The organism is Streptomyces macrolidinus, assembly GCF_023887685.1.
Taxonomy (GTDB): Bacteria; Actinomycetota; Actinomycetes; order Streptomycetales; family Streptomycetaceae; genus Streptomyces; species Streptomyces macrolidinus.
The window spans coordinates 1-57,456 of record NZ_JAMWMR010000016.1 but is presented as its reverse complement, the minus strand read 5'-3'; the positions used below and the strand labels follow the sequence as shown (position 1 = coordinate 57,456).

52 protein-coding genes (1 of these 52 only partly in view) are annotated in these 57,456 nt (G+C 70.8%); 34 read left to right on the top strand and 18 right to left on the bottom strand.

What is annotated here, in order from left to right; genetic code table 11:
* Positions 1-574 carry the final stretch of an NAD(P)/FAD-dependent oxidoreductase gene (locus NGF19_RS18490; protein ID WP_252426073.1) on the top strand. The gene continues 845 nt to the left of window position 1, outside the view, so 574 of the gene's 1,419 nt are visible here — the last part of the coding sequence; the start codon falls outside the window, past its left edge; the stop codon is at positions 572-574.
* A 63-nt stretch (positions 575-637) separates the two neighbouring features.
* Here the strand turns inward: NGF19_RS18490 and NGF19_RS18485 are convergent, their stop codons facing one another.
* Complete coding sequence (locus tag NGF19_RS18485; protein ID WP_252426072.1) at positions 638-1,297, bottom strand: phosphatase PAP2 family protein; 660 nt, start codon at positions 1,295-1,297, stop codon at positions 638-640.
* Positions 1,298-1,660: 363 nt separating this feature from the next.
* Entirely contained in the window at positions 1,661-2,995 is a 1,335-nt protein-coding gene (gene gabT / locus NGF19_RS18480) for a 4-aminobutyrate--2-oxoglutarate transaminase (RefSeq protein ID WP_252426071.1), read from the bottom strand.
* Positions 2,996-3,331: 336 nt separating this feature from the next.
* Here gabT and NGF19_RS18475 point away from each other — a divergent pair, with 336 nt between their 5' ends.
* From NGF19_RS18475 to NGF19_RS18450, 6 genes are all read left to right on the top strand, one after another.
* Entirely contained in the window at positions 3,332-5,734 is a 2,403-nt protein-coding gene (locus tag NGF19_RS18475) for a type IV secretory system conjugative DNA transfer family protein (RefSeq protein ID WP_252426070.1), read from the top strand.
* Between the two features lie 216 nt (positions 5,735-5,950).
* Positions 5,951-7,624, top strand: a complete 1,674-nt coding sequence (locus NGF19_RS18470; RefSeq protein WP_252426069.1) for a PucR family transcriptional regulator — start codon at positions 5,951-5,953, stop codon at positions 7,622-7,624.
* A gap of 175 nt (positions 7,625-7,799) precedes the next feature.
* On the top strand, positions 7,800-9,245 hold the full coding sequence (locus NGF19_RS18465; protein ID WP_252426068.1) for an aldehyde dehydrogenase family protein: 1,446 nt from the start codon (positions 7,800-7,802) through the stop codon (positions 9,243-9,245).
* Positions 9,246-9,449: 204 nt separating this feature from the next.
* Complete coding sequence (locus NGF19_RS18460; protein ID WP_252426067.1) at positions 9,450-10,055, top strand: GNAT family N-acetyltransferase; 606 nt, start codon at positions 9,450-9,452, stop codon at positions 10,053-10,055.
* 93 nt (positions 10,056-10,148) lie between these two features.
* Positions 10,149-10,673, top strand: coding sequence for a GNAT family N-acetyltransferase (locus tag NGF19_RS18455; protein WP_252426066.1), 525 nt, complete (start codon positions 10,149-10,151; stop codon positions 10,671-10,673).
* A 320-nt stretch (positions 10,674-10,993) separates the two neighbouring features.
* Positions 10,994-12,934 carry an acyl-CoA dehydrogenase family protein gene (locus tag NGF19_RS18450; protein WP_252426065.1) on the top strand — a complete coding sequence of 647 codons (1,941 nt, stop codon included), beginning with the start codon at positions 10,994-10,996 and terminating at the stop codon, positions 12,932-12,934.
* 59 nt (positions 12,935-12,993) lie between these two features.
* Here the strand turns inward: NGF19_RS18450 and NGF19_RS18445 are convergent, their stop codons facing one another.
* Positions 12,994-13,446 (bottom strand): lamin tail domain-containing protein, encoded by a 453-nt coding sequence (locus NGF19_RS18445; RefSeq protein WP_252426064.1) that lies wholly within the window; start codon positions 13,444-13,446, stop codon positions 12,994-12,996.
* 201 nt (positions 13,447-13,647) lie between these two features.
* Here NGF19_RS18445 and dxr point away from each other — a divergent pair, with 201 nt between their 5' ends.
* The 3 genes from dxr to ispG all read left to right on the top strand — a co-directional run bounded on the left by dxr (position 13,648) and on the right by ispG (position 17,553).
* Positions 13,648-14,904, top strand: a complete 1,257-nt coding sequence (gene dxr, locus NGF19_RS18440; protein ID WP_252426063.1) for a 1-deoxy-D-xylulose-5-phosphate reductoisomerase — start codon at positions 13,648-13,650, stop codon at positions 14,902-14,904.
* Entirely contained in the window at positions 14,901-16,205 is a 1,305-nt protein-coding gene (locus NGF19_RS18435; protein WP_252426062.1) for a M50 family metallopeptidase, read from the top strand. Before dxr ends, NGF19_RS18435 begins: the two co-directional genes overlap by 4 nt.
* Positions 16,206-16,395: 190 nt before the next feature.
* Positions 16,396-17,553 carry a flavodoxin-dependent (E)-4-hydroxy-3-methylbut-2-enyl-diphosphate synthase gene (gene ispG, locus NGF19_RS18430; RefSeq protein ID WP_252426061.1) on the top strand — a complete coding sequence of 386 codons (1,158 nt, stop codon included), beginning with the start codon at positions 16,396-16,398 and terminating at the stop codon, positions 17,551-17,553.
* A gap of 190 nt (positions 17,554-17,743) precedes the next feature.
* On the opposite strand, the gene NGF19_RS18425 is transcribed toward ispG, so the two are convergent.
* The 4 genes from NGF19_RS18425 to NGF19_RS18410 form a co-directional block, all read right to left on the bottom strand.
* Entirely contained in the window at positions 17,744-18,079 is a 336-nt protein-coding gene (locus tag NGF19_RS18425; RefSeq protein WP_252426060.1) for a hypothetical protein, read from the bottom strand.
* Between the two features lie 712 nt (positions 18,080-18,791).
* A complete protein-coding gene (locus NGF19_RS18420; protein WP_252426059.1) occupies positions 18,792-19,541 on the bottom strand; it encodes a sulfite exporter TauE/SafE family protein in 750 nt (249 codons plus the stop codon).
* 134 nt (positions 19,542-19,675) lie between these two features.
* A complete protein-coding gene (locus NGF19_RS18415; protein ID WP_252426058.1) occupies positions 19,676-21,037 on the bottom strand; it encodes an MBL fold metallo-hydrolase in 1,362 nt (453 codons plus the stop codon).
* Positions 21,038-21,299: 262 nt separating this feature from the next.
* Positions 21,300-21,938, bottom strand: a complete 639-nt coding sequence (locus NGF19_RS18410) for a rhodanese-like domain-containing protein (protein WP_252426057.1) — start codon at positions 21,936-21,938, stop codon at positions 21,300-21,302.
* Positions 21,939-22,247: 309 nt separating this feature from the next.
* Here NGF19_RS18410 and NGF19_RS18405 point away from each other — a divergent pair, with 309 nt between their 5' ends.
* A complete protein-coding gene (locus tag NGF19_RS18405) occupies positions 22,248-23,300 on the top strand; it encodes an NAD(P)/FAD-dependent oxidoreductase (RefSeq protein ID WP_252426056.1) in 1,053 nt (350 codons plus the stop codon).
* A 23-nt stretch (positions 23,301-23,323) separates the two neighbouring features.
* Here the strand turns inward: NGF19_RS18405 and NGF19_RS18400 are convergent, their stop codons facing one another.
* The 3 genes from NGF19_RS18400 to NGF19_RS18390 all read right to left on the bottom strand — a co-directional run bounded on the left by NGF19_RS18400 (position 23,324) and on the right by NGF19_RS18390 (position 25,820).
* Positions 23,324-23,896 carry a helix-turn-helix domain-containing protein gene (locus NGF19_RS18400; protein ID WP_252426055.1) on the bottom strand — a complete coding sequence of 191 codons (573 nt, stop codon included), beginning with the start codon at positions 23,894-23,896 and terminating at the stop codon, positions 23,324-23,326.
* A 299-nt stretch (positions 23,897-24,195) separates the two neighbouring features.
* Entirely contained in the window at positions 24,196-24,396 is a 201-nt protein-coding gene (locus NGF19_RS18395; RefSeq protein WP_372505685.1) for a helix-turn-helix domain-containing protein, read from the bottom strand.
* A 224-nt stretch (positions 24,397-24,620) separates the two neighbouring features.
* Positions 24,621-25,820: an MFS transporter gene (locus NGF19_RS18390; protein WP_252426054.1), complete on the bottom strand. Its 1,200-nt coding sequence runs from the start codon at positions 25,818-25,820 to the stop codon at positions 24,621-24,623.
* A gap of 137 nt (positions 25,821-25,957) precedes the next feature.
* On the opposite strand from NGF19_RS18390, the gene NGF19_RS18385 reads away from it, so the two are divergent.
* Positions 25,958-26,287 (top strand): ArsR/SmtB family transcription factor, encoded by a 330-nt coding sequence (locus tag NGF19_RS18385; protein ID WP_252426053.1) that lies wholly within the window; start codon positions 25,958-25,960, stop codon positions 26,285-26,287.
* Here the strand turns inward: NGF19_RS18385 and NGF19_RS18380 are convergent.
* Positions 26,267-26,719: an ATP-binding protein gene (locus NGF19_RS18380; RefSeq protein ID WP_252426052.1), complete on the bottom strand. Its 453-nt coding sequence runs from the start codon at positions 26,717-26,719 to the stop codon at positions 26,267-26,269. The genes NGF19_RS18385 and NGF19_RS18380 overlap by 21 nt on opposite strands.
* Positions 26,720-26,855: 136 nt before the next feature.
* On the opposite strand from NGF19_RS18380, the gene NGF19_RS18375 reads away from it, so the two are divergent.
* The 6 genes from NGF19_RS18375 (at position 26,856) to NGF19_RS18350 (ending at position 31,547) form a co-directional block, all read left to right on the top strand.
* Positions 26,856-27,695, top strand: a complete 840-nt coding sequence (locus NGF19_RS18375; protein WP_252426171.1) for a helix-turn-helix domain-containing protein — start codon at positions 26,856-26,858, stop codon at positions 27,693-27,695.
* Positions 27,692-27,949, top strand: coding sequence for a DUF397 domain-containing protein (locus NGF19_RS18370; protein ID WP_252426051.1), 258 nt, complete (start codon positions 27,692-27,694; stop codon positions 27,947-27,949). The genes NGF19_RS18375 and NGF19_RS18370 overlap by 4 nt, the downstream gene beginning before the upstream one ends.
* Positions 27,950-27,972: 23 nt before the next feature.
* Entirely contained in the window at positions 27,973-28,206 is a 234-nt protein-coding gene (locus NGF19_RS18365; RefSeq protein WP_252426050.1) for a DUF397 domain-containing protein, read from the top strand.
* 91 nt (positions 28,207-28,297) lie between these two features.
* Positions 28,298-29,146 carry a GNAT family N-acetyltransferase gene (locus NGF19_RS18360; RefSeq protein ID WP_252426049.1) on the top strand — a complete coding sequence of 283 codons (849 nt, stop codon included), beginning with the start codon at positions 28,298-28,300 and terminating at the stop codon, positions 29,144-29,146.
* 51 nt (positions 29,147-29,197) lie between these two features.
* Positions 29,198-29,767 (top strand): GNAT family N-acetyltransferase, encoded by a 570-nt coding sequence (locus tag NGF19_RS18355; protein ID WP_252426048.1) that lies wholly within the window; start codon positions 29,198-29,200, stop codon positions 29,765-29,767.
* Positions 29,768-29,846: 79 nt separating this feature from the next.
* On the top strand, positions 29,847-31,547 hold the full coding sequence (locus tag NGF19_RS18350; RefSeq protein WP_252426047.1) for a proline--tRNA ligase: 1,701 nt from the start codon (positions 29,847-29,849) through the stop codon (positions 31,545-31,547).
* A gap of 77 nt (positions 31,548-31,624) precedes the next feature.
* Here the strand turns inward: NGF19_RS18350 and NGF19_RS18345 are convergent, their stop codons facing one another.
* From NGF19_RS18345 to NGF19_RS18335, 3 genes are read right to left on the bottom strand one after another with little or no spacing between them, the layout of a single operon-like run.
* Complete coding sequence (locus NGF19_RS18345; RefSeq protein WP_252426046.1) at positions 31,625-32,521, bottom strand: aminoglycoside phosphotransferase family protein; 897 nt, start codon at positions 32,519-32,521, stop codon at positions 31,625-31,627.
* Between the two features lie 44 nt (positions 32,522-32,565).
* Positions 32,566-33,069 (bottom strand): ferritin-like domain-containing protein, encoded by a 504-nt coding sequence (locus tag NGF19_RS18340; RefSeq protein ID WP_252426045.1) that lies wholly within the window; start codon positions 33,067-33,069, stop codon positions 32,566-32,568.
* Entirely contained in the window at positions 33,066-33,596 is a 531-nt protein-coding gene (locus NGF19_RS18335; protein ID WP_252426044.1) for a hypothetical protein, read from the bottom strand. The genes NGF19_RS18340 and NGF19_RS18335 overlap by 4 nt, the downstream gene beginning before the upstream one ends.
* A 238-nt stretch (positions 33,597-33,834) precedes the next feature.
* Here NGF19_RS18335 and rimP point away from each other — a divergent pair, with 238 nt between their 5' ends.
* The 8 genes from rimP to NGF19_RS18295 all read left to right on the top strand — a co-directional run bounded on the left by rimP (position 33,835) and on the right by NGF19_RS18295 (position 42,359).
* Positions 33,835-34,344 (top strand): ribosome maturation factor RimP, encoded by a 510-nt coding sequence (rimP, locus tag NGF19_RS18330; protein WP_252426043.1) that lies wholly within the window; start codon positions 33,835-33,837, stop codon positions 34,342-34,344.
* Between the two features lie 2 nt (positions 34,345-34,346).
* Positions 34,347-35,342 (top strand): transcription termination factor NusA, encoded by a 996-nt coding sequence (gene nusA / locus NGF19_RS18325; protein ID WP_252426042.1) that lies wholly within the window; start codon positions 34,347-34,349, stop codon positions 35,340-35,342.
* A 147-nt stretch (positions 35,343-35,489) separates the two neighbouring features.
* Complete coding sequence (locus tag NGF19_RS18320; protein ID WP_252426041.1) at positions 35,490-35,771, top strand: YlxR family protein; 282 nt, start codon at positions 35,490-35,492, stop codon at positions 35,769-35,771.
* Between the two features lie 176 nt (positions 35,772-35,947).
* Positions 35,948-38,962 (top strand): translation initiation factor IF-2, encoded by a 3,015-nt coding sequence (gene infB / locus NGF19_RS18315; protein ID WP_252426040.1) that lies wholly within the window; start codon positions 35,948-35,950, stop codon positions 38,960-38,962.
* 316 nt (positions 38,963-39,278) lie between these two features.
* A complete protein-coding gene (locus tag NGF19_RS18310) occupies positions 39,279-39,572 on the top strand; it encodes a DUF503 domain-containing protein (RefSeq protein WP_252426039.1) in 294 nt (97 codons plus the stop codon).
* Between the two features lie 37 nt (positions 39,573-39,609).
* A complete protein-coding gene (rbfA, locus tag NGF19_RS18305; protein WP_252426038.1) occupies positions 39,610-40,062 on the top strand; it encodes a 30S ribosome-binding factor RbfA in 453 nt (150 codons plus the stop codon).
* On the top strand, positions 40,059-40,964 hold the full coding sequence (gene truB, locus NGF19_RS18300; RefSeq protein WP_252426037.1) for a tRNA pseudouridine(55) synthase TruB: 906 nt from the start codon (positions 40,059-40,061) through the stop codon (positions 40,962-40,964). The genes rbfA and truB overlap by 4 nt, the downstream gene beginning before the upstream one ends.
* Before the next feature lie 438 nt (positions 40,965-41,402).
* Positions 41,403-42,359 carry a bifunctional riboflavin kinase/FAD synthetase gene (locus tag NGF19_RS18295; protein WP_252426036.1) on the top strand — a complete coding sequence of 319 codons (957 nt, stop codon included), beginning with the start codon at positions 41,403-41,405 and terminating at the stop codon, positions 42,357-42,359.
* 62 nt (positions 42,360-42,421) lie between these two features.
* On the opposite strand, the gene NGF19_RS18290 is transcribed toward NGF19_RS18295, so the two are convergent.
* Together NGF19_RS18290 and NGF19_RS18285 are read right to left on the bottom strand one after the other, a co-directional pair.
* Entirely contained in the window at positions 42,422-45,268 is a 2,847-nt protein-coding gene (locus tag NGF19_RS18290) for an SCO5717 family growth-regulating ATPase (protein WP_252426035.1), read from the bottom strand.
* A gap of 442 nt (positions 45,269-45,710) precedes the next feature.
* Positions 45,711-46,007 carry a DUF397 domain-containing protein gene (locus tag NGF19_RS18285; protein WP_252426034.1) on the bottom strand — a complete coding sequence of 99 codons (297 nt, stop codon included), beginning with the start codon at positions 46,005-46,007 and terminating at the stop codon, positions 45,711-45,713.
* 579 nt (positions 46,008-46,586) lie between these two features.
* Between NGF19_RS18285 and rpsO the strand changes: the two genes are divergently transcribed.
* The 5 genes from rpsO to NGF19_RS18260 all read left to right on the top strand — a co-directional run bounded on the left by rpsO (position 46,587) and on the right by NGF19_RS18260 (position 52,085).
* Positions 46,587-46,877, top strand: coding sequence for a 30S ribosomal protein S15 (rpsO, locus tag NGF19_RS18280; RefSeq protein ID WP_252426033.1), 291 nt, complete (start codon positions 46,587-46,589; stop codon positions 46,875-46,877).
* 322 nt (positions 46,878-47,199) lie between these two features.
* Positions 47,200-49,413, top strand: coding sequence for a polyribonucleotide nucleotidyltransferase (locus NGF19_RS18275; RefSeq protein ID WP_252426032.1), 2,214 nt, complete (start codon positions 47,200-47,202; stop codon positions 49,411-49,413).
* Positions 49,410-50,789: a M16 family metallopeptidase gene (locus tag NGF19_RS18270; protein ID WP_252426031.1), complete on the top strand. Its 1,380-nt coding sequence runs from the start codon at positions 49,410-49,412 to the stop codon at positions 50,787-50,789. The genes NGF19_RS18275 and NGF19_RS18270 overlap by 4 nt, the downstream gene beginning before the upstream one ends.
* 73 nt (positions 50,790-50,862) lie before the next feature.
* Positions 50,863-51,615, top strand: coding sequence for a 4-hydroxy-tetrahydrodipicolinate reductase (gene dapB, locus NGF19_RS18265; RefSeq protein WP_252426030.1), 753 nt, complete (start codon positions 50,863-50,865; stop codon positions 51,613-51,615).
* Between the two features lie 5 nt (positions 51,616-51,620).
* Positions 51,621-52,085, top strand: a complete 465-nt coding sequence (locus NGF19_RS18260; RefSeq protein WP_252426029.1) for a tetratricopeptide repeat protein — start codon at positions 51,621-51,623, stop codon at positions 52,083-52,085.
* Positions 52,086-52,178: 93 nt separating this feature from the next.
* Here the strand turns inward: NGF19_RS18260 and NGF19_RS18255 are convergent, their stop codons facing one another.
* Both NGF19_RS18255 and NGF19_RS18250 read right to left on the bottom strand, forming a co-directional pair.
* Entirely contained in the window at positions 52,179-52,736 is a 558-nt protein-coding gene (locus NGF19_RS18255; protein WP_252426028.1) for an SCO5741 family PH domain-containing membrane protein, read from the bottom strand.
* Between the two features lie 88 nt (positions 52,737-52,824).
* Positions 52,825-53,061 carry a hypothetical protein gene (locus tag NGF19_RS18250; RefSeq protein WP_252426027.1) on the bottom strand — a complete coding sequence of 79 codons (237 nt, stop codon included), beginning with the start codon at positions 53,059-53,061 and terminating at the stop codon, positions 52,825-52,827.
* A gap of 334 nt (positions 53,062-53,395) precedes the next feature.
* Here NGF19_RS18250 and thyX point away from each other — a divergent pair, with 334 nt between their 5' ends.
* The 3 genes from thyX to NGF19_RS18235 all read left to right on the top strand — a co-directional run bounded on the left by thyX (position 53,396) and on the right by NGF19_RS18235 (position 57,057).
* Positions 53,396-54,136, top strand: a complete 741-nt coding sequence (gene thyX, locus NGF19_RS18245; RefSeq protein ID WP_252426026.1) for an FAD-dependent thymidylate synthase — start codon at positions 53,396-53,398, stop codon at positions 54,134-54,136.
* A 208-nt stretch (positions 54,137-54,344) separates the two neighbouring features.
* Positions 54,345-55,244 (top strand): 4-hydroxy-tetrahydrodipicolinate synthase, encoded by a 900-nt coding sequence (gene dapA / locus NGF19_RS18240; RefSeq protein WP_252426025.1) that lies wholly within the window; start codon positions 54,345-54,347, stop codon positions 55,242-55,244.
* Between the two features lie 127 nt (positions 55,245-55,371).
* On the top strand, positions 55,372-57,057 hold the full coding sequence (locus tag NGF19_RS18235) for a ribonuclease J (protein ID WP_252426024.1): 1,686 nt from the start codon (positions 55,372-55,374) through the stop codon (positions 57,055-57,057).
* Positions 57,058-57,456: the final 399 nt, after the last annotated feature.

Sequence of the window (57,456 nt, the reverse complement as noted above, 5' to 3'; positions counted from 1 at the left end):
CCAACTGGCCTCGATCGGCTGGCGGAACCGCCAGGGCCTCGGGGACTCGGCCAACCAGTTCCACTACTTCCGGCTCTCGGCCGACAACCGGATCCTGTGGGGCGGCTACGACGCGATCTACCCGTACGGCGGCCGGGTGCGCGCCGAGTACGACGACCGCCCGGAGACCTACGCCAAGCTCGCCGGGCACTTCTTCACCTGCTTCCCGCAGTTGGAGGGGGTCCGCTTCACCCACGCGTGGGGCGGCGCGATCGACACCTGCTCACGCTTCTCGGCGTTCTTCGGCACCGCCCACCAGGGGAAGGTCGGGTACGCGGCGGGCTATACGGGTCTCGGCGTCGGCGCGACCCGCTTCGGCGCGGAGGTGATGCTCGACCTGCTCGCGGGGGAGCGGACCGAGCGCACCGAACTGGAGATGGTCCGCAAGAAGCCGCTGCCGTTCCCGCCCGAGCCCTTCGCCTGGACGGGGATCGCGCTCACCAAGTGGTCGCTGGCGCACGCCGACGCGCACGGCGGGCGGCGCAACCTGTGGCTGCGGACGATGGACAAGCTGGGCCTGGGCTTCGACAGTTGATTCGACAGCGAGGAGCTGACGCCACGGCCGGGACACGCCCTGACGGGTGTCTCGGCCGTGGCGTCAGTGCGTGAGACGGTCGCCGCGGCCGAGCAGAAGCCCCAGCGCGCCGAGCGCCGGTACGCCCAGACACCAACTCCCCAGCACGTCCAGGGGCCAGTGGTAGCCGTGCCGGATCAGCCCGTAGGCGACCGCGAGATTCAGCAGCAGGCAGAGCGCGACGACCGCGCGGCGGACGAACGGCGTACGGGACAGGGGCCACAGGAGCAGGGCCGCCGCGCCGTAGGCGATCACCGCGGTGGCGGTGTGCCCCGAGGGGAAGAAGCCCGTCTCGTGGCCCATGACCGGCGGACCGGGCCGGGCGATCAGCGTCTTGAGCGGGACGATCACCGCCGGTACGGCCGCCATGAGGGCCGCCGCGGCGACCGGGGGCAGCCACCACCGGTCCCGGCGGGCGCGCCGGGCCTGCCGGGCGGCGAGGAGCAGGACGACGGCGAGGACGGGCACGGCGACCGCGACGTTCCCGAGGTCCGCCAGGAGCCCGGAGACCCGGTCCGGGTCGACCACGGCCCCGCTCACCCGCTCGTCCGCCCGCGCGAGCGGACCACGGACGGCGACCTGCCAGGCGATCAGCAGGAAGGTGATCAAGGGGAGGGCGATCGGGAGGAGACGGGCCGACGGTATGAGGCGGCGCCGGGCCGACGGTCTTGCGGGACGGGACACGGCGCACAGCTTGCCAGAGCCCGGAGAACGCCGAAGGGCCGGCGCAAGGGGGGGAGTGCGCCGGCCCTCCGGCAACCGCTTTGGGCGGCCGTCCGATCGATGTGCCGCCCGCCCCGGGGGGTTTGGGGCGTGCGGCCGTCCGACCGGTGAGGAGATCCGAAGCCGGAAGGCTCCGGTTGTGTGCGCGAGGGCACGACCGGGTCGAAGCTGGGGAGGCCCCGTCCCGATACCGCCCACAGTCACCTGCGGGCGGGTCCATCTCTCATCTGGGTAGAACCTACGGCAGCGGATCAGGCTCCGACAGCCACTGGCGCTACCCGCCATCCACCCCGCACAGCTTCTTCACAGCCTCTGACCGGGAGTTCAGAGAGCGGCGAGGTTCTGCTCGATGATGTCGAGGCCCTCGCCCAGGAGGTCCTGGCCGATGACCAGCGGGGGCAGGAAGCGCAGCACGTTGCCGTAGGTGCCGCAGGTCAGGACCAGCAGGCCCTCCTGGTGGCAGGCCTTGGCGAGCGCGCCGGCCGCCTCGGAGTTCGGCTCCTTGGTGGCGCGGTCCTTGACCAGCTCGATCGCGATCATGGCGCCGCGGCCACGGATGTCGCCGATGATGTCGAACTTCTCGGCCATCGCCGTCAGGCGGGCCTTCATCGTCGCCTCGATCTCCTTCGCGCGAGCGTTGAGGTCGAGCTCCTTCATCGTCTCGATCGCGCCGAGCGCGGCGGCGCAGGCGACCGGGTTGCCGCCGTAGGTGCCGCCCAGGCCACCCGCCTGCGCGGCGTCCATGATCTCGGCGCGGCCGGTGACGGCGGACAGCGGCAGACCGCCCGCGATGCCCTTGGCGGTGGTGATCAGGTCCGGGACGATGCCCTCGTCCTCGCACGCGAACCACTGACCGGTGCGGCAGAAGCCGGACTGGATCTCGTCGGCGACGAAGACGATGCCGTTGTCCGCGGCGAACTGGCGGATCGCGGGCAGGAAGCCCTTCGACGGCTCGATGAAGCCGCCCTCGCCGAGCACCGGCTCGATGATCATCGCGGCCACGTTGTGCGCGCCGACCTGCTTGGTGATCTGCTCGATGGCCTGCGCGGCGGCCTCGGCACCGGCGTTCTCCGCACCGGTCGGCCAGCGGTAGCCGTACGCCACCGGCACCCGGTAGACCTCGGGCGCGAACGGGCCGAAGCCGTCCTTGTACGGCATGTTCTTCGCCGTCAGGGCCATGGTGAGGTTCGTCCGGCCGTGGTAGCCGTGGTCGAAGACGATGACGGCCTGGCGCTTGGTGTACGCACGGGCGATCTTGACGGCGTTCTCGACGGCCTCGGCGCCCGAGTTGAACAGCGCGGACTTCTTCGCGTGGTCACCCGGCGTCAGCTCGGCGAGCGCCTCGGCGACGGCCACGTAGCTCTCGTACGGCGTGACCATGAAGCAGGTGTGGGTGAAGTCCTGGAGCTGCGCCGACGCACGGCGCACGACGGCCTCGGCGGAGGCGCCCACGGAGGTCACCGCGATGCCCGAGCCGAAGTCGATCAGACGGTTGCCGTCGACGTCCTCGATGATGCCGCCGCCCGCGCGCTGCGTGAAGACCGGCAGCGTGGAGCCCACGCCCTGCGCCACCACGGCGGTACGGCGGGCCTGGAGCTCCTGCGACTTCGGGCCGGGAATGGCGGTGACGACGCGGCGCTCCTGCGGAACTGCAGTCATGGGGGCTCCCTGTGATCGTGCGAACCGAAGCGGAGATTCCGGTGCACCTGGTTCCGGTGGTCCCGGCTCCGGGCGGGGGATGTTCGGACGCATGCCTTTCTTTTCTCGCAGGCTAGAACCGCAAGCGGGGCCGGGGCATGCTCCATGTGGGCACTTTGGGCGTATCCGCTTGTCCGTCGTGGACATAGCGGCGGACGCGACGGTGGGCGCGGTGCGGGCAGGGGGCGGTCGAGGGCGCGGACGCGGATGCCGCCGTGTAAGCGGTGAACTCCCCTTGCGGGGCGTTAGATTGGCTCGCTGATGGTGCAGGGAGCGGCTGGTCAGGGGGCAAGGGCGATGGACAGCGACGGGACGCAGGACGCGCGCGGCACACGGGCGGATTCCGTGCCACGTCCGGCCGTGCCTCCGGGGGTTCCGCCACGGCCGACCCGCGCGCCGCACACCGAGGCCCCGCCACGACCGCCCCGGTCGTCGGTCGCCGAGTGGCTGAACGCGCCTCGGGCGAAGGCGGAGCCGGGGATCTGGCGGCAGCACTACCAGCCGCCGAAGACCACACGCAAGCAGCGGCTCTCCCCGGCCACCGTCGCGGGCATGGTGATCCCGCTGGTCGCCGGATTGATCATCTGGGCCCTCTGGGACGCGGGTGCCGTTCCTTATCAGTTCGCTCCGCTGCGGCTGGTCACCCCGAGCGACTGGTGGTGGGAGCCTTCCCTGACCCCCAAGAACGCTGCGCACCCGTACCAGCCGGGCGACGGATGGGGAGCCCAGGCCCTCGCCGCCTACAACGGAGTCGCCTTCGCCGTGGTCGCCTGTGCCATGGGCCGCCTCGGGAGCTGGGGCAGAGGATGCCGCTTCTTCTTCGAACGCTGGCCGCAGCCGAAGCGGGCCGCCTTCGCCGCCGTGGGCGCTCTCGTCGTCTGGGGGTGGGTGTTCCCCAGCGCCGTCCCCGGGGCCTTCTGGGACCCGGACCCGGTCCTCAGCACCATCTTCAACTTCGCGGTCGCGGTCTCGGACGGCTACGAGATCCTCGCGTCGGTGCCGTTCGTCTACAGCGTCTACACCGTCGTCACGCTGCTCATCCTCTGGCCCTTCGCCCGCGTCGGAGGCTGGGTGCCCCTGGCCCGTACCTGGCTGGCCGCGCGACGCCGTACGGCCGAGGACGACGCCGTACGGCCCGACACGCCCCGCGCCCACTGGCCCGAGCTGCGTGAGGCCGGGGCGCGCGAGGCGGCGGACGCGCTCAGCGCCGAGGTGCTCGCGGGCCGTATGAACGACGTGGACTGCGCCCGTATCGAGCACGCGTGGACCGCGGCCCGGCGCGAAGGACGCCTCGCCGCCTTCACCGAGACCGTGCTGCGCCAGGGCGGCGCCGCCTGGACCCACCCCTCCGGGGCCCGGGACCTGCCCGGCCGCACCGCCCTGCACGACCTGCTCGTGGACCAGGTCCGCATCGGACAGTGGGTCGCCGGGGAGCGCACCCCCCTCGCCTACGCGGGCGCGGGCGTCGCCCTCGGCCCCGACGCGCTCTCCACCTCGCTCCTGGCCGTGGGCCCGCCCGGCTCCGGCAAGACCCGCCGTCTGGTCGCCCCCGTGGTCGAGAACCTCGCGTTGCAGGCCCTGACCGGCGGGTGCGCCGTCGTCGCGGTGTGCGCCGCCGGTACGCCGCTCGCCCCGGACGCGGCGTTCGACGTCGTGGTACGGATCGGGGACCCGGCGTCCGTCCACGACCTGGACCCGTACGCGGACTGCGACGACCCCGACGAAGCGGCGGGCTTCCTCGCGGAGGGACTGGTCGGCGACCTCGACACGGTCGACGGTCAGCGGGCCGTGACCGCGCTCGCCCAACTGCTCGGCCCCTACCGGGCGGTGCACGGCGCCTTCCCGTCGCTGCCCGTGCTGCGGGAACTCCTCGAAGGCGGGCCCTCGGCGCTGTCGTCCCTGCGCGAGGCCCTCGCGGAGGAGCGGCACGCCGCGATGCGCCGGGAACTCGACGCCCGGCTGCGGCAGTCCGGGACCACCACCGATGTGGGTCCGGCGCTCGCCGACCGGCTCGCCCTGCTGGACCGCCCGGCCTTCGCCGAGTTCTTCGGGGGCGGCACGGTCCGGCCGTTCTCGCTGCGCGCGGTGGCCCACCATCCCCTCCGCGTCCGTATCGACCTGCCCGAGCGCGGACACGAGGAGGCGTCCCGGCTGATCACCCGGCTGATCCTCGCCCAGTTCGACGCCGTCGTCGGGGTCGGCGGGCGCCCTCACTTCGCCTGCCTGGTCCTCGACGACGCGACCGGCACAGTGACCGCCGAGTCGGTGCGCCGCATCCAGCGGCTGCGCGCGCGCAACGCGGGCGTTCTCCTCTCCCTGCGCACGATCGGCGACGTCCCCGAGGCCCTGCACGGGCCGCTGTTCGGGGCGGTCGGCTGCCGGATGGCCTTCTCCGGCGTCACCACCTGGGACGGCGGCCGGTTCGCGCAGGCCTGGGGCACGCAGTGGGTGGAGACGCGGGAGGTCGCCCAGCACACCGTCTTCGCGCAGCAGCCCATGACGCGGGCCATCCACGCCCTGCGCAAGCTGGTGACCGGGAAGGCCGTGACCACGGACGCCGTGACCGTCCGCCAGGTCGAGCGCGAGCGCTGGTCCGCGTCCGAGCTGGCGCACGCGGTGCCGCCGGGGCACGCGGTGCTGTCCCTGACGAACCGGAAGGGCGAGTACGCGCCGCCGCTGCTCGTGGATCTGCGGGGCTAGGGCCTCGGAGGGGGGCGGGTAAGGCGTTCGGGCGGTCGCAGGGGTCGGCGTCGATCGTACGGTGAGGCAGAATCGACAGAGGTCGTTCATACGCGACGGCCAATTGATCACAGAGATCACCGATCACGCTGATCACCGATCACAGCGATCACCAGTCCCAGCCTCCGTCCCAGCCCAGCCCAGCCCCGTCCCCGTCCGTGCCGACCTGAAGGCCTCATGCCCCTCACCCTCGCCGCGCTCGTCCACCACTCCGCGCTCAAGCTGACCGTGCGCGCGGGCGGGGACCACCTGGACGTCCCGGTCCGCTGGGCGCACGTCAGTGAACTCGCCGACCCCGTGCCCTACATGGAGGGCGGCGAGCTGCTGCTGATCACCGCGCTCAAGCTGGACGCCGAGGACCCGGAGGCCATGCGGCGCTATGTGAGACGGCTGGCGGGCGCGGGGGTGGTCGGGCTCGGCTTCGCCATCGGCGTCAACTACGACGCCATCCCCGAGGCCCTGGTCGACGCCGCGCGCGAGGAGGGGCTCCCGCTGCTGGAGGTGCCCCGGCGCACCCCCTTCCTCGCCATCAGCAAGGCCGTCTCGGCGGCCAACGCCGCCGACCAGTACCGGGCCGTGACCGCCGGGTTCGCCGCGCAGCGCGAGCTGACCCGTCAGGCGCTGAGCGAGGGCCCCGAGGGGCTGCTCGCCGCGCTCGCCGCGCAGGTCGCGGGCTGGGCCGCGCTGTACGACGCCTCCGGTGCCGTCGTGGCCGCCGCACCCGAGTGGGCGGGCCGCCGCGCCGCGCGGCTCACCGCCGACGTGGAGCGGCTGCGGGAGCGGCCCGCCCCGGCGTCCTCCGTGGTCGGCGGCCCGAGCGGCGAGGACCGGGTCGAACTGCACTCCCTGGGCACCGGCCGCCGCCCGCGCGCCGCGCTCGCCGTGGGCACCGCGGCCCCGCTGGGCACCGCCGAGCGCTACGCGGTGCACTCCGCCATCGCCCTGCTGACCCTCATCACCGAACGGTCCCGGTCCCTGCACGCCGCCGAGCAGCGGATCGGGGCGGCCGTACTGCGCCTGCTTCTCGCCGGGCAGCCGGACCACGCGCGGGCGGTGGCCGGGGACCTCTACGGCGCCCTGCTGGACGCCCCGTTCCGGCTGATCCTCGCCGAATCGGCGTCCGCGTCGGCCGCGCGGGCGCACGCCGACGGCCACGCGCGCGTGGCGCCCGCGCCCCAGCCCGCCGCGGCACTCGCGGGGGCCGACACGGACGGCGATCCGCTGGACGGGCTCGCCGAGACGGTGGAGTCCGCCGCCGCGCGCTCCGGCGAGGCCGTGCTCGTCGTGCCCGACGGCGAGCGGCTCGCCGTCCTCGCCGTGGACGGCGGCGCCGCCGTCACCGCGTGCCAGGAGTACGCGCTCGCGGTGCAGGCCGCGCGGACCGCGGCCCGTGAGCAGCACACCGCCACGTCCGACGAGAACGAACTGGTCGTCGGCATGTCGGCGCCCGCCGGGCCGATCGCCACGGCCGCCGCGTACAAGCAGGCGGAACAGGCCCTGTCGGTGGCCCGGCGGCGAGGCCGCGCCCTCGTCGAGCACGAGGAGCTGGCGGCCGGGTCCGTGCTGCCGCTGCTCGCGGACGACGCGGTACGCGCCTTCGCGGACGGCCTGCTGCGCGCCCTGCGCGAGCACGACGCCACGGGCCGGGGCGATCTGGTGGCCTCCCTGCGGGCCTGGCTCTCCCGCCACGGCCAGTGGGACGCGGCGGCGGCCGACCTCGGCGTCCACCGTCACACCCTGCGCTACCGCATGCGCCGCGTCGAGGAGATCCTCGGCCGCTCGCTCGACGACCCGGACGTACGGATGGAGTTGTGGCTCGCGCTCAAGGCGACGAGCGCGGCGGGGGACTGACGACGCCCCAGCCGTGACGCAGGGGCGACACATCCCGTAGGACCGGGCTGTACATCCCGTACTACGCCCCCACCACAGTGCTACTCACCGGACAAACGACCGTTCGCCACCCCGGCCCTACCGTGGACGACGCAACCCAAGGAACATCCAACCTCGGAAGGGTCGGGACCCGATCATGACCTCCACCCACGCCTTCTGGCTGGCCGGCCGCCAGGCCACCGGTGAGACCACCTTCGACGTCACCAACTCGTGGGACGGCCGGCTCGTCGGCAAGGTCAGCGTCCCGACCGAGGCTCAGGTCGAGGAGGCCGTCGCCGCCGCGTACGCCGTACGGGACGAGTTCGCCGCCCTCCCGGCCCACGCGCGTGCCGCCGCCCTGGACCACGTCTGCAAGCGGCTCGTCGAGCGCACCGAGGAGATCGCGCGGCTCATCTCCGCCGAGAACGGCAAGCCCATGAAGTGGGCCCGCGGCGAGGTCGGCCGTGCCGTCTCCGTGTTCCGCTTCGCGGCCGAGGAGGCCCGCCGCTTCAACGGCGGCGAGGCCCAGCGCCTGGACACCGACGGCGGCGGCACGGGCCGGCTGGCGCTGATCCGCCGCTTCCCGAAGGGCGTCGTCCTCGGTATCGCGCCGTTCAACTTCCCGCTGAACCTGTGCGCCCACAAGATCGCCCCGGCCATCGCCGCGGGCGTGCCGATCATCCTCAAGCCGGCCCCGGCCACCCCGCTGTCCGGCCTGATCATCGGCGAGCTGCTCGCCGAGACCGACCTGCCCGCCGGTTCCTGGTCGGTGCTGCCGGTCACCAACGACAAGATGCCCGCCCTCGTCCAGGACGAGCGCCTGCCGGTCATCTCCTTCACGGGTTCCGAGAAGGTCGGCTACTCGATCATGGAGTCGGTGCCGCACAAGCACTGCACGCTGGAGCTGGGCGGCAACGGCGCGGCCGTCGTCCTCGCCGACTACGCGAGCGACGAGGACCTGGACTGGGCCGCGAAGCGCATCGCCCTGTTCTCCAACTACCAGGGCGGCCAGTCCTGCATCTCCGTGCAGCGGGTGATCGCCGACGCCGCCGTGTACGACCGGCTGGTGCCGCGCATCGTGGCCGCTGTCGAGGCCATGGTCACCGGTGACCCCTCCGACGACGCCACGGACGTCGGCCCGCTCGTCAGCGAGGACGCCGCGAAGCGCGTGGAGTCCTGGGTCGACGAGGCCGTGGCCGCGGGCGCCACGCTCCTGACCGGCGGCAAGCGCGACGGTGCCACCTACGCGCCGACCGTGCTCACCGAGGTCCCGGGCGACGTCACCCTCGCCACCGAGGAGGTCTTCGGTCCCGTCCTCACCGTGCAGAAGGTGAACGGCGAGGCCGAGGCGTTCGCCGCGGTCAACGACTCCAAGTACGGCCTCCAGGCGGGCGTGTTCACGCACGACCTCCAGGTCGCCTTCCGCGCGCACCGCGCCCTCGAGGTCGGCGGCGTGGTCATCGGCGACGCGCCGTCCTTCCGCGCCGACCAGATGCCGTACGGCGGCACCAAGCGCTCCGGCGTCGGCCGCGAGGGCGTGCGCTCCGCGATGGACGACTACACCTACGAGCGCGTCCTGGTCCTGACGGACCTGGCTCTCTGAGCCGACCACGACCGACGGCCCGAGCCCACTGTGCGGGGGTTCGGGCCGTTGTCGTACGCGGGGACGGCGGGGACGGCGGGGGCGGCGTGCGTCGATCGGTCTGCGAACCCCGTTCTCAAAAGCCATCGCAGAGCCGGATATTGACCCTTCGTCAGATCGACCCCGCCTCGCTGCCGTCGAACACCGTTGTGCAGAATGACCGGTATGCCGATACCCGTTACCCCCAAGACGGCGACGCTCGACGACGCTCCGGTGATCAGCCGGGCCTTGGCCCGCGCGTTCGACGACGACCCGATGATGCGCTGGTTCTTCACCGAGGACGCCTCGCGCGAGGCGTCCATGGCCCGCTACTTCAGCACGCTCTTCTCCCGGATGTACCTCCAGCACGGCGTGTGCGAGCGCACCGACGCGGCGGCGGCCTTCTGGGTGCCGCCGGAGGCGCAGGCCAAGGCCGTTCCCGACGCGGAGACCGTCCAGGAGCTCCAGGACATCCTCGGTGACCGGGCCGAGCTGTTCCGGGACGCGCTCGAAGCTGCGGGCAAGCACACGCCCCAGGAGCCGCACTGGTACCTGGCCGTGATCGGTGCCGACCCGGCCGCCCGAGGCCAGGGCCAGGGCGCCGCGCTGCTGCGCTCGGGGCTGGCCCAGGCGGACGCGGCCGGTCTGCCCGCCTACCTGGAGTCCTCCAAGGAGTCCAACCTGCCCTTCTACGAGCACTTCGGCTTCACGGTGCGCGAGGAGCTGACGCTGCCGGGCGGTGGCCCGGTGCTGTGGGCGATGTGGCGCGAGCCGCGTCCGACCGCCGCGTAGCAGCCGCTCGACGCAGGGGGAGTGATCGCCGGGAACCGCAGGCAGGCCCCAGGGCGATCACTCCCTCGGGAAGCCACACGGCACCATGGACCCATGCGTACTCATGAGGCCCTGCGTATCCGAGCCGTCCGGACCGAGGAGCTGCCCCTGCTCCAGGACATCGAGCGAGCCGCCGGGCGTTGCTTCCACGACGTCGGCATGCCCGAGATAGCCGACGACGAGCCGCTCCCGCTCGACGAACTCGCCCGCTACCAGCAGGACGGGCTCGCCTGGGTTGCGGTCGACACCGCCGACGTCCCGGTGGCCTATCTCATCGCCGAGCACGTCGACGGGGGCCTGCATATCGAGCAGGTCTCCGTGCACCCGGACAGCGCGCGCCGCGGTGTCGGACGCTCGCTCCTGGACCACGCCGCCACCGTCGCGGCCACGGAGGGCCTTCCCGCCCTGACCCTCACCACGTTCGTCGACGTCCCGTGGAACGCGCCCTACTACGCGCGCTGCGGCTTCCAGCCGGTGGACGACGCCGCGCTCGGCCCCGGCCTCAAGGACATCCGCGCGCGCGAGGCGGAGCACGGCCTGGACCGCTGGCCACGGCTGGTCATGCGCCGTGCCGTCTGACGCGGACAGGGGGAGTACGGGCCCTCGGCCCGTTCCCCCAGGTGGCCCTCCGGCCCGGCACCGCCGACCACACCCGTCCCGTACGGCCCCGTACGGCCAAGACGCACGCGGCGGGCGGCATTTCGCGGCCGGAGGGCTGCGCGAGGACTGGTGACCTCGCCCCGATTGGGGTACGAACGATCGGGTAGCACCGATCGGTAACGAACATCCGCAAGGTCGCCGTACGTCATCTTGATCGCCGTACGGTGGCCCTGGTCGGCGTACGTCAGCTTGATCGGAGAACGCCCCACAGGATCCCTATTCGCGGCGAGGTGAGCCTCATGCCCGCACCACCCTCCCCCACCCCCCAGCCCACCGTCACCGAACGTGAGGCCCGCCAGGTCGCCGAGGCCGCGCGTCAGCAGGACTGGCGCAAGCCCAGCTTCGCCAAGGAGCTCTTCCTCGGCCGCTTCCGGCTCGACCTGATCCATCCGCACCCGCTGCCCGCCGACGAGGACGTGCAGCGCGGCGAGGAGTTCCTCACCAAGCTGCGCGACTTCTGCGAGACCCAGGTCGACGGCGCCCGCATCGAGCGCGAGGCCCGTATCCCCGACGAGACGATCAACGGTCTCAAGGACCTCGGCGCCCTCGGTATGAAGATCGACACCAAGTACGGCGGCCTAGGCCTCACCCAGGTGTACTACAACAAGGCGCTCGCCCTGGCCGGCTCGGCGAACCCGGCGATCGGCGCGCTGCTGTCCGCGCACCAGTCGATCGGCGTACCGCAGCCGCTGAAGCTCTTCGGCACGCAGGAGCAGAAGGACACGTTCCTGCCGCGCTGCGCCCGCACCGATATCTCCGCGTTCCTGCTCACCGAGCCGGACGTGGGCTCCGACCCGGCGCGGCTGGCCACGACCGCCGTACCGGACGGGGACGAGTACGTCCTCGACGGCGTCAAGCTGTGGACCACCAACGGTGTGGTGGCCGATCTGCTGGTCGTCATGGCACGCGTGCCGAAGTCCGAGGGCCACAAGGGCGGCATCACGGCGTTCGTCGTGGAGGCGGCGTCGGAGGGTGTCACCGTCGAGAACCGCAATGCCTTCATGGGCCTGCGCGGCATCGAGAACGGCGTGACGCGCTTCCACCGTGTCCGCGTCCCGGCCGCCAACCGCATCGGCCCGGAGGGCGCGGGCCTGAAGATCGCGCTCACCACGCTGAACACCGGCCGGCTGTCGCTGCCCGCGATGTGCGTGGGGTCCGGCAAGTGGTGTCTGAAGATCGCCCGGGAGTGGTCGGGGGCCCGCGAGCAGTGGGGCAAGCCGGTCGCGCTGCACGAGGCGGTCGGCTCGAAGATCTCCTTCATCGCGGCGACGACGTTCGCGCTGGAGGCGATGGTCGACCTGTCGTCCCAGATGGCCGACGAGGACCGCAACGACATCCGCATCGAGGCCGCCCTCGCCAAGCTGTACGGCTCGGAGATGGGCTGGCTGATGGCCGACGAGCTGGTCCAGATCCGTGGCGGCCGTGGCTTCGAGACGGCGGAGTCGCTGAAGGCGCGCGGGGAGCGCGCGGTACCGGCCGAGCAACTGCTGCGCGATCTGCGCATCAACCGCATCTTCGAGGGCTCGACGGAGATCATGCATCTGCTGATCGCCCGCGAGGCCGTGGACGCGCACCTGTCGGTGGCCGGTGACCTGATCGACCCGGACAAGTCGCTGGCCGACAAGGCGAAGGCGGGCGCGGGCGCCGGTGCGTTCTACGCCCGTTGGCTGCCGAAGCTGGTCGCCGGGCAGGGGCAGATCCCGGGCGCGTACCGGGAGTTCCACCAGCAGGTCGACCTCTCGCCGCACCTGCGCTACGTCGAGCGCAGCTCCCGCAAGCTGGCCCGCTCCACGTTCTACGGAATGTCCCGCTGGCAGGGCCGCATGGAGACCAAACAGGGCTTCCTGGGCCGGATCGTGGACATCGGCGCCGAACTCTTCGCGATGAGCGCGGCCTGCGTACGCGCCGAACACCTGCGCAGGACCGGCGAGTACGGCCGCGAGGCGTACCAACTCGCGGACGCCTTCTGCCGCCAGTCCCGCATCCGCGTGGAGGAACTCTTCGGCCGCCTGTGGACCAACACGGACGAACTGGACCGCAAGGTGGTCAAGGGCATCCTGTCCGGCACGTACACCTGGCTGGAACAGGGAGTGGTGGACCCGTCGGGCGAGGGCCCCTGGATCGCGGACGCGACCCCGGGCCCGAGCCGACGCGAGAACGTCCACCGGCCGATCCGCTGACGGCGGTTCCGCGTTCCCCGCGCCCCTGGCAAGGGGCGCGGGGAAGAGCCTCTACGGACTCAGCAGTACTTGTGGCCCGAGCCCGGCTTGGTCCACGAGCACGTGTCGACCTTGGACCCGTTCGCCTTCGTGAGCGTCGCCTTGTCGCTGGTGTTGTTCCACACGTACGCCTTGCGCCCCTGGTACTTGTCCGACGTCGTGTCCTTGCCCTGGCCGGTGTGCACCTTCATCGTCTTGTGCGCACCGATCTTGACGTTCGGGAACGTGTACTTGTGGTTCGAGGCGTCCTTCAGGATCCAGCCCTTCAGCGAGACGGCCGAGGATCCGTTGTTCTTGATCTGCACCCATTCGGCGTTGAGGCTCTTGTTCGAGCGGTCGTCCTTGCCGGGGCTGTCGTACTGGACGTAGTAGATGGTCACCCCGGCGGCGGCCTGAGCCGGAGTGGCCAGAAGCGCGGTGCCCGTCAGGGCAGCAACGCCCGCGAGGGCGGGCAGGGCGGCGCGCATGCGCATGAGATCCCCCCAGATGTCGTTCGCAGGTTGTTCCTCGTCGTCCGGTCATCCGCCGACCGACGGCTCCAAAGTGTTATCACAATCTCTTCACTCGAACTTCATGAAGGATCATTCCGCTCCATTCGGTAGCGACAGCGGATATGCCGCCCGCCCGAGGAACTCCCTGTCCGCCCGCTCCCCACCTACGGCCACAATGGAGGGATGAGCGACAGTCCAGCCCCTCTTGCCGACCCCCATCTCCGCTTCGACCACGTCGACGGGATGCGGGACGTCGTGATCCTCGGCTCCACCGGGTCGATCGGTACGCAGGCCATCGATCTCGTACTGCGCAACCCCGACCGGTTCAACGTCACCGCACTCTCCGCGAACGGCGGCCGGGTCGCGCTGCTCGCCGAGCAGGCCCACCGGCTGCGCGTGGACACCGTCGCGGTCGCGCGTGAGGACGTCGTACCGGCGCTGCGCGAGGCCCTCTCGGCGCAGTACGGCCCCGGGGAGCCCCTCCCCGAGATCCTCACCGGCCCCGACGCGGCCACCCAGCTCGCCGCCTCCGCCTGCCACACCGTCCTCAACGGCATCACGGGTTCCATCGGTCTCGCCCCCACCCTCGCCGCCCTGGAGGCGGGCCGCACGCTCGCGCTCGCCAACAAGGAGTCGCTCATCGTCGGCGGCCCGCTGGTGAAGGCGCTGGCCAAGCCCGGCCAGATCATCCCCGTCGACTCCGAGCACGCCGCCCTCTTCCAGGCCCTCGCCTGCGGCACCCGCGCCGACGTACGCAAGCTCGTCGTCACCGCCTCCGGAGGCCCCTTCCGCGGCCGGACGCGGGCCGAGCTGGCGGCCGTCACCCCCGAGGACGCCCTCGCCCACCCCACCTGGGCCATGGGCCCCGTCATCACGATCAACTCCGCGACCCTCGTCAACAAGGGCCTGGAAGTGATCGAGGCGCACCTGCTCTACGACATCCCCTTCGACCGCATCGAGGTCGTCGTCCACCCCCAGTCCTACGTCCACTCGATGGTCGAGTACACCGACGGCTCGACCCTCGCGCAGGCCACGCCCCCCGACATGCGTGGGCCGATCGCCATCGGTCTCGGCTGGCCCGAACGCGTCCCCGACGCCGCCCCCGCCATCGACTGGACCAAGGCCTCCACCTGGGAGTTCTTCCCGCTCGACAACGACGCCTTCCCGTCCGTCGGACTCGCCCGGCACGTCGGACAGCTCGCGGGCACGGCTCCGGCGGTGTTCAATGCCGCCAATGAGGAGTGTGTCGACGCGTTCCTGAACGGCGCCCTGCCGTTCAACGGGATCATGGATACCGTCATCCGGGTGGTCGAGGAGCACGGAACGCCCCGTTCGGGAACTTCCCTGACCGTCGCGGACGTCCTCGAAGCGGAGACCTGGGCGCGCGCCCGGGCCCGAGAACTGACGGCGCAGACGGCAACCGCGGAGGCCCATGCATGACGACCCTGATGATGATCCTCGGCATAGTCGTCTTCGTAGTGGGCCTGCTCATCTCGATCGCCTGGCATGAACTGGGCCATCTGTCGACGGCAAAGCTCTTCGGTATCCGGGTGCCGCAGTACATGGTCGGCTTCGGCCCGACGATCTGGTCACGCAAGAAGGGCGAGACCGAGTACGGCATCAAGGCGGTCCCCCTCGGCGGCTACATCCGCATGATCGGGATGTTCCCGCCCGGCGCGGACGGCCGGATCGAGGCCCGCTCCACCTCGCCGTGGCGCGGCATGATCGAGGACGCCAGGGAGCAGTCCTTCGAGGAACTGCAACCCGGTGACGACGAGCGCCTCTTCTACACACGCAAGCCGTGGAAGAGGGTCATCGTCATGTTCGCGGGCCCCTTCATGAACCTCGTCCTCGCCGTCGCGATCTTCCTCGGCGTGATGATGACCTTCGGCGTCCAGACCCAGACGACCACCGTCTCCAAGGTCTCCGACTGCGTCACCCAGGCCAGCGAGAACCGCACGAAGTGCGCGAAGGGTGACCCGGCCGCGCCCGCCCAGGCCGCCGGGCTCAAGCCGGGCGACAAGATCGTCGCGTTCGACGGCGCCCAGGTGAAGGACTGGTCGGGCCTCCAGTCCGAGATCCGCGCCAACCCCGGCAAGGACGTCACGATCACCGTCGAGCGGGACGGCAAGCCGGTCGCCCTGCACGCCCACCTGATCAAGAACCAGGTGAGCAAGACGGACGGCAACGGCGGCTATGTCGAAGGCAAGTACGTCTACGCGGGCTTCCTCGGCTTCACGCCCGCCACCGGCATCGTCCAGCAGTCCTTCGACCAGTCCGTGCAGCGCATGGGCGACATGATGGCCAACGGCGTCGAGTCGCTCGTCGCCCTGCCCGGCAAGATCCCCGCCCTGTGGAACGCGACCTTCGGCGACGCCCCGCGCGAGGCGGACTCCCCGATGGGCGTGGTCGGCGCGGCCCGGGTCGGCGGCGAGGTCTTCACCCTCGACATCCCGCCCTCCCAGCAGATCGCGATGATGCTGCTGCTCGTCGCGGGCTTCAACCTCTCCCTGTTCCTGTTCAACATGCTCCCGCTGCTCCCGCTGGACGGCGGGCACATCGCGGGCGCCCTGTGGGAGTCGCTGCGCCGCACCGTCGCCAAGGTGCTTCGCCGCCCCGACCCGGGCCCCTTCGACGTGGCGAAGCTGATGCCGGTCGCGTACGTCGTGGCCAGCGTGTTCATCTGCTTCACGCTCCTGGTCCTGATCGCGGACGTGGTGAACCCGGTCAAGATCTCCTAGCCCCGCACGGAAGCGTCGGGGACGGAACGGCCGGTGGCCGGGGAGAGAACCATCTTCCCGGCCACCGCCCAATGGGTGGGTTTACGGACGGTGATGCGCTGGGGAGGGCGTGTGTGGCGTAATCTCGGACGCTGGGAGCCGCCGCTTCCCGGACCGGAATCTCCATCCACGACTTGGGGTTGCACTGCAGATGACCGCGATTTCACTCGGCATGCCGTCCGTTCCGACCAAGCTCGCCGAGCGCCGCAAGAGCCGGCAGATCCAGGTCGGATCCGTGCCGGTGGGCGGGGACGCCCCGGTGTCGGTGCAGTCGATGACGACGACGCGTACGTCTGACGTCGGTGCGACGCTCCAGCAGATCGCGGAGCTGACGGCCTCCGGCTGCCAGATCGTCCGGGTCGCGTGCCCGACGCAGGACGACGCGGACGCGCTCGCGAGCATCGCCAGGAAGTCGCAGATCCCGGTGATCGCGGACATCCACTTCCAGCCCAAGTACGTCTTCGCGGCGATCGAGGCGGGCTGTGCCGCCGTCCGTGTCAACCCGGGCAACATCAAGAAGTTCGACGACCAGGTCAAGGAGATCGCCAAGGCCGCCAAGGAGCACGGCACCCCGATCCGGATCGGCGTCAACGCGGGCTCGCTGGACCGGCGGCTGCTCCAGAAGTACGGCAAGGCGACCCCGGAGGCGCTCGTCGAGTCCGCCCTCTGGGAGGCGTCCCTCTTCGAGGAGCACGACTTCCGGGACATCAAGATCTCCGTCAAGCACAACGACCCGGTCGTGATGATCGAGGCCTACCGCCAGCTCGCCGAGCAGTGCGACTACCCGCTGCACCTCGGCGTCACGGAGGCGGGACCCGCCTTCCAGGGCACCATCAAGTCGGCCGTCGCCTTCGGTGCGCTGCTCTCCCAGGGCATCGGCGACACCATCCGCGTCTCCCTGTCCGCGCCTCCGGTCGAGGAGGTCAAGGTCGGCTCCCAGATCCTGGAGTCCCTCGGCCTGCGCGAGCGCGGCCTGGAGATCGTCTCCTGCCCGTCCTGCGGGCGCGCCCAGGTCGACGTCTACAAGCTGGCCGAGGAGGTCACCGCGGGCCTGGAGGGCATGGAGGTGCCCCTGCGCGTCGCGGTCATGGGCTGCGTCGTCAACGGCCCCGGCGAGGCCCGCGAGGCCGACCTCGGCGTCGCCTCGGGCAACGGCAAGGGCCAGATCTTCGTCAAGGGCGAGGTCATCAAGACCGTCCCCGAGTCCAAGATCGTGGAGACCCTCATCGAGGAAGCGATGAAGATCGCCGAGCAGATGGAGAAGGACGGCGTGGCCTCCGGCGAGCCGTCGGTGGCGGTCGCGGGCTGATCGAGGTCGCATACGCCCTTCGGCCACGAGGCGTACGCGTACGCGGTCTGAACGGCTTTGAGGAAGCGCCCCCCTTCACGCGTCCCTTCGGACGCCCGGACGGGCGCTTCCTCCGTTTCCAGCCAACTGGCCCGCTGCTCAGGTCTGTTGGGTGGTCGCCGCCAGGGCCGGGCCTGGCGGCCCTGCCCTCTCAGGTCAGGGCCCCGCACCGGGCCGCGAGCGCCCGCAGTTCGAGTGACGACCGGCCGGACACCAAGAGTCCGCCCACCAGCGCGCGCACCCGCGGCCGGGACCGGGTCTCCTCCGGGGCCCAGCGCTCGGCCTCCAGCAAGGCGGCCAAACATGCATCCCGGTGGCCCCATTGCCCGTGTGCCGTGGCCAGGTCGGTGTAGTACAAGGCGCGGCGCTCGATCGTCGGCAGCGCGGCGGGGTGCAGGGCGTGCGCCGCGGCGACGGCGGCCCCGAGGTCCGGTGTAGGCGGCGCACTGGATGAGTAGTCCGCGCTGCGCCTGACCGGCTGCCCCAAGGGCGCGAAGCGCGGTGTCGTCGGCCGCGGCCAAAGCGAGGCTGAGGGACTGGTCGTGCCACCCGGCCTGGCGGGCCAGTACGGCTTGCTGCCGGGCGGCCTCGGCGATGGCAAGCGGGATGCCGGCGGCGTGGGCGATCTGCCGGGCCCGGTCGGCTGCCATCCAGCCGAGTCGTGGCTCGTGGAGTTTGATCAGGACCCGGGTGGCGAGTAGGCAGCCATGCGCAAGTACCGGGTAGTGGTCCGTGCCGGATGCCTGGTGAGCGGCGCGCAGCAGCCTGGGAAGCCGTTTGGTGAGGCTGCTGTACCGGGCGGTGGCGAGGTCGCTGCTGGCTCGTACGAGTTCGGTAGGGAGCTGGTCCGGTGTCAGCCCCGGGGGTCCGGTGGCCAGGCCGAGCATGGCGTCCCGCAGTCCTTCGACGAGGCGCTCCCCGATGCCCGGCGGACGTGCTCCGGCCGGAGATCCATCCGCATCTGGGGCGCCGGGTGCGCACCACGTGCGTCCTGGCCGCGGCCGTACTGGCCAGGGTCGGGCAGGTCACCTTCCCTAGTCGGCGTACGCGCTGCAGCTCACCGCCGCGCCCCTGTGGCGGCGAGATCCCGGTGCCGAGAATGCTCGTCACGTGGGAGGCCAACCAGAGAGGAGGGCAGGTGGCGGCCGGGGATACCGGGCGGATGCGGGCCGTCGAAGGTGTCGCGAGCCGAGCCGCCGTCACGTCACGGCGTCGACGAGCATGAAGGCGGCCACGGCCAGCAGGACCATGGCGAAAATGCGCTGCAGGTGGGTTGCCGAGACCTTCGCGGCGATGCGCTTGCCGTACCAGGCGCCCAGGATCGCGGTAGCGATGAACGGGCCGATCAGCGCCCAGTCGAGCGAGGCAGCGGTGCCCGAGCGAGTGGCCAGGGAGGCCAGCGAGTTGACCGCGATGACCAGCAGGCTGGTGCCGACCGCGGCGTCCATCTCGAAGGTTAGGACGGTGACCAGGGCGGGGACGGCGAGAAAGCCGCCGCCCACGCCGAGCAGCCCTGTCAGTGCGCCCAGTGCGGCACCGGCACCGGCCGCCTTGCCCGGCCGTACGCCGCCCTCTTCGAGGCGGGCTGTGCCGGCGGGCCGGAGCATTTTGATGGCGGAGAGGGCGGCTATGGCGGCGAAGGCGACGGTGAGAGCGGTTTGGGGCAGGTGGGCGGCGGCGGCTCCGGCGGCAGCCGCCGGGAGAATCCCGGCGGCTGCAAACGCCGCTCCCGCCTTCCACCGCACGTGCCCGGCCCGGGTGTGCGCGTACAGGGCGGTCAGGGATGTGGCGGTGACGATGATCAGGCTGGCGGTGGTGGCTGCGGCGGGGGTGAAGCCGAGCAGGTAGATCAGCGCGGGCACCGCCAGAACGCTGCCACCACCACCGAGGGCGCCGAGCACCAGGCCGACGACGGTTCCTGCGGTCAGGGCCAGGATCAGGACGGTCATGCTATTCGCCCGCTGTCGCCGGCCACCGGCCCGGTGCCGGTGACATGCGAGTGGCCCTGTTTGGGGCCGAGTGGGCCGGGACCGTGGCATGAGAGGAACATCGTGTGCCTTCTGTGCAGGTGGAGCAGGGGGTGTCAGGGCCGGGTCATGCTCAGGCCCGTGTCGGCGGCGGCGTCGAAGCCGTCATCGATGGCGATGACTTTTCGTCCGGTCGCCTCCAGGAGGGATGCGGCGATCGCCGCGCGCATCCCGCCGGCGCAGTGCACCCACACCGTTCCGTCCGGCACCTCGCCGCTCCGGCTATGCAGCTCGTGGAGCGGGATGTGCACGGAGCCCGTGAGGAAGCCGTTTGCACGTTCGGAGTCGCGGCGCACATCCAGCACCACCACGTCCTCGCCGCGCTCGTGTGCGCCGACGAGGTCGGCGAAGTCGGCACGGGGGAAGGAGACGAGCCGTTCCCCGTGGCGGACCCAGGTGGCGGGATTCCCGGTGGCGGCGGCGGCCGGGCGGTCGATGCCGACCCGGGTCAGCTCGCGTTGCACGTCGGCGATCTGGGCCGGGGTGTCGCCGAGCAGGGTGACCGGCTTGCCCCACGGGATCAGCCAGGCCAGGTAGGTGGCCGGCTTGCCGGTGGCCTCGAAGTTGAACGATCCGGCCACGTGACCGTCGGCGAAGGCGACCCGGTTGCGCAGGTCCACCACCCATTCGCCCGCCGCCAGCCGTTCGGCGATCTGTGCGGCGTCGGCGGGCTCGGGCGGGGTCAGGTCGACGGGCGCGGGGCCGGCGGCGTTGGCCGGGCCCATGTGCGTGTAGTACGCGGGCACGTTCTCCAGCCCGGCCAGGACCTGCTTGACGAAGGCGTCCGCCTCCAGGGTGAAGGCGTCGTTGCTGGCACGTTCCTGGCCGATCGTGCTCGCATCGCCCTCGGCCTGGGAGGAGGAACAGAAGCTGCCGAAACCGTGCGTGGGCAGTACCGGCACCTCGTCGTCGAGTGCCGCTGCCAAGCGGTGGACGGAGGCGTGCTGCGCTCGGGCCAGTTGCTCGGTCAGTCGCGGGTCCACCAGGTCCGGACGTCCCACGGAGCCGATCAGCAGCGAGCCGCCTGTGAAAGCAGCCACCGCGCGTCCCTTCTCCTCCAGGACGTAGGAGGTGTGGTGCGGGGTGTGGCCCGGGGTGGTTATCGCACGCAGCACCAGGTCCTCGTCCACCTCGGACATGTCCCCGTCCGCGACAGGCGTGCGGGTGAAGGAGACCTGGGCGCCGGCCGGGACGAGGTAGCGGGCGCCGGTGAGGCGGGCCAGCTCCAGCCCCCCGGTGACGTAGTCGTTGTGCACGTGCGTCTCCGCCACGTAGGCGATGCGCACTCCTCGCCGGGCGGCGAGGGCGATCACCTGATCGACGTCCCGCGGCGGATCGACCACGACCGCCCCTCTCCGCCCCCCAGCCAGATAACTACGGTTGCCCAGTCCCTCGAACTCCAGGGTGTCGATAAACATGGTGTTGCTCCTCTCCGGGATGGCATACCCGGGTAATTCCGTCTTGCTGAAGGGCCGCCGCAGCTCCGGGAAATTCGCGTCGGCCATTACATAAACGATCGGCGCATGGAATGGCGGCAGTGAATTTCCCGAAGAATGCGAGCGGGCGGCGCACCCGGCCGGCCTCATGCCGGCGGAGGTATGCGACGGTTATGTTCCGGTTCTGCTTTCGTCAGCCCTCACGCACCGCAACTGCGACGCGATCGGCATTGTTGACCGCGCCCTATCGGCCAGGCACGACGACCGGCAGCCCCGCCGCCTCCCACGCCTCAAGGCCGCCTGCCACGCTGTAGACGGAGGACCGGCCTGCGCGGATCGCCTGCACGCCGCCCTGCGCGCTACGGCTGCCTGTGCGGCAGACGAAGGCCAGTGGGCCGTCAGGCAGATCCGACAGCGACGAGGCCAGCGTGCCGAGCGCGACGTGGACGGCGCCGGCCGGGTGACGCCCCGCCCATTCATCGTCTTCACGGACGTCGACCAGCGTGAGTTCCCCGTCCTCGGCGCGGCGATGCGCCTCGGCAGGAGACAGCTCGGCGGGCGTGCGGCCGTCGCCGGCACCCGGGTCCTGCGCGGGCAGGACCGTACGGATCGCCTCGTAGTTCGAGGCATGGACGACGGCTATCTGCTGTCCCATCATCGGGCAGACGTTCATCGCCTCTTCCCAGTGGCGGGTGGACTCCCATTCCGCCACGTTGACGAGAGAGAATTTGCTCCCCGGAACGATGGTGCGGAACATGTACGTCCGAATGAAACCGGGCTGCGCCGCCATCACCTCCGCGGCACCCTGCCACGCGGCGAGATAAGAGGCCTCCTTCTCCTCGTCGATCTCGATCGGAATGATCACGACGTGGCGATTTTCCATCTGCTGCTTCCTCAGGGATTTCGACCACCGACATGCCGCTCCGAGCCGGAGGTATTCGCAACGAATGCGGGAAAACGACCAGGCCCTGGGGGGTGCCGGCTTTCGGTGGTGAGCCAGAACTGACTGGACGCAGCCTGCACACCCGCGTCATCAAGCAGCGAACCTTCTTGCTGGACCGGCAAGAAGGTCGGTGTGGTCCGGTTGCCGTGAGCCGATCGGGGCCCCCGTCGGCGATGGGGCGTCGGGGCGTTCTTGCCAGGACAGCATGAACCTTTGCGGCGTCCGTGGCACCGTCAGCACGCTGAGGGCATGCGTGAATTCGAGTTGATACGAGATGGTGGACAGCCCTGGGACGTTGTGGTGGTCGGGGGCGGGACCGCCGGCCTGTCCGGGGCTTTGAATCTGGCCCGGGTGCGCCGGTCGGTCCTGGTCATCGACAAGGGCGAGCCCCGCAACGCCCCGGCCGCCGGGGCCCATGGCCTGCTCGGCCGCGAGGGCATCTCTCCCCTGGAGCTGCTGCGGCTCGGGCGCGAGGAAGTCGCCTCGTACGGCGGTCGTGTCGTTTCGGGGCAGGTCGCGGGGATCTCCCAGGACGATGCGGGTTTCTGGGTCGTCACCGAGGGCGGGCAGCGCGTACGCACCCGCAGGGTGCTGGTGACCACTGGTTTGGTCGATGCGCTGCCGGACGTGCCGGGGCTGGCCGAACGGTGGGGGCGGGACGTGCTGCACTGCGTGTACTGCCACGGCTGGGAAGTCCAGGACAAGCTCATCGGGGTGCTCGGCAACTTCCACCAGGCACTGCTGTTCCGCCAGATGTCCAAGGACGTCACACTGTTCCTGCACACCGGAACGACGCTGACCGACGAGCAGTGGGAGCAGTTGGCCGCTCTCGGCGTCAGCGTGGTCGACGGTGCGGCAACCGGGCTTGAGGTCAACGGCCAGGACCGGCTGACGGGCGTGCGGCTGGCGTCAGGAAAGGTGGTGCCGGTCCAGGAACTGGTGGTCGCCCCCCGGTTCCTCGCACGCGCCGGCTTTCTGCGCGACCTGGGCGTGACGATGCAGGAACATCCCATGGGCCTGGGGGAGCAGCTCCGGGTGGACGCCTCCGGGTTCACCGGCGTGCCGGGCGTGTGGGCCGCGGGGAACGTCAGCGATGTGCTGGCCGGGGTTCCGGTTGCAGCGGCAGCCGGAACCACCGCGGCCGCCGCGATCCACATGGACCTGCTGAAGGCCGACGCGGAAGCCGCCGCTCGCGCGGCGAAGGGCGGTGGAGTCTTCAGCGGGGCGATGGAGGCCGAGATCTCGCGGCGGGTGCTGGGCAGCCGTGCACACGGGCTGGGCCCCCTCCCCGACACGAACTGAGCACCGCAACCACCGCAACCGGGTCAGGTGGCGCGGACCCGGAGGTGGGCCCGTTCTCCCTGGCGTCCCAGCAGGATGAGAAGTTCTACCGCCTGGTCGCCGTCGGCGCCGATCCAGTGCGGCACGTGCGTGTCGAACTCCGCGGCCTCGCCCGGCTTGAGGCTCAGGCTCTGCTCGCCCAGCAGCAGCCTGAGCCGTCCGGCGAGCACATAGATCCACTCAAAACCATCGTGGGTCTGCAGCTCGGGCTCACTGTGGGGCGCGGGTGAAATGAGAAGCTTGTATGCCTGGGCGCCGCCGGGATCGCTCAGCGGCACCAACGTCATGCCGCCCCGGGTCACCGGGCGCAGGTGAATGCGCGGATCTCCCGTCCGAGGCGCGCCCACGAGGTGGTCGAGCGGCACCGCGTACACCTCGGCAAGTGGAAGCAGCAGCTCCAAAGTCGGCTTGCGGCTGCCGCCCTCCAGACGAGACAGCGTGCTCTCACTGATTCCGGTCCGCTGGCCAAGCTCAGCCAGCGTGATCCCACGCCGGCGCCGCAGCTCCCGCAGCCGGGGCCCGACCGCGTCCAGAACGTCCTTCTTCGCGCTGTGCACACCCTGATATTGCCCGAAACGCCATGGCTCTTTCCAATTCGAGTTCGAGCAGCAACTGAGCAGTTCGCGACGGTGATGTTCGGCGAGCGGCTCAACCCGGAGGTGAGCCGGACAGCGTGCAGGCATGCCCGGCACAGACGGTCGGAGTTGAGATGTCCCGTGTGACGGCAGCGCAGACATACGCCCTGCTCAGGATGATTCTTCCGCCACTCCATGCACCCCTGGCACGTGGCCGGCCCGAGAATCCCCCAGCCCTTGCAGTCCGGGCACTGAGTAGGACGAGATCGTGCCGCCATTCGTCAGTTCGGCGGCTGCGAACGACGGCTGCCCTGCCGACGGGGCGTCGGCCGTACGGGACCCCCGCCCGAGCCTTCAGCTCCCACGGCCTTGGGCAGTGCTTCGCGCTCTCCGGCAGCGGCCTCCAGGGGCTCGGCTTGTAGCAGATCGCCAACGGTGCAGTTCAGCACCGCACAAATCTTGTCCAGGTCGTCGAGCCGCACCGTGACCGATCGGCAGGCTCAGCGCCGCTATCGCCTTGGGCTTGCGCTCGGACGGCCACAGGGGCGCCGAGGGCTCCTGGGCGCACCGCTCGCGTCGGTGCCCGGAGGCGACTCAGGCCAGACGCACTTGGCGGAGTCGGGGTTCGGGCAGCCGCTCGGTACGGGTGTCGGTGACCTCCAGCCGTACGCCGTCCCTGGGCTGCGTCGTCAACTGGCCTACCGCATCAGGACTGTTGGGTGATCGCCGCCTGGGCGCGCGGGGCCGGAGTGGTGGGCACCGCCTCGTCCGCGCGCTGCCGCGTACTGGCCGCCGCGGTGGCGGTGGCCACCAGGGCGAGGGCGGTGGCGGCCAGCGGGTACCAGCGCTCGCCGAGCACCGCGATCGCCGCGCTGCCCGCCACCCCGCCCGCGGCCATGCCCAGGTAGAGGGCGCTGCTGTTGAGCGAGATCAGCAGCGGTGCGTTCGCCGGGTCCAGCGAGACGAGGCGGTGCGGCAGGGCCACCGCCACCGCCCAGCCCGCCAAGGGGGTCAGCACCGCGTAGACCAGCGCGCCGGGCATGCTGCGCCCGAGCCAGGGCAGGGCGGTGAAGGTGACGGCGGCGATCAGGGAGCCGCCCAGCAGGACCCTGCGCACGCCGATGCGGTCCACCAGACGCCCGCCCAGCCAACTGCCCGCCACCGACGCCAGCCCCGAGGTCAGCAGCACCAGGCTCAGCCGGTTCGCGTCGCCGCCGGTGGCGGCATGGACGGCAGTGGCCAGGTAGATGTAGACGCTCTGGAAGGCGAGGAAGAACGCGAACGTCGTGCCTGCCGCGCCCAGTACCCGCCGCTCGCGCAGCGGCGCCAGGCGCGCCCGCAGGCCGGGGGCCGCGGCCGGGGCCGGGAGGTCGCGCAGCAGCAGGGCAAGACCCGCCAGCGCGGCCAGGCCCAGGCCGGTGACCAGCCACATCGTCATCCGCCAGTCGGCGCGCCCCACCCAGGTGCCCAGCGGCACACCGAGCGCGGTGGCCACGGTCATCCCACCGAGCACGGTGGCCAGCGCCCGGCCGCGCCGCTCGGGGGCGACCAGAGCGGTGGCCACCGCGTTGGCAGTGGGGGTGTAGAGCGCGGCACCCGCCGCGGCCAGCACCCGCGTGGCCAGCAGGACGGCGAAGTTCGGGGCGAGCGCGCTGAGCGCATTGGCCACGCTGAACACCGCGAGCGCGGTCAGCAACAGCCGTTTCCGCGGCCAGCGGGCGGTGAACGTGGCCAGTACGGGGGCCAGCAGCGCGTAGCCGAGCGCGAAGACGGTGACCGACTGGCCCGCGGCCTTCACCGAGACCCCGAGGTCGGCGGAGATCGGGCCGAGGATACCGGCGACGACCATCGAGTCGGTGCCCATGGCGAAGGCGCCGAGGGCGAGCAGGAGCAGATTCACAGGCACGGGAGAGCCCCTCGGGCATGGTGGGGAATTGTTTGACAAGCATGCAACAGTTTGAGCTTCGTCAAACCATATGGATTGGTGGATGATTGTCAAACAGACGTTGTGCACCCCGACCCCGAACCCGAAGGACCGGCGCCATGCCCGAATACGAGCGGCTCCCTCAGCCCGCCACGGCGGACATCGACCTCGTCACGGTGTTGCAGGCCCTCGGCGACCCGGTCCGCATGCGCCTGTTCACCAGCTACGCCGACGGCCGTGAGCACTCCTGCGACCCCGGCCATCTGGGCCTGGACCACCTGCACAAGTCGACCGTGTCCCATCACATGCGCGTCATGCGCGAGGCCGGTCTCACCACGACCCGCGTCGCGGGCCGCAACCGCTACGTCAGCCTGCGCCGCCGTGATCTCGACGCCCGCTTCCCGGGGCTCCTGGGCGCCCTGCTCGCGTCAGTGTCCGGAGACGACTGACGCCCAGACGCACTTGCCGGGGTTGCGCGGCTCGACGCCCCAGTCGTCGGCCAGCGCCTCTACGAGCAGCAGCCCGCGCCCGGACTCGTCGGCGGCCGGGTCCTGCGGGGGCCGGGGTTCGGGCAGCCGCTCGGTACGGGTGTCGGTGACCTCCAGCCGTACGCCGCCCGCGGTTCCGACGAGCCGGAGATGGAAGTCCCGTCCCTGCACACGGCCGTGCCGTACGGCGTTGGCGCTCAGTTCGGCGGCGATGAGGGTGACGGTCTCGTTGAGGGCGCCGTCGTAGGGGTACCCCCACTCATCGAGACGGTGGGAGACCAGACGCCTGGCGAGCCGCGCGCCACGGGGTGTGGAGGTGAACCGCATGGCGAACTCGTGTGCGGGCTCGGTGCACTTCTGAATATGCCAGTCCGGGGGAGTTGTCGACTTCATGTCGCTTACGCTCGCGCACCGTGCGTAGTGTTGAACAGCGGCCGCACCACGACTACCAGGCGTTGTACAGGGGCGAGGTGCCGCTGTACATGAGCGCACCGTGACCGAGGGTGGCGCGAAAGCATTGGGGGTGTACATGAGCGAGGAAGTACAGGAAGACCAGGAAGGCCAGGAAGCGCCGGGCTCGGGCATTCCGCTCGTCTTCGGGCGGGTGTTGAAGCGGCTGCGCCTCCAAGCGGGCATGGACCGCGCCGAGTTGGGCCGCCGTACCGGCTACTCGGCCGCAACCATCACGTCGTACGAGGTGGGCAGGCGCATCCCGAACGAGAAGTTTATCCGGCAGGCGGACGAGGTGTTGGACGCGGGCGGGATACTGATCGACTTCATCGAGGACATGGAGAGGGCGCAGTATCCGGCGTTCTTCCGCGATGCGGCGGCGCTGGAGAAGCAGGCCGTCGCGTTGCACGTGTTCGCGGTGCAGGCGGTACCGGGTCTGTTGCAGACGGAGGAGTACGCGCGGGCTGTGTTCACCATGTGGCGGCCGGTGCTGGACGAGGAGACTGTCGAGCAGCGGGTGGCGGCGCGAATGGCCCGGCAGGAGATCTTCGCACGCAAACCTGCCCCCACGTTGACCTTCGTGATGGAGGAGTCCGTGGTGCGCAGGCAACTGGGTGGACTGGCCGTCTGGCGTGGCCAGTTGGAGCAAATCCTGCTTGTCAGTCAGAGACGCAATGTGGAGATCCAGATCATGCCGCACGACCGGGAGGAACATGCCGCGCTCGACGGTCAGTTCAACTTGATCGAGACGTCGAAAGGGCGCAGGATCGCCTACGTACCGGCAGACAGGGCCAGCCGTCTCTTCACTGACCGCTCGGCTGTCAGGAAGGCGGAGGAACAGTACGGCCTCTTGCGGGCCCAGTCCCTCACGCCACGGGATTCGCTGGCACTCGTAGAGAAGTTGTTGGGAGAGGCATGAAGGTCGAGAAGCCGTCGGACCTGACGTGGTTCAAGAGCAGTTACAGCAGTGGCGGTGGCGGGGAGTGCCTCGAAGTCGCCCTTGCCTGGCGCAAGTCCAGCTACAGCAGCGGGGCTGGCGGCGAGTGCGTAGAGGTCGCCCCGTGTCCCACGGCCATCCACATTCGTGACTCCAAGCAGATCCCCGGTTCCGGTCCGGCCCTTGTGCTTCGGCCCGCCGCCTGGGCAGCATTCGTAGGGTTCGCTGTGCGGTAGCCGCAGAAGTCGCTGGGGGAGACGTGAACTGGTTCAAGAGCAGCTACAGCCAGGGCGACGGCGGCCAATGCCTCGAAGTCGCCCTCGCCTGGCGCAAGTCCAGCTATAGCGACGGCGATGGCGGCGAGTGCGTAGAGGTAGCCCCCTGCCCCACCGCCATCCACATCCGTGACTCCAAGCACACCCCCGGCGACGGTCCCACCCTCACCCTCCCGCCCACCGCCTGGGCCGCGTTCCTCGGGTTCGCCATACAGTGACCGCAGGTCACGCACCGCGACCGGGCGGCGCGGTTCAGGTACGGCAGGTACAGTGCGGGGACCAGCGACCCCCAGGGTGAGGCCCCCGCACTTGTTGACGCAGACCACCACCCGGGTCCTCGAACCGAGCGACCTGGACGCCGCGCTCGCCGTCCTCGACCGCGAGCCGGTCGCGAACGCCTTCGTGACGTCACGGGTCCAGGTCGCCGGACTCGACCCGTGGCGCCTCGGCGGTGAGATGTGGGGCTGGTACGAGGACGGCATGCTCACCTCGCTCTGCTACGCGGGCGCCAACCTCGTCCCCCTGTGCGCGAACCCCCGCGCGGTGCGCGCATTCGCCGACCGCGCCCGGCGTACCGGCCGCCGCTGCTCCTCCATCGTCGGCCCCGCCGAACCCACCGCCCTGCTGTGGCGCCTGCTGGAGCCGAGCTGGGGCCCCGCGCGTGAAGTCCGGTCCCACCAACCCCTGATGATCACCGACCGCATGCCTGTCGACATCGCCCCGGACCCGTACGTCCGCCGCATCCGCAAGGACGAGATGGAGACGATCATGCCCGCGTGCGTGGCGATGTTCACCGAGGAGGTCGGCGTCTCACCGCTCGCCGGTGACGGCGGACTGATCTACCAGGCCCGCGTCGCCGAACTCGTGGGCGCCGGGCGCTCGTTCGCCCGCCTGGACCAGCACGGCAAGGTCGTCTTCAAGGCGGAGATCGGCGCCGCGACCCCGCAGGCCTGCCAGATCCAGGGTGTGTGGGTGGCCCCCGAGTACCGCGGCCAGGGCCTCGCGGCGCCGGGGATGGCGGCGGTCCTGCGCTACGCCCTCGCGGACTTCGCCCCCGTCGTCAGCCTCTACGTCAACGACTTCAACACCGCCGCCCGGCGCACGTACCGCAGGGTCGGCTTCCAGGAAGTCGGCGCGTTCATGAGCGTGCTCTTCTGAGAACCCCCGACCCGGCGGGGCCCGCGCCCGCACCCCGGTAGGCTCGCCACCATGCTTCGGTTTCCCGGTCGTGGTCACCGCGACCCCGGCGACGTCGTGATCGGCCCCCTCGACCTGTTCGCCCGGGTGGACGAGGCGCTCGCCGTGCAGGCCCTCGCCTTCGGGCTCGACTCCGAGGAGATCGCCGTACGCCGCCAGATCGTCCTGCGGCACATGGTCTACCGAGGAGCCCGCGCCCTCGGCGCCACCACCCCCGACGGACGGCTGGTCGGCTTCGTCTACGGCATGCCGAACGACCGCACCCACTGGTGGTCGACGGTCGTGGAGCCGTATCTGCGCGCCCAGGGCAACAACGACTGGCTCGACGACTCCTTCGTGATCACCGAACTGCACGTCCACCCGCGCCACCAGAACCGCGGCATCGGCCGCGCCCTGATCACCACCATCACGGACAGCGCCACCGAGCCGCGCTCGATCCTCTCCGCGATCGACACCGACAGCCCGGCCCGCGGCCTGTACCACTCGCTGGGGTACACGGACCTGGCGCGGCAGGTGTTCTTCCCGAGCGCCCCGAGGCCGTACGCCGTGATGGGCGCACCCCTGCCGCTGCGCAGACGCTGACGACCACCGATTACCGTCCGCGCTGGCCGCAGGGCTAACCTCCTAGCCATCACCCTTACCCGGCAGGAGTACGAGAACCATGGCCAACGCACCGGTCCAGCGCATGTCCCAGTTGATGGCGAAGACTCTGCGTGACGACCCGGCGGACGCCGAGGTCCTCAGCCACAAGCTCCTGGTCCGCGCGGGCTACGTGCGTCGTACCGCCGCCGGGATCTGGACCTGGCTGCCGCTCGGCAAGAAGGTCCTCGCCAACGTGGAGCGGATCGTCCGCGAGGAGATGGACGCGATCGGCGGCCAGGAGGTCCTGCTGCCCGCGCTGCTGCCGCGCGAGCCCTACGAGGCGACCGGCCGCTGGGACGAGTACGGCCCGGAGCTGTTCCGCCTGAAGGACCGCAAGGGCGGCGACTACCTGCTCGGTCCGACCCACGAGGAGATCTTCACGCTGATCGTGAAGGACCAGGCGTCCTCCTACAAGGACCTGCCGGTGATCCTCTACCAGATCCAGACCAAGTTCCGTGACGAGGCCCGCCCGCGCGCGGGCATCCTGCGCGGCCGTGAGTTCCTGATGAAGGACTCGTACTCCTTCGACACCTCCGACGAGGGTCTGGGCGCGGCGTACGGCCTGCACCGCCAGGCCTACCAGCGGATCTTCGAGCGCCTCGGCCTCGACTACCGGATCTGCGCGGCGACCGCGGGTGCGATGGGCGGCTCCAAGTCCGAGGAGTTCCTCGCCCCGGCCGGTGCCGGTGAGGACACCTTCGCGGACTGCCCGAGCTGCGACTTCGCCGCGAACACCGAGGCGATCTCCTACGCGCTGAAGCCGGTCGACGCGGCCGACGTGCCCGCGCTGGAGGAGATCCCGACCCCCGACACCCCGACCATCGAGACCCTCGCGGCCTCGCTCGGCGTCCCGGCCTCCGCCACGCTGAAGAACCTCCTCGTGAAGGTCGACGGCGAGATCGTCGCCATCGGTGTCCCCGGTGACCGCGAGGTCGACATGGACAAGGTCGAGGCCCACTTCGCCCCGGCCGCCGTCGAGTTGGTCACCGCCGAGGACTTCACGGAGCGCCCGGACCTGGTCCGCGGCTACGTCGGCCCGCAGGGTCTGGAGAAGGTCCAGTACCTCGCCGACCCGCGCGTGGCGCCGGGCACCGCGTGGATCACGGGCGCCAACAAGCTGAACACGCACGCGAAGAACGTGGTCGCCGGGCGCGACTTCGAGGTGGACGCGTACGTGGACGTCGTGGTGGTGCAGGAGGGCGACCCGTGCCCGAACTGCGGCGCCGGGCTGAAGCTGGACCGCGCGATCGAGATCGGCCACATCTTCCAGCTCGGCCGCAAGTACGCCGACGCCCTCAAGCTGGACGTCCTCGGCCAGAACGGCAAGCCGGTCCGCGTGACCATGGGCTCCTACGGCATCGGCGTCTCGCGCGCCGTGGCCGCCCTCGCCGAGCAGCACGCCGACGAGCAGGGCCTGTGCTGGCCGAAGGAGGTCGCCCCGGCCGACGTGCACGTCGTGGCGGCGGGCAAGGCGCTCCAGACCGAGCTGGCCCTCGATGTCTCCGAGAAGCTGGCCGCGGCCGGCGTCCGCGTCCTGGTGGACGACCGGGCCGGTGTCTCGCCGGGCGTGAAGTTCACGGACGCCGAACTGATCGGTGTCCCGCAGATCCTGGTGGCAGGCCGCCGCTCCGCCGACGGCGTCCTGGAGCTGAAGGACCGCCGGACCGGCGAGCGCGAGGAGCTGACGGTGGACGAGGCGATCGCCCGCCTCACCGCCTGACACACGACGCACGGCGCCGACGGCGGCCGGGGTGATGCACCCCGGCCGCCGTCAGCGTTCCTACAGCCAGGTCGCTTCTACAGCCAGGTCGCGAACTCCAGCAGCAGTTCCGCGTCCCGAGGGCGGCCCACCCTGAGCGCCCGCATCCCGGACTCGACCGCCCGGAACAGCGTCCAGCCGCGCAGTCGCTCCTGGTCGAGGTCCATCAGTTCCGCGAGTCGCTTCACCCGTCGACGGGTGATCGCCGCTCCCGAGGGCGCCGCGATCAGGTCCTCCACCCGGTCGCGTACCAGCCGTGCCAGATCGAAGGCGGACTCACCGACCACCGGGTCGGGCCCCACCGCCAGCCACGGCAGCCGCTCCCCGGCGAGGATCTTGCTCTGCCGGAGCGTGCCGTGCAGCAGCCGTTCCCCGGGCGGCGCGGCGAGCAGCTCCTCGCGGGCGGCGAGGGCCGCCGCCACCAAGGGCGCGGCCTCGGCGTCCGCGCCCGCGCGCATGGCCTCGGCCTGCCGACCCGTCCGCGCGGCCACCGTCTCGAAGCAGTGCCCCGCGGGTGGCTCCACCCACAGCCGACGCAGCGTGCCGGCCGCCTCCAGCAGCGCCTTCGCCTCCGGCAGCGAGCGCACCGACACCTCCGGATGCAGCCGCTCCAGCAGCAGAACGCCCCGCTCGGGGTCCGCGTCCAGCAGCCGTACCGCACCGAAGCCGTCCCAGCGTTCGAGCGCCGCACACTCGCCCTCGGGCCGGGCCCACGGCGGTGCGATCTTCAGCACGGCGGGCGTGCCGTCGGCCTGCCGTACCAGCAGCACCAGGCTGCTGCGCCCACCGGGCGCCTGCACCCGCTCCACGGTCAACGCGCGTAGATCAACGGCTTGCCGTACCAGCTCGGTGAGTCTGTCCAGCCAGTCGGCGCCACCGTCTCGCTGCCGCTCGCCGAGCGCCCGTACGAGCCGCTGTGGCGGTTCGAAAGCCATACGCGGGTTCGTCCCCTTCCAGGTCGGCCGCACGTCCGTCACGTCTACGTCCGTGCTGTCGCCGACGCGGTGGGAGCGGCCTCGGTGGGAGTAGTGGCCGCCGCCCGCTCGGCGAGACCAGGGAAGGCTACGCTCTCGCCGCTCCAGCGCGCCGACCGCACCGCCGCTTCCCGCAGTGCCTCGGCGGCCAGCCGCCGCCGCTCGCCCGTCGAGGCGCGGACCAGATCCGAGTACACCCCGGCCACCCGCCCCTCCAGATCGGCGGCCAGCCGCACCGCGGCGGCGGAGTCCGGCACGGGGAACGGCAGCGCGTATGCCGCCGCGGCCACATCCGGCGTACCGCCCAAGTCCCGTACGGCGCGGGACAGTTGGTCCCGCCGGGCGCGGTGGGCGTCGTACGCCTCCCGGGCTTCCTTCCGCCGCGCCTGCCGGATGTGGCCGCCGACGACGCCGTAGCCGTAGATCGCCGCGTGCTCGGCGCCCAGGGCGGCCTGCAGCGCCGTCAGCTCGCCGCTCGCGGGCTTCGCCGTGCCGGTGGTCGAGTTCACTGTGCGCCCTTCGTCAGCAGGTATGCGTGCGCGGCCCCGGCCGCCGCGACCGACGCCATCAGCCGCGCGAGTTCGCCCGGCACCTCCAGCAGTGCCGCGGTCCGCCGGTCGGCCAGGGCCCGCTCGGCAGCGGCCAGCAGGGCGACGGCGGCCTCGGGGTTCGTGGGTACGGGCGAAGGCGTGGGAGAGGGGGAGGGGGATGTGGTCGCCGACGGGCTCGGCGAGGTGTCGAGACCCTCGCCGAACGCCCGCGCGTGGCGCAGGACTTCGGCCCGCAGCGGGCGTAGCCGCGCCGCCAGCGCCGGATGGGCCGCGATCACGGCCGTGTACCGCTCGGCCAGCTTCTCGCTGTCGCGCGCCGCACGCGCGCGTGCCGCGCGCGACAGCGAAGCGGCGGCCGTGGTGGCCGAGTCGGGGGCACCGGAGCAGCCCGCGAGCAACGCGGCGCCCACCACGGAGGCGAGCAAACTCCTTCTGCGCAACGACGTGCTGTGCAACGACGTGCGCGGGTACGGGGGGAACGGCACGGCAAACGTCCTCGACGACCTCGTACGAACGGATGGGCGGTCAGGGCCTGTGTGTCGGAAGTCCCAGCCCGGTGATCAAGGTACCCGCGCACCACCCCGCACGCGCCATCGGCTCGGCCCCGTGCTCCGCCGCCCGGGTGGCGTCGTCGATGGACGGCATCACCCTCCGGGACCGGATACCCTTTGACCTGACACGCGACCTTCCCACAACAGCACACGCGGCCGAGGAGTCACCCGGATGAGCACCACCCAGAGCGAGAGGCTGCGAGAGCTGCTGGAACCGCTCGTTCAAGCCCAGGGGCTCGATCTCGAAGAGATCGCGGTGGACTCCGTAGGGCGCAAGCGTGTGCTGCGCGTCGTCGTCGACTCCGACACCGGTGCCGATCTGGACCGGATCGCCGATGTGAGCCGCGCGCTCTCGGCGAAGCTCGACGAGAGCGACGCGATGGGCCAGGGCGAATACACCCTCGAGGTCGGCACCCCGGGCGCGGAGCGTCTTCTCGGCGAACACCGGCACTACGTACGCGCCACGGGCCGGCTGGTGAAGTTCCAGCTCGCCGAGGGCGGCGAACTGGTCGCCAGGATCCTGGGCGTCGACGACGAGGGCCTCGACCTGGAGGTGCCCGGTGTCAAGGGCCGCAAGGCCACCACTCGCCGACTCGCCTTCCCGGACATCTCCCGGGCGCGGGTCCAGGTCGAGTTCAATCGCAAGGACACGAAGGACATGAAGGAAGAGGAGGAGGCGTAGCCGTGGACATCGACATGAGTGCCCTGCGGGGCTTGGTTCGGGAGAAGGAGATCTCCTTCGACCTGCTGGTCGAGGCGATCGAGGCGGCCCTCCTCATCGCCTACCACCGCACCGAGGGAAGCCGCCGTCACGCGCGCGTGGAGCTCAACCGGGAGACCGGCCATGTGACTGTGTGGGCGAAGGAGGACCCCGAGGACCTGGAGGAGGGGCAGGAGCCGCGCGAGTTCGACGACACCCCGTCGGACTTCGGCCGCATCGCCGCCACCACCGCCAAGCAGGTCATCCTGCAGCGCCTGCGCGACGCCGAGGACGACGCGACGCTCGGCGAGTACGCGGGCCGCGAGGGCGACATCGTCACCGGTGTCGTCCAGCAGGGCCGCGACCCGAAGAACGTCCTCGTGGACATCGGCAAGCTGGAGGCCATCCTGCCGGTGCAGGAGCAGGTCCCCGGCGAGGCGTACGAGCACGGCACGCGCATCCGCTCCTACGTCGTCCGCGTGGCCAAGGGCGTGCGCGGCCCGTCCGTCACCCTCTCCCGTACGCACCCCAATCTGGTGAAGAAGCTCTTCGCGCTGGAGGTGCCGGAGATCGCGGACGGGTCCGTCGAGATCGCCGCGATCGCACGCGAGGCCGGACACCGTACGAAGATCGCGGTGCGCTCCACCCGTTCGGGGCTGAACGCCAAGGGCGCGTGCATCGGCCCGATGGGCGGCCGGGTGCGCAACGTCATGGGCGAGCTGAACGGCGAGAAGATCGACATCGTCGACTGGTCGGACGACCCGGCCGAGATGGTGGCCAACGCCCTCTCCCCGGCCCGGGTCACCAAGGTGGAGGTCGTGGACCTCGCGGCCCGCTCCGCGCGAGTGACGGTCCCCGACTACCAGCTCTCGCTGGCCATCGGCAAGGAAGGGCAGAACGCCCGCCTCGCGGCCCGGCTCACGGGCTGGCGGATCGACATCCGTCCCGACACCGAGCAGCCCGCCGAGAAGCAGGACTGACGACAAGCGGGACCGACAGACGTGTTCGAACCCCGGCCGGGAACAGATCCCGGCCGGGTATCGCTGAGATCACGACAGTTTCGTGCGCGGCAACTGTTCGATTCTTGCCCCGAAGGGGTGAGGTCGGTGCGGGGAGGTAGACTTATCGTGTCTGGCTGGACGCGAGTCGGCGCATGCCCTGAGCGCACCTGTGTGGGGTGCCGGGAGCGAGCGGCCAAGAGCGAACTGCTGCGCATCGTGGCGATCGAGGAGGTTTGCGTCCCCGATCCTCGCGGTACGCTGCCCGGCCGGGGTGCCTATGTACACCCCGCGTCGGCCTGTCTCGACCTGGCGGTACGCCGCCGGGCGTTTCCGAGGGCGCTCCGCGTCCCGGGACCGCTCGACACAAACGCGTTGCGCCAGTACGTCGAGCAGACAGAAGGTTGCTGAACCAGCACCTCGCTGAGCAGGCAACACCGTAAGAAGCGCCGCACGGACCCTGTGCGGTCTGGTACCTCGCGAGTCGAAAGCAGGTCGAGATTGCGATGAGCACTCGATGAGTACGCGATGAGTACGCCCATGAACTAGCGACGGTCCGGCCGCAACCCGGACCTCAAAGGAGCGAAGTGGCTAAGGTCCGGGTCTACGAACTCGCCAAGGAGTTCGGTGTCGAGAGCAAGGTCGTCATGGCCAAGCTCCAGGAACTCGGTGAATTCGTCCGATCGGCGTCCTCGACGATCGAGGCGCCCGTAGTACGTAAGTTGACCGACGCCTTGCAGCAGGGCAACGGCGGTGGCGCCAAGCCTGCCGCCCCCCGCAAGGCCCCGGCGAAGCCGGCCGCGCCCAGCCCCGCGCAGGCCGCCCGTCCGGCTGCCCCGCGCCCGGCGGCGCCCAAGCCTCCGGCCGCCGAGAAGCCCGCGGCTGCCGAGAAGCCCGCGGCTGCGCCGACCCCGGGTCCGCGTCCGGGCCCGAAGCCCGCGCCGCGTCCGGCCCCGGCCGCGCCCGAGTTCACGGCACCCCCGTCGACTCCCGCCGCCCCCGGCCCGCGTCCGGGCGCCCGTCCCGGCGCCCCGAAGCCCGGCGGCCGTCCCGCCGGTCAGGGTGGCCAGGGTCAGGGCCAGCGTCCCGGCGGTCGTCCCGCCGGTCAGGGTCCGCGTCCGGGTGCCCGTCCCGCGGGTCCCCGTCCGGGCAACAACCCCTTCACCTCCGGTGGCTCCACCGGCATGGCGCGCCCGCAGGCGCCCCGGCCGGGCGGTGCCCCGCGTCCCGGCGGTCCCGGTGCGCCCGGTGGCCCGCGTCCGCAGGGCGCCGGTCAGGGTGGTCCCCGTCCGCAGGGCGCTGCCGGTGGTCCGCGTCCGCAGGCTCCGGGCGGCTCCCGCCCGACTCCGGGCTCGATGCCCCGTCCGCAGGGCGGCGGTCCGCGTCCCGGTGGCCCGCGTCCGAACCCCGGCATGATGCCGCAGCGTCCCGCTGCGGGTCCGCGTCCCGGTGGCGGCCCCGGCGGCCGTGGCCCGGCCGGTGCCGGTCGTCCCGGTGGTGGCGGTCGTCCGGGCGGCGGCGGCTTCGCCGGCCGTCCCGGTGGCGGCGGCGGTGCCGGTCGTCCCGGTGGCGGCGGCGGTTTCGCCGGTCGTCCCGGTGGTGGCGGCGGTTTCGGTGGCGGCGGTGGCCGTCCCGGCTTCGGCGGACGTCCCGGTGGTCCGGGCGGCCGTGGTGGCACGCAGGGTGCGTTCGGCCGTCCCGGCGGTCCGGCGCGTCGTGGCCGCAAGTCGAAGCGGCAGCGCCGTCAGGAGTACGAGGCCATGCAGGCCCCGTCGGTCGGCGGCGTGATGCTGCCTCGCGGCAACGGCGAGACCATTCGCCTGTCGCGCGGTGCGTCGCTCACCGACTTCGCGGAGAAGATCAACGCCAACCCGGCGTCGCTCGTCGCGGTCATGATGAACCTCGGCGAGATGGTCACGGCCACGCAGTCCGTCTCCGACGAGACGCTCCAGCTCCTCGCGGGCGAGATGAACTACACGGTTCAGATCGTCAGCCCGGAGGAGGAGGACCGCGAGCTGCTCGAGTCCTTCGACCTGGAGTTCGGCGAGGACGAGGGCACCGAGGAGGACCTGGTCGTCCGTCCGCCGGTCGTGACCGTCATGGGTCACGTCGACCACGGTAAGACCCGCCTGCTCGACGCCATCCGCAAGACGAACGTCATCGCGGGCGAGGCCGGTGGCATCACCCAGCACATCGGTGCCTACCAGGTCACGACCGAGGTCAACGGCAACGACCGGAAGATCACCTTCATCGACACCCCGGGTCACGAGGCGTTCACCGCCATGCGTGCCCGCGGTGCGAAGTCGACGGACATCGCGATCCTCGTGGTCGCGGCCAACGACGGCGTGATGCCGCAGACGGTCGAGGCCCTGAACCACGCCAAGGCGGCCGACGTGCCGATCGTGGTCGCGGTCAACAAGATCGACGTCGAGGGCGCGGACCCGACCAAGGTGCGCGGCCAGCTCACCGAGTTCGGCCTGGTGGCCGAGGAGTACGGCGGCGACACGATGTTCGTCGACATCTCCGCCAAGCAGGGCCTGAACATCGACAGCCTCCTCGAGGCGGTCGTCCTCACGGCCGACGCCGCCCTGGACCTTCGGGCCAACCCGAACCAGGACGCGCAGGGCATCTCGATCGAGTCCCGTCTCGACCGCGGCCGTGGTGCCGTGGCGACGGTCCTCGTCCAGCGAGGCACGCTGCGGGTCGGCGACACGATGGTGGTCGGCGACGCGTACGGCCGCGTCCGGGCGATGCTCGACGACAGCGGCAACAACGTCCCCGAGGCGGGTCCGTCGACGCCGGTCCAGGTCCTCGGCCTGACCAACGTCCCGGGCGCCGGCGACAACTTCATCGTGGTCGAAGAGGACCGTACGGCCCGCCAGATCGCCGAGAAGCGCGCCGCCCGCGAGCGGAACGCGGCGTTCGCCAAGCGCACGCGCCGGGTCTCCCTGGAGGACCTGGACAAGGTGCTCAAGGCCGGCGAGGTCCAGCAGCTCAACCTGATCATCAAGGGTGACGCTTCTGGTTCGGTCGAGGCTCTCGAGTCCTCCCTGCTCCAGCTCGACGTCGGCGAAGAGGTCGACATCCGGGTGCTGCACCGCGGCGTCGGTGCGGTCACGGAGTCGGACATCGACCTGGCGATGGGCTCGGACGCCATCGTGATCGGCTTCAACGTCCGTGCGGCAGGCCGCGCGGCGCAGATGGCCGAGCGCGAGGGCGTGGACGTCCGGTACTACTCGGTCATCTACCAGGCGATCGAGGAGATCGAGGCGGCCCTGAAGGGCATGCTGAAGCCGGAGTTCGAGGAGGTCGAGCTCGGTACGGCGGAGATCCGCGAGGTCTTCAAGTCGTCCAAGCTGGGCAACATCGCCGGTGTCCTCATCCGCTCCGGAGAGGTCAAGCGGAACACCAAGGCCCGCCTCATCCGCGACGGCAAGGTGGTCGCGGAGAACCTCACCATCGAGGGCCTGCGTCGCTTCAAGGACGACGTCACCGAGATCCGCGAAGGGTTCGAGGGCGGTATCAACCTCGGCAACTTCAACGACATCAAGGTCGACGACGTCATCGCGACGTACGAGATGCGCGAGAAGCCGCGCGTCTAGCGGCTGTCGGTCGGCCGACGGGGAGCGCATCCCCGTCGGCCGACCCTTGCCGTCCCGGCCGGGACAGCCCCTTCGGGGGCCGTCCCCGGCTCCCGGGTCATCCCGCCGGTACCCGCGCCCCTGGCGTGGGTTCTTGGCGTGTACGGGGCCGGACGCACCGGCCTGGCCGGTGCGGGGACGGGGCGGACCGGTGCGGGGACGGGGCGGTGAAAACCCCGTCGAGCCGTTCGGGTGTTCGTTGTACGGTTTTGGTGTCCCTGCCCCCACCGGCGGCGGGGCCATCGATCCCGTACCGGCGGGTCATCCGGACACACACATGTACGTGGGGACTCTGTCCTTCGATCTCCTCCTCGGCGACATTCACTCGCTGAAGGAGAAGCGCTCGGTCGTCCGTCCGATCGTCGCCGAACTCCAGCGCAAGTACGCGGTGAGCGCGGCCGAGGTGGACCATGTGGACCTCCATCGCAGGGCCTGTATCGGCCTCGCGCTGGTCTCCGGCGACATGGGGCACCTGACCGATGTACTCGACCGATGTGAGCGGCTGGTCGCCGGCCGCCCCGAGGTGGAGCTGCTGTCCGTACGACGGCGACTCCACGGCGACGACGACTGACCAGAGAACGCAACAGGAAAGAACGGGAGACGGACCAGTGGCCGACAACGCGCGGGCGAAGAGGCTGGCGGACCTCATCCGAGAGGTGGTGGCCCAGAAGCTGCAACGCGGGATCAAGGACCCCCGACTCGGCACACACGTCACCATCACGGACACCCGGGTGACGGGCGACCTGCGAGAGGCGACCGTCTTCTACACGGTGTACGGGGACGAGGAGCTGCGGAAGGCGGCAGCCGCCGGCCTGGAGAGCGCCAAGGGCATCCTGCGCTCGGAGGTCGGACGCGCCGCGGGCGTGAAGTTCACCCCCACCCTCACCTTCGTCGCGGACGCCCTCCCCGACACCGCCAAGACCATCGAGGACCTCCTCGACAAGGCACGTGCCTCCGACGCACAGGTGCGCGAGACCGCCACGGGCGCCTCGTACGCCGGTGACGCGGACCCGTACAAGAAGCCCGGTTCCGGCGACGAGACGGACGACAGCACCGAATGACCCCGAAGACCACCACGCCCGACGGCCTCGTCATCGTCGACAAGCCGTCGGGCTTCACTTCGCACGACGTCGTCGCCAAGATGCGCGGCATCGCGAAGACACGACGCGTCGGACACGCCGGAACGCTGGACCCCATGGCGACCGGCGTCCTGGTCCTCGGCGTCGAGAAGGCCACCAAGCTCCTCGGGCACCTCGCCCTCACGGAGAAGGAGTACCTCGGCACCGTCCGGCTCGGCCAGAACACCGTCACGGACGACGCCGAAGGGGAGATCACCTCCTCCACCGACGCCTCCAAGATCACCCGCGCCGCCGTGGACACCGCCGTCGCCAAGCTGACCGGGGACATCCTCCAGGTGCCGTCCAAGGTCAGCGCCATCAAGATCAACGGCGTACGGTCCTACAAGCGGGCCCGCGACGGCGAGGACTTCGAGATCCCGGCCCGGCCGGTCACGGTCTCCTCCTTCACCGTGTACGACGTCCGCGACGCCGTCGCCGAGGACGGCACCCCCGTCCTCGACCTGGTGGTCTCCGTGGTCTGCTCGTCCGGCACCTACATCCGGGCCCTCGCCCGTGACCTGGGGGCCGACCTCGGCGTCGGAGGACACCTCACCGCGCTGCGCCGCACCCGCGTCGGCCCCTACAAGCTCGACTCCGCGCACACGCTCGACCAGCTCCAGCAGGAGCTGACCGTGATGCCGATCGCCGAGGCCGCCGCAGCCGCGTTCCCGCGCTGGGACGTCGACGACCGGCGCGCCAAGCTGCTCGGCAACGGCGTACGCCTGGAGATGCCCGACGAGTACGCGGGCGCCGGAGCCGTGGCCGTCTTCGCCCCCGACGGGCGCTTCCTCGCGCTCGTGGAGGAGCACAAGGGCAAGACCAAGAGCCTGGCCGTCTTCGGCTGACGGGCGGCCGTCTCCGGCCGACAGGGGCGCCCTGCGGCCCTCAGGATCTCCCCATGGAGCGGCGATCACTCGACGGTGGTCGCCGCTCCATGGTCCCCCGGGGTTCCCCCTCACACAGGTGTAGCGCTGTCCGGCGCGCAATTCACCCCATCGGGCAGGCGCTCCGAGTGCAGTGAGGGAGCGGAAGGGGGCGCGTTCGCCCCGCGACGGCCCCGAGACGCCCCCGCGACGCCCCTGCAACGTCCTTGCGATGCCCAGAACCCGCTCTGCACGCCCCGTAGAACCCCCTGTCCCGGCCACCCGAGGGGGTCTGAGGACCCGCGGGCCCGCGTGCCGCCTGTCACAGCCTGCAAACCCGATGCCGACCAGGGCCACCCGGCATGGCACCCTTAGACCTGCGTAATGAGGCAGACACGGGTTCGACGAGGAGCGGTCACAGTGCAGCGCTGGCGTGGCTTGGAGGACATCCCCCAGGACTGGGGGCGCAGCGTCGTCACCATCGGTTCCTACGACGGAGTCCACCGCGGGCACCAGTTGATCATCCGGCATGCCGTCGAGCGCGCCCGTGAGCTGGGCGTCTCCTCGGTCGTCGTCACGTTCGACCCGCACCCCAGCGAGGTCGTGCGCCCCGGCAGCCACCCTCCGCTGCTCGCCCCGCACCACCGCCGCGCCGAGCTGATGGCCGAGCTGGGTGTCGACGCGGTGCTGATCCTTCCCTTCACCACGGAGTTCTCGCGGCTCTCGCCCGCCGAGTTCGTGGTCAAGGTCCTGGTCGACAAGCTGCATGCCAAGGGCGTGGTCGAGGGCCCCAACTTCCGCTTCGGGCACAAGGCCGCCGGGAACGTGGAGTTCCTCGCCGAGCAGGGGCGGACGTACGACTTCGAGGTCGACGTGGTGGAGCTCTACGAGTCCGGTGCGGCGGGCGGCGGCGAGCCGTTCTCCTCCACGCTGACCCGGCGACTGATCGCCGAGGGCGATGTCGAGGGCGCGCGCGAGGTCCTCGGCCGTCCCCATCGCGTCGAGGGCGTGGTGGTGCGCGGCGCCCAGCGGGGCCGGGAGATGGGCTTCCCGACCGCCAACGTCGAGACGCTTCCGCACACCGCGATCCCGGCCGACGGTGTCTACGCGGGCTGGCTGCATGTCCAGGGCGAGGCGATGCCCGCCGCGATCTCCGTCGGCACCAACCCGCAGTTCGACGGCACCGAGCGGACGGTGGAGGCGTACGCCATCGACCGGGTGGGCCTGGACCTGTACGGGTTGCACGCCGCCGTCGACTTCCTCGCGTTCGTCCGGGGCCAGGCGAAGTTCGACTCGCTGGACGCGCTGCTGGAGCAGATGGCGCAGGACGTGAAGCGCTGCCGGGAGCTGGTGGCGGCGCACGAGGCGAGCCTGTAGCCGTTCGGGACATCAGAGGGGCGGCCCGCGCGTGATGGCGCGGGCCGCCCCTCGTCTCTGGCCTACTGCTGGGGCGGCGGGGGCGGGGTCTGCCCCGGCTGAGGCTGCGGCGGGTAGGGCTGCTGGGCCTGCGGGTACGGCTGTCCGGGCTGCTGCGGGACGCCGTACAGGTCGGGCTGCGGGTAGGGCGGGGGGTACGCCTGTCCGGGCTGCGGCGGCTGCGGGGCGGGCTGGCCGATCTGCTGGCCGGGGATCTGGCCGGGCATGGGCTGGGCCGAGGCCTGGCCGGGGATCTGCTGGCCCGGGGCCTGGCCGGGCACGGGCTGGCCCGGGGCCTGACCGGGGATCTGGCCCGGAACCTGGCCGGGTACCGGCTGACCCGGCATCGGTGGGGCGGCGACCGGGGGCGGGTTGCCGTCCGAGGTCCACAGGCCGTGCGACTGCTGATGACGCGCGATGTCCTCGGCGACCATCGCGGCCAGCGTGAAGTACGCCTCCCGCACCTTCGGCCGCATCATGTCGAGGTCGACCTCCGCACCGGCCGACAGATGCTCGTCGAACGGTACGACCACGACACCGCGGCAGCGGGTCTCGAAGTGGGAGACGATGTCCTCCACCTTGATCATCTTCCCGGTCTCACGGACCCCGGAGATGACGGTGAGGGACCGCGAGACGAGGTCCGCGTACCCGTGCGCCGACAGCCAGTCCAGCGTCGTACTGGCACTGCTCGCACCGTCGACCGAGGGCGTCGAGATGATGATGAGCTGGTCGGCGAGGTCGAGCACCCCGCGCATCGCGCTGTACAGCAGGCCCGTGCCGGAGTCGGTCAGGATGATCGGGTACTGCTTGCCGAGCACGTCGATCGCGCGCCGGTAGTCCTCGTCGTTGAACGTCGTGGAGACGGCCGGGTCGACGTCGTTGGCGATGATCTCCAGACCGGACGGCGCCTGCGAGGTGAACCGCCGGATGTCCATGTAGGAGTTGAGGTACGGGATCGCCTGGACGAGGTCACGGATGGTGGCCCCGGTCTCGCGGCGCACGCGGCGGCCGAGCGTACCGGCGTCGGGGTTGGCGTCGATCGCGAGGATCTTGTCCTGCCGCTCGGTGGCGAGCGTGGCGCCCAGCGCTGTGGTGGTCGTGGTCTTGCCGACGCCGCCCTTGAGGCTGATGACGGCGATCCGGTAGCAGGTGAGCACCGGCGTGCGGATCAGCTCCAACTTCCGCTGCCGCTCGGCCTCTTCCTTCTTGCCGCCGAACTTGAACCGGCCACCGCCGACCGGACGGCTGCTCTTGGCCTTCTGCTTCTTGTTGTTGAGCAGCCGGTCCGCGGACAGCTCCACGGCGGCGGTGTAACCGAGCGGCGCGGCATGGGGGTTGATCGGCTGCCGCTGATCATGCTGCATGGGCTGCGGCCACGCGGCCCCTGCCCGCGGATCGACCGGAGGCTGGGGCTGGGCAGCCGACTGCGGGAACCCGTAACCGCCTTGTTGAGCAGGGGAGTTGGGCGCGCTCTGCTGCGGGAAGCCGTATCCGGCCTGCGGGGTCGGAGGCTGGGGCTGAGTGGGCTGGGGTGTGGGTACGGGGGCAGGAGCGGGGGGAGTGGGCTGCGGCTGGGTGGGCTGCGGTGCGGGCGCGGGCTCCTGGGAGGCCTGCGGCGCCGGGGTCGGTGCGGGCGGCTGCGGGAAGCCGTATCCGGCCTGGGGAGCCGGGGGTTGGGGCTGGGCGGGCTGAGGTACGGGAGCGGGCGCGGGGGGAGTGGGCTGTGGTGCGGGCGCGGGCTGCTGCGAGGCCTGCGGCTCCGGGGTGGGAGCGGGCTGAGCGGGAGCCGGGGCTTGCGGCGCCGGGGCGGGCGGTTGCGGGAAGCCGTAACCGGCCTGCGGGGCAGGGGCGTCGGGCGCCGGGGGAGTGGTGGCCGGGGGTTGCGGGAAGCCGTATCCGGCTTGCGGCTGGAACGGCTGCTGCGGCGGCACGGGCGGCTGAGGAGCGGCCTCGTCGTGCACAGGCGCCGCGGGGGCGGCATCGGCCGGCTGCGGCGAGGTCGGCCACTGCGGTGCCGGACCGGGAACGGCGGGCTGGAAGGCGGGCGGCAACGGCGGAACCCCGCCCTGCGGCACCGGCGGCGGAGTCCACGGCGGTACGTGCCCGGAGGAGTCCGGGGTCTCCGGCGTTGCGGGCGCCGCGTCGGCAGGCTCGACGTCGGCCGGTACGGCATCGGAGGGCTCGGCGTCGGCGGGCTTCGTGTCCTCGGGCGCCGTGCTCTTCTCGGCCGCTTCCTCGGCAGCCGAGGCGGGCGTGTCTTCTGTAGCCGAAGGGCCTTCCGGCGCCTCGGAGTTCGGCTCCTCCTTGGTCGTGTCCTCGGGCTCCGTAGCCTCGCCGGACGCGAACTCACCTGCAGAGTCGGGGGGTTCGGAGCCGTCAGGCTCCGCCGCACCCTCGCCCGAGGGCGCGCTCAACTCGAAGTCGCCGTCATCCGTGGAGTCTTCCGTCTCCTTGGAGGTTTCGGCCTCCTTGTCCGCGGCGGCCAGCTTCTCGAACTCCCGCTTGAGCGCGCTCCGCGAGAACCGCATCGTGGCGCCGCTCTCCAGGTCCCCGGTGGCGTCGCCGTCCCCGGTCTCCCCGTTCGTCGAAGGATCGGCCGGAGTCTCGGCCTCCGCGCTCGGCTCCTCCGTAGCCGTGGCCGGTTCCTCCGTACCCGGCTTCGCCGTACCCGCCTCCTCCGTACCCGGCGACGACGGCTTCGCCGCCGCGCCGGACGTGCCAGAGGTGCCGGACGCGTTCTGCGTGTACCAGGCGGGCGGCGCGTAGTCGATGGTGAACTCGCCCGACACGTCGATGGAGGACGCGGCGCCGGACTGGTCATCGTCGGGTGAAGCCCAGCCCCCGCTGATCCCGTTCCGATCGCTGTTCACAGTTCCTCCTGGTGTGGTCGAGCACCCTCTTGCTGTGCCGGGGCGACCGCTCTCGATGTTCCGGAGCCGTCCGAAGCCGTCCGATTCCGCCCGGCAATCCCCCGCGGGGCGCCGATGGCCCGTAACAGATCCTGACAGGCGCCCGGTCCCAGCCTAATCACCAAGTACGTGCCTACGGCTAGCCCGTCGGCCGCACCGTGCGCGGGGAGCGTGTCACACGACGTCCGTACGGGGCGATGTACGAACGCGGGCCGCTCACAAGGGAGATGGCGACGAGGGGCGATCCAGGCGAACACGAGCCGACCGCCCGGCCTCCTTCCGTGGCGTACTCGACATCCTCACGAAAGAACGCCGCTGCGGTGGCAACGACGTGACGTGGCATCAGCTCGATCCAGCCGCGAGGGGCGGCACAGACGTATGACGCCGCCCCTGTCGCTTCACTTCACTCCGCCGCGAGACCGCCGTTGTGCGGCGCAGGCTCCAGGTCGAACTCCCCGTCCCGTGCACCGAGTACGAAGGCACGCCACTCCGCCTCCGTGTACCGCAGCACGGTGTCCGGGTCGAGCGAGGACCTCATGGCGACGGCGCCGCCCGGCAGATAGGCGATCTCGACCCGCTCCTCGTGCTCCTCGGTGCCCGGAGCGCAGTGCCACTCGACCCCCGAGATATCGAGGGCGTAGAGCTCGTTCTTCTCGCGCTCCTTGCGTTCCCTGACTTCCTTGTCCAGCGCATCGGCCATGGTGGACGGGTCCTTTCACGATGTACAACGAGCAACCCGGTCACAGTACTTGGACGAACCGCTCACCGTGGGGGAGTGGCACCCGGATCCGGACTCCCCTGTCCCGCCCCGCGAGGGGGCGCATCCGGCCCCTGGCCACAGCGCCGTCGGGTCCGAGTCGTACCGCCCGACCGAAAGGCGCTCCGCCGCGAGCTTCGGTCCACCTCGCGAACCTGCTCCGGGACCCGCGCACGGCAAGGAGACGCCCTTCTTCCCCTTCAGCCTTCCGGATGACAGCGGGTACACGCTGAGTGACCTGGACGAGTCGGACATCCTCGTCGAGGGGGGCGCGTCGAGCAGCACACTCGAATAGCTCCGGGGACCGGCGGCGACCGGCCCGGACAGGCCCCGCCACCCGGGCTGGTACCCTGTGTGACGGCCGTTCGTGTACGCACCCCCGGACCCCACCGAAGCCCCACCGGGCTCACCGGGAATCTGGAGGTCGCGCTCAGCGGATCCCCGCCTTCCGAGTCATGGAAGCTCCCCTGCGATGCAGACCAGGGGCACTCGGTGGCCTCCACAGAATCACAAGGAGTACGCGTGTCGCTCGACGCCGCCACGAAGAAGCAGATCATCGCCGAGTTCGGTGCCAAGGAGGGTGACACCGGCTCCCCCGAGGTCCAGGTCGCGCTGCTGTCCCGCCGCATCTCTGACCTGACCGAGCACCTCAAGACGCACAAGCACGACCACCACTCCCGCCGTGGTCTGCTGATCCTGGTCGGTCAGCGTCGCCGCCTGCTGCAGTACCTGGCCAAGAAGGACATCCAGCGCTTCCGCGCGCTGGTCGACCGCCTCGGCATCCGCCGCGGTGCGGCCGGCGGCGCCAAGTAAGACGCCGTGAAGGGGAGCGGTTCCCACGCGAGGGGGCCGCTCCCCTTTTGCTGTACGTGCGGACTGTCACCCCACCTTTGTAGTGTGGTAGCACAACGCCATACGTACGACGCAGTGTGACAACGCCTGGGACACGCCAGGCTGCCGTCGCACACCGAACGAGGAGGAGCGCGCCGCGCCGCCGCCGGTCCTCGGTAGTGGCCCCCGGGGGAAGATCCCCGGGTGCTTCGATCGAAGACCGGCCCGCACCAGACGGAGCGCTTCTCCGCCACCGTCCCGCCGCCACACGGGCTGCCGGGACGAAGACGAGGAGAAAAAGCTAGTGGAGAACGAGACCCACTACGCCGAGGCCGTTATCGACAACGGCTCCTTCGGCACCCGTACGATCCGCTTCGAGACGGGCCGCCTGGCCAAGCAGGCCGCCGGTTCCGCCGTCGCGTACCTGGACGACGACACGATGGTCCTGTCGGCCACCACCGCGTCCAAGAACCCCAAGGACCAGCTCGACTTCTTCCCGCTGACGGTCGACGTCGAGGAGCGGATGTACGCGGCCGGGAAGATCCCCGGTTCCTTCTTCCGCCGTGAGGGCCGTCCCTCCGAGGACGCCATCCTGACCTGCCGGCTCATCGACCGCCCGCTGCGCCCGTCCTTCAAGAAGGGCCTGCGCAACGAGATCCAGGTCGTCGCCACGGTCATGGCGCTCAACCCCGACCACCTGTACGACGTCGTGGCGATCAACGCCGCCTCCGCGTCCACGCAGCTCGCGGGCCTGCCCTTCTCCGGCCCGATCGGCGGCGTCCGCGTCGCGCTGATCAACGGCCAGTGGGTCGCCTTCCCGACGCACACCGAGCTGGAGGCCGCGGTCTTCGACATGGTGGTCGCCGGTCGCGTCCTGGAGGACGGCGACGTCGCGATCATGATGGTCGAGGCCGAGGCCACCGAGCACACCATCAAGCTCGTCGAGGGTGGCGTCGAGGCGCCGACCGAGGAGGTCGTGGCCTCCGGTCTCGACGCCGCGAAGCCCTTCATCAAGGTCCTGTGCAAGGCGCAGGCGGACCTCGCCGCGAAGGCCGCCAAGCCGACCGGCGAGTTCCCGATCTTCCTCGACTACCAGGACGACGTCCTGGAGGCGCTGACCGGCGCCGTCCGCCCCGAGCTGGCCCAGGCGCTGACCATCGCCGGCAAGCAGGAGCGCGAGGCCGAGCTGGACCGCGTCAAGCAGCTCGCCGCCGAGAAGCTCCTGCCGGAGTTCGAGGGCCGCGAGAAGGAGATCTCCGCCGCGTACCGCTCGCTGACCAAGACCCTGGTCCGTGAGCGCGTCATCAAGGAGAAGAAGCGCATCGACGGCCGCGGTGTCACCGACATCCGCACGCTGGCCGCCGAGGTCGAGGCCATCCCGCGGGTGCACGGCTCGGCCCTGTTCGAGCGCGGCGAGACCCAGATCCTGGGCGTCACCACGCTGAACATGCTGCGCATGGAGCAGCAGTTGGACACCCTCTCCCCGGTGACCCGCAAGCGCTACATGCACAACTACAACTTCCCGCCGTACTCCACGGGTGAGACGGGCCGCGTCGGTTCCCCCAAGCGCCGCGAGATCGGCCACGGCGCGCTGGCCGAGCGCGCCCTGGTGCCGGTGCTGCCCGCGCGCGAGGAGTTCCCGTACGCGATCCGTCAGGTCTCCGAGGCCCTCGGTTCCAACGGCTCCACGTCGATGGGCTCCGTCTGCGCCTCCACCATGTCGCTGCTGAACGCCGGTGTGCCGCTCAAGGCCCCGGTCGCCGGTATCGCCATGGGCCTGATCTCCCAGGAGATCGAGGGCGAGACGCACTACGTGACGCTGACCGACATCCTCGGTGCCGAGGACGCCTTCGGCGACATGGACTTCAAGGTCGCCGGTACGAAGGACTTCGTCACCGCCCTCCAGCTCGACACCAAGCTGGACGGCATCCCGGCCTCCGTCCTGGCCGCGGCCCTCAAGCAGGCCCGCGACGCCCGTCTGCACATCCTCGATGTGATGACGGAGGCCATCGACCGGCCCGACGCGATGTCCCCGAACGCTCCGCGGATCATCACCGTCAAGATCCCGGTCGACAAGATCGGTGAGGTCATCGGCCCGAAGGGCAAGATGATCAACCAGATCCAGGAGGACACCGGCGCCGAGATCACGATCGAGGACGACGGCACGATCTACATCGGTGCCGCCGACGGCCCCTCCGCCGAGGCCGCCCGCACCACGATCAACAGCATCGCCAACCCGACCATGCCGGAGGTCGGCGAGCGCTACCTGGGCACGGTCGTGAAGACGACCACCTTCGGTGCGTTCGTCTCCCTGCTGCCGGGCAAGGACGGCCTGCTGCACATCTCGCAGATCCGCAAGCTCGCCGGTGGCAAGCGCGTGGAGAACGTCGAGGACGTGGTCGGCGTGGGCCAGAAGGTCCAGGTCGAGATCGCCGAGATCGACTCCCGCGGCAAGCTCTCCCTCATCCCCGTGATCGAGGGCGAGGACGACGAGGCGAAGGACGACACCGACAAGTGACGTCCCGTGGCTTCAAGGCGACGGCCCGCACCTCTTCGGAGGCGCGGGCCGTCGCCCGTACCCAAACCCTCATCAAGGGCGCGAACGGCATCGGCACGGTCCGTAAGACGACCCTTCCGGGTGGTCTGCGCATCGTCACCGAGACCCTGCCGTCCGTACGCTCCGCCACGTTCGGTATCTGGGCGCATGTCGGCTCGCGCGACGAGACGCCCTCGCTGAACGGCGCCACGCACTACCTGGAGCACCTGCTCTTCAAGGGCACGGAACGGCGCAGCGCGCTGGACATCTCCGCCGCGATCGACGCGGTCGGCGGCGAGATGAACGCGTTCACGGCCAAGGAGTACACGTGCTACTACGCGCGCGTGCTCGACACCGATCTGCCGCTGGCCATCGACGTCGTCTGCGACATGCTCACGGGCTCGCTCATCCGCGAAGAGGACGTCGACGTCGAGCGCGGCGCGATCCTCGAAGAGATCGCGATGACTGAGGACGACCCGGGCGACTGCGTGCACGACCTGTTCGCACACACGATGCTCGGCGACACCCCGCTGGGCCGCCCGGTCCTCGGCACGGTCGACACGGTCAACGCGCTGAGCGCCGACCGCATCCGCCGCTTCTACCGCAAGCACTACGACCCCACGCATCTGGTGGTCGCCTGCGCGGGCAACGTCGACCACCACAAGGTCGTACGCCAGGTGCGGGCCGCCTTCGAGCGGGCCGGTGCCTTCAAGCGGCTCGACGCGACGCCGATCGAGCCGCGGGTGGGCCGACGCGCCATCCGCACCGCCGGGCGCGTGGAACTGCTGGGCCGCAAGACCGAGCAGGCGCATGTCGTCCTCGGGATGCCGAGCCTGGCCCGGACCGACGAGCGCCGCTGGGCGCTGGGCGTCCTCAACACCGCCCTCGGCGGCGGCATGTCCTCCCGCCTCTTCCAGGAGGTCCGGGAGAAGCGCGGCCTGGCGTACAGCGTGTACTCGTACACCTCGGGCTTCGCCGACTGCGGCCTCTTCGGTGTGTACGCGGGCTGCCGTCCCAGCCAGGTGCACGACGTCCTCAGGATCTGCCGCGACGAGCTGGACCATGTCGCGGAGCACGGTCTGTCGGACGACGAGATCGCGCGTGCCATCGGCCAGCTCAAGGGCTCGACCGTGCTCGGGCTCGAGGACACGGGTGCGCTGATGAACCGCATCGGCAAGAGTGAGCTGTGCTGGGGCGACCAGATGTCGGTCGATGACATGCTGGCGCGGATAGCCGAGGTCACCCCGGACGACGTCCGGTCCGTGGCCCGCGAGATCCTGGGTCAGCGGCCGTCCCTCTCGGTCATCGGCCCGCTCAAGGACAAGCAGGCCTCCCGGCTGCACGAAGTGGTCGCCTAGCCGTCGACAGTCTGTACGTCTCGACATCCGCACGTCCTCGACAGTCCGTACGTCGATCAAGGAATCAAGGAACATGAGCAAGCTGCGCGTGGCGGTCCTCGGAGCCCGGGGCCGGATCGGTTCGGAGGCGGTACGGGCCGTCGAGGCCGCCGAGGACATGGAGCTGGTCGCCGCCCTCGGCCGGGGCGACAAGCTGGAGACGCTGGTCGAGTCCGAGGCCGAGGTGGCGGTCGAGCTGACCACCCCGGCCTCGGTGATGGGCAACCTCGACTTCTGTGTACGGCACGGCATCCACGCCGTGGTCGGCACGACCGGCTGGACCGAGGAGCGCCTGGCGCAGCTTCAGGGCCGGCTCGCGCAGTCCCCGGAGACCGGCGTCCTCATCGCGCCGAACTTCTCCATCGGCGCCGTGCTGACCATGAAGTTCGCCGAGGTGGCGGCCCCGTACTTCGAGTCCGTCGAGGTGATCGAGCTGCATCACCCGAACAAGGTGGACGCCCCCAGCGGTACGGCCACGCGCACGGCCCAGCTCATCGCCGACGCGCGCCGCAGGGCGGGCAGCGCGGCGCAGCCCGACGCCACGGTGACGGCGCTGGACGGCGCCCGCGGGGCGGACGTCGACGGCGTCCCGGTGCACGCGGTCCGGCTGCGCGGGCTGCTCGCCCACCAGGAGGTGTTGCTCGGCGGCGAGGGCGAGACCCTCACCATCCGCCATGACTCCCTGCACCACAGCAGCTTCATGCCGGGCATCCTGCTCGGCGCCCGTCGCGTCGTGTCCACCCCGGGCCTGACCTTCGGTCTCGAACACTTCCTGGACCTGAAGTAGCCACGATGGGCGCGAAGATCACCTATGCCGTCACGGCCGCCGTCCTGGTCGTCTACTTCGTCCTGGTCGGCAGCCGTGGCGTGTTCCTGATCCAGCACGGCACCGTGGTCACGGTCACCTTCGGCGTCGCGGTGCTGATCCTGCCGGTCATCGGCGTGTGGTTCCTGTGGAAGAACACGCAGTTCGTCCGCAGGGCCAACCGGCTGGCCGCCGAGCTGGACGCCGAGGGCGGGCTGCCCGTGGACGAGTTGAGGCGTTCCCCGAGCGGCCGTATCGACCGCGACTCGGCCGACGAGGTCTTCGCCCGGCGCAAGGCGGAGACCGAGGACGCCCCGGACGACTGGCGCAGTTGGTTCCGGCTGGCGGTCGCCTACCACGACGCGCGGGACACACCGCGCGCCCGCAAGGCGATGCAGCGGGCGATCGCCCTGCACGACGCCAGGACGGACGCCCCGACGGCCACGTCCTGACCGCCGCCGAGCCTGTATCGAGCCTGTATGACGAAGGGGCTGTCCCGCACTCGCGAGTGCGGGACAGCCCCTTCGTCATACGGTCGTACGGGCTCAGCCCCGGCTGTACTCCGCGGCCCAGGCCTCGAGTCCGTCGGCCGCCCGGTCGAAGGCCTGCGGACGGGCGAGGAAGTCGGCGTCGTGCGTGGTGAGCAGCGGTCCCGTGGCACCGGGCGTACGGCCCTTGTGGACGAGGACGAGCGCCTGTCCCTGCACCGTGCGCGGCAGCCCGAGCCAGCGCACCGGTTGCTGGACGGTCCGGACCGCGGCGGCCTTCTGCCAGGGCGTGGTCCGCGTGAGGAAGAAGCCCACCCGGCGCAGCCCGTGCGCGCTCACCCAGACGCCCATGCGCAGCATCCGCAGCGCACCGGCGAGGACGACCAGGGCTATGCCGAGCACCGTGAAGGCGCCGGACGGCGTGCCGGTCATCGCGATGACGAGGGCCGCGAAGAGCACGTACGACGAGAGCATGAGCAGGACCGCCGCCGCGCTCACGCGCCAGGGGCCGGGCCGGTAGGGGCGCCGCCAGCGCTCGTGGTCGTCGGCGGGCAGCGGCTGATCGTCCGCTCCCTGCTCGAAAGTACGGTCGGCCGTCAGGAAGGGCAGGGGCACGACTGATCCTCACTCGGTCCACGGGGGGTGCCCGGTGAGGCTATCGAGCCATGACCCCGCTCACCACCCTCGGGGGTCCCCGGCGGGCTCAGCGCCCGTCGGAGGCCTCGGAATGCTGGATCTCGGCGGGCGAATGCTGCGACATGGCGGGCATGCCGATGATCACGGCGCCCACGAGCCCCCCGACGACGGTCAGCCCGAGCAGCCAGCGCGCAACCCGCTGACCTGCGGACACACGCTCGCGAGGCGGCGGAGTGACATTGCTGCGGAAAGAGTCGGCCTCGGCGAGGAAGGCGAACGGTACGGGCTCGCGCCGACGGGACATGGGAAGCGCTTCTCCTTTGGACTCGGAGGGACGATGGACTCGGAGGGACGATGGACTCGGAACGCACATGGACGAACGGACTCGGAACAGACGTGGACGACGGGCGGCGACGGGCGGACCCGGAGGGACCGGGCAGGCCGGTGACAACCGGGTGACACGAACAATCCGCCGTCACCGGGACAGACGAACGATCGGGGCGGAAGGTGCCCTGTTTCGCCGAATTCGCTGAACTTCGGGGACGAATGTAGCGGCCCGGTACCGAACGCCCCGTTGTCGGTGCCGGGCCGTAGAGTGGGCGCCGCCCGAGCATGTGATGGGAAGGACCCCCTACGCCGTGACCGACACCCCCGCCGACGACCTGAAACCCAGCTTCCGCAGCGATGTCACCGTCGAACTGGTCAAGCACAGCGCGGCCGACTCCGACGTGCTGTGGGCCGCCCGCGTCTCCACGGCCGGCGAGCAGTCCCTGGACGAGCTGAAGAAGGACCCGGAGCGCTCCAAGGGCCTGATCAACTACCTGATGCGCGACCGGCACGGCAGCCCCTTCGAGCACAACTCGATGACCTTCTTCATCAGCGCCCCGATCTTCGTCTTCCGCGAGTTCATGCGGCACCGCGTGGGCTGGTCGTACAACGAGGAGTCGGGCCGGTACCGCGAGCTTGAGCCGGTCTTCTACGTCCCCGACGCGTCCCGCAAGCTCGTCCAGGAGGGGCGCCCCGGCAAGTACCGCTTCGTCGAGGGCAGCCAGGCGCAGCAGGAGCTGACGGGCCGCGTCATGGAGGACGCGTACGTCCACGCCTACGAGGCGTACCAGGAGATGCTCGCCGCCGGTGTCGCCCGCGAGGTCGCCCGTTCGGTCCTGCCGGTCGGTCTGTTCTCGTCGATGTACGCGACCTGCAACGCCCGCTCGCTGATGCACTTCCTCGGCCTGCGCACCCAGCACGAGCTGGCGAAGGTCCCGTCCTTCCCACAGCGGGAGATCGAGATGGTCGGCGAGAAGATGGAGGCGGAGTGGGCCCAGCTCATGCCGCTCACGTACGCCGCCTTCAACGCCAACGGCCGAGTGGCGCCGTAGCGCTCACCCGCACCCCGCCGGTGCGCATGCGCGATGAGCCGAGCGAAGTGTCCGTATTGCGGCATTTCCCGAAGTTCATCTAGCCTGATCGAACGGACCCGGCACTGCTTGAACCCCCGAGCAGGCAGTGCCGGGCTCCACCTTTGTCAGGACTTATCCCGCCCCCCGAGGGAAGACCGCACCCCGGGCAACGAGTAGCGTGTTACCCATGGCTCCGACCTCCACTCCGCAGATCCCCTTCGGGCGGATCCTCACCGCCATGGTCACGCCCTTCACGGCGGACGGCGCACTCGACCTCGACGGCGCCCAGCGGCTCGCCACCCACCTGGTGGACGCAGGCAATGACGGCCTGATCCTCAACGGCACCACCGGTGAGTCCCCGACCACCAGCGACACGGAGAAATCGGATCTCGTACGAGCCGTACTGGAAGCGGTCGGCGACCGCGCCCACATCGTGGCCGGGGTCGGCACGAACGACACCCGCCACAGCGTCGAACTGGCGCGCGCGGCCGAGCAGGCCGGAGCCCATGGCCTGCTGACCGTCACGCCGTACTACAACAAGCCCTCCCAGGAGGGCCTCCACCGGCACTTCACGGCCATCGCCGACGCCACCGACCTGCCGGTCATGCTCTACGACATCCCGGGCCGCAGCGGTGTCCCGATCAACACCGAGACCATCGTCCGCCTCGCGGAGCACCCGCGGATCGTGGCCAACAAGGACGCCAAGGGCGACCTCGGCCGCGCGAGCTGGGCCATCGCCCAGTCCGGCCTCGCCTGGTACTCCGGCGACGACATGCTCAACCTGCCGCTGCTCTCCGTGGGCGCGGTCGGCTTCGTCTCGGTCGTCGGCCATGTCGTCACGCCCGAGCTGCGCGCCATGGCCGAGGCCTACACGGGCGGCGACGTCCACAAGGCGCTGGAGATCCACCAGCGGCTGCTCCCGGTGTTCACCGGCATGTTCCGCACCCAGGGCGTCATGACCACCAAGGCCGCCCTCGCCCTCCAGGGCCTGCCGGCCGGTCCGCTGCGCTCACCCATGGTCGAGCTCTCCCCTGAGGAGACCGCCCAGCTCAAGATCGATCTTGCGGCCGGCGGGGTACAGCTCTGACACAGACTTCACAACTGAATAGGCAGGACAACAGGTGCCTGCACGCCACACGACAACTGCATTTGCACGAACGTCATGCGCGCCGCGTGCCCTACAGGTACGTGGCGCGCATCGTGAGGAGAGTCTTTTGAGTCATCCGCATCCTGAACTCGGCCCGCCGCCGAAGCTCCCCGAAGGCGGCCTGAGGGTCACCCCGCTCGGCGGCCTGGGGGAGATCGGCCGGAACATGACGGTCTTCGAGTACGGCGGCCGTCTGCTGATCGTTGACTGCGGAGTGCTCTTCCCCGAGGAGGAGCAGCCCGGAGTCGACCTGATCCTGCCGGACTTCTCGTCCATCCGTGACCGTCTCGACGACATCGAGGGCATCGTCCTCACGCACGGGCACGAGGACCACATCGGCGCCGTTCCGTTCCTGCTGCGGGAGAAGCCCGACATCCCGCTGATCGGTTCCAAGCTGACCCTCGCGCTGATCGAGGCGAAGCTCCAGGAGCACCGCATCCGTCCGTACACCCTGGAGGTGGCCGAGGGGCGGCGCGAGCGCGTCGGGCCCTTCGACTGCGAGTTCATCGCGGTCAACCACTCCATCCCGGACGCCCTCGCGGTCGCCATCCGCACCCCCGCGGGCATGGTGGTCCACACCGGCGACTTCAAGATGGACCAGTTGCCGCTGGACAACCGCCTGACGGACCTGCACGCGTTCGCCCGGCTGAGCGAGGAGGGCATCGACCTCCTCCTCACCGACTCGACCAACGCCGAGGTCCCCGGGTTCACCCCGCACGAGCGCGACATCTCCAACGTCCTGCGCCAGGTGTTCGCGGGTGCCCGCAAGCGGATCATCGTGGCGAGCTTCGCCAGCCATGTCCACCGGATCCAGCAGATCCTGGACGCGGCGCACGAGTACGGCCGCCGGGTGGCCTTCGTCGGCCGCTCGATGGTCCGCAACATGGGCATCGCGCGGGACCTGGGCTATCTGAAGGTCCCGCCGGGCCTGGTCGTGGACGTACGGACGCTGGACGACCTGCCGGACCACGAGGTGGTCCTGGTCTGTACGGGCTCCCAAGGCGAGCCGATGGCCGCCCTGTCGCGCATGGCCAACAGGGACCACCAGATCCGCATCGTCGAGGGCGACACGGTGATCCTGGCGTCCTCGCTGATCCCGGGCAACGAGAACGCGGTGTACCGCGTGATCAACGGCCTGACGCGGTGGGGCGCGAACGTCGTGCACAAGGGCAACGCCAAGGTGCACGTCTCGGGCCACGCGTCCGCGGGCGAGCTGCTGTACTTCTACAACATCTGCCGGCCCAGGAACCTGATGCCGGTCCACGGCGAGTGGCGCCATCTGCGGGCGAACGCGGAGCTGGGCGCGCTGACCGGGGTGCCGCACGACCGGATCGTCATCGCCGAGGACGGCATCGCTGTCGACCTCGTCGAGGGCAAGGCGAGGATCTCCGGCAAGGTCCAGGCGGGGTACGTGTACGTCGACGGCCTCTCGGTCGGTGACGTCGGCGAGCCCGCGCTCAAGGACCGCAAGATCCTCGGTGACGAGGGCATCATCTCGGTCTTCGTCGTGGTCGACTCGTCCACGGGCAAGATCACCGGTGGTCCCCATGTCCAGGCCCGTGGCTCGGGTATCGACGACTCGGCCTTCGCCGCCGTGCTCCCCAAGGTCACGGAAGTGCTGGAGAGGTCGGCGCAGGACGGGGTCGTCGAGCCTCACCAGTTGCAGCAGCTCATGCGCCGGACCCTGGGCAAGTGGGTCTCGGACACGTACCGGCGCAGGCCGATGATCCTGCCTGTGGTCGTCGAGGTCTGACGTTCCGTCAACGACCGAGCACGGGCACAGCCGGAGCGGGGCGCCTCGATTTGCATCGGGGCGCCCCGTTCCAGTACGTTTACGGCTCCGCCAGCAGGGAAGCCCCCGGCGCCGACGTGTGCCAGGGACCGACCGCAGCGGGTGGAAATTCCGACTCAGAATCTCTGATAAAGTCGGATCCGCCGGAAAGGGAAACGCGAGAGCGGGAACCTTGAAAGCACCGAGGAAATCGGATCGGAAAGATCTGATAGAGTCGGAAACACCGAAGGGAAAGCGCCCGGAGGAAAGCCTGAGAGAGTCTCTCGGGTGAGTACGAAGGAAGCGTCCGTTCCTTGAGAACTCAACAGTGTGCCAAAAGTCAACGCCAGATATGTTGATACCCCGTCTCCGGCCGGTTTC

What these genes read in the sequence shown, in the direction of transcription:
- NGF19_RS18250 (WP_252426027.1), bottom strand. Translation starts at nt 53,061, where the DNA reads ATGTCCCGTCGGCGCGAGCCCGTACCGTTCGCCTTCCTCGCCGAGGCC.
- NGF19_RS18405 (WP_252426056.1), top strand. Translation starts at nt 22,248, where the DNA reads ATGCGTGAATTCGAGTTGATACGAGATGGTGGACAGCCCTGGGACGTT.
- NGF19_RS18465 (WP_252426068.1), top strand. Translation starts at nt 7,800, where the DNA reads ATGACCTCCACCCACGCCTTCTGGCTGGCCGGCCGCCAGGCCACCGGT.
- NGF19_RS18345 (WP_252426046.1), bottom strand. Translation starts at nt 32,521, where the DNA reads ATGGCTTTCGAACCGCCACAGCGGCTCGTACGGGCGCTCGGCGAGCGG.
- truB (WP_252426037.1), top strand. Translation starts at nt 40,059, where the DNA reads ATGACCCCGAAGACCACCACGCCCGACGGCCTCGTCATCGTCGACAAG.
- NGF19_RS18310 (WP_252426039.1), top strand. Translation starts at nt 39,279, where the DNA reads ATGTACGTGGGGACTCTGTCCTTCGATCTCCTCCTCGGCGACATTCAC.
- NGF19_RS18375 (WP_252426171.1), top strand. Translation starts at nt 26,856, where the DNA reads ATGAGCGAGGAAGTACAGGAAGACCAGGAAGGCCAGGAAGCGCCGGGC.
- NGF19_RS18380 (WP_252426052.1), bottom strand. Translation starts at nt 26,719, where the DNA reads ATGAAGTCGACAACTCCCCCGGACTGGCATATTCAGAAGTGCACCGAG.
- NGF19_RS18475 (WP_252426070.1), top strand. Translation starts at nt 3,332, where the DNA reads ATGGACAGCGACGGGACGCAGGACGCGCGCGGCACACGGGCGGATTCC.
- rimP (WP_252426043.1), top strand. Translation starts at nt 33,835, where the DNA reads ATGAGCACCACCCAGAGCGAGAGGCTGCGAGAGCTGCTGGAACCGCTC.
- ispG (WP_252426061.1), top strand. Translation starts at nt 16,396, where the DNA reads ATGACCGCGATTTCACTCGGCATGCCGTCCGTTCCGACCAAGCTCGCC.
- NGF19_RS18415 (WP_252426058.1), bottom strand. Translation starts at nt 21,037, where the DNA reads ATGTTTATCGACACCCTGGAGTTCGAGGGACTGGGCAACCGTAGTTAT.
- NGF19_RS18455 (WP_252426066.1), top strand. Translation starts at nt 10,149, where the DNA reads ATGCGTACTCATGAGGCCCTGCGTATCCGAGCCGTCCGGACCGAGGAG.
- dapA (WP_252426025.1), top strand. Translation starts at nt 54,345, where the DNA reads ATGGCTCCGACCTCCACTCCGCAGATCCCCTTCGGGCGGATCCTCACC.
- NGF19_RS18285 (WP_252426034.1), bottom strand. Translation starts at nt 46,007, where the DNA reads ATGGCCGATGCGCTGGACAAGGAAGTCAGGGAACGCAAGGAGCGCGAG.
- dapB (WP_252426030.1), top strand. Translation starts at nt 50,863, where the DNA reads ATGAGCAAGCTGCGCGTGGCGGTCCTCGGAGCCCGGGGCCGGATCGGT.
- NGF19_RS18435 (WP_252426062.1), top strand. Translation starts at nt 14,901, where the DNA reads ATGACGACCCTGATGATGATCCTCGGCATAGTCGTCTTCGTAGTGGGC.
- dxr (WP_252426063.1), top strand. Translation starts at nt 13,648, where the DNA reads ATGAGCGACAGTCCAGCCCCTCTTGCCGACCCCCATCTCCGCTTCGAC.
- NGF19_RS18410 (WP_252426057.1), bottom strand. Translation starts at nt 21,938, where the DNA reads ATGGAAAATCGCCACGTCGTGATCATTCCGATCGAGATCGACGAGGAG.
- NGF19_RS18470 (WP_252426069.1), top strand. Translation starts at nt 5,951, where the DNA reads ATGCCCCTCACCCTCGCCGCGCTCGTCCACCACTCCGCGCTCAAGCTG.
- NGF19_RS18385 (WP_252426053.1), top strand. Translation starts at nt 25,958, where the DNA reads ATGCCCGAATACGAGCGGCTCCCTCAGCCCGCCACGGCGGACATCGAC.
- NGF19_RS18450 (WP_252426065.1), top strand. Translation starts at nt 10,994, where the DNA reads ATGCCCGCACCACCCTCCCCCACCCCCCAGCCCACCGTCACCGAACGT.
- NGF19_RS18460 (WP_252426067.1), top strand. Translation starts at nt 9,450, where the DNA reads ATGCCGATACCCGTTACCCCCAAGACGGCGACGCTCGACGACGCTCCG.
- gabT (WP_252426071.1), bottom strand. Translation starts at nt 2,995, where the DNA reads ATGACTGCAGTTCCGCAGGAGCGCCGCGTCGTCACCGCCATTCCCGGC.
- NGF19_RS18350 (WP_252426047.1), top strand. Translation starts at nt 29,847, where the DNA reads ATGGCCAACGCACCGGTCCAGCGCATGTCCCAGTTGATGGCGAAGACT.
- NGF19_RS18370 (WP_252426051.1), top strand. Translation starts at nt 27,692, where the DNA reads ATGAAGGTCGAGAAGCCGTCGGACCTGACGTGGTTCAAGAGCAGTTAC.
- NGF19_RS18355 (WP_252426048.1), top strand. Translation starts at nt 29,198, where the DNA reads ATGCTTCGGTTTCCCGGTCGTGGTCACCGCGACCCCGGCGACGTCGTG.
- NGF19_RS18445 (WP_252426064.1), bottom strand. Translation starts at nt 13,446, where the DNA reads ATGCGCATGCGCGCCGCCCTGCCCGCCCTCGCGGGCGTTGCTGCCCTG.
- NGF19_RS18420 (WP_252426059.1), bottom strand. Translation starts at nt 19,541, where the DNA reads ATGACCGTCCTGATCCTGGCCCTGACCGCAGGAACCGTCGTCGGCCTG.
- NGF19_RS18260 (WP_252426029.1), top strand. Translation starts at nt 51,621, where the DNA reads ATGGGCGCGAAGATCACCTATGCCGTCACGGCCGCCGTCCTGGTCGTC.